Genomic DNA, 40998 nt, shown 5'->3' with positions numbered 1-40998 from the left:
TCTATTTTCGGTGATTTCTATCAGTACTTGCTCATCCTGAAATATATACTATGAGTCAATTTATCTGTTTCTCTGTAAGTCCTATTAACCTTGCTCATCCTGGTATAGCTGTTGCTACTACCCGTGCAGGTGGTATTGGTATTCTAGATAGAGAATTTTGTCATGACCCAAAACAAGCAAGTAATAATTTAGATAAATTATTGGCTTTAACTAATCCTGGTCAATCTGTAGGAATACGTTTATCAGCTACTCAAGTTGCTTCTAGTCATGCACTTTTAAAACGTCTGAGTCATCAACCTCATTGGCTAATCCTGTGTGGGTGGAATGCCAAGACACTAGTAGAAACTGTAGCATCACTGCCAACGGGGCGATCGCGTAAACTCCTACTAGAAATTACAGACATCGAACAAGCTCAAGCTCTAGACAATCAAATACAGAATATTAATATAGATGGCTTAATTGCTCGTGGACATGAAAGCGGAGGCTGGGTAGGTGAAGACTCCGCCTTTATTTTATTACAGAAACTCTTGAGCGTTCAGTCGCGCCCAGTCTATGTCCAAGGGGGAATTGGCATTCACACAGCAGCAGCTTGCCGCGCGGCGGGAGCTGCTGGTGTTGTATTAGATGACCAATTATGGCTCATGCCAGAATCACCCCTGCCACAGGAATGGCAACGCCATCTGAGTAACCTCAACGGACAAGAAGCAATGGTATTGGGTGAAAGACTCAATGCTGGTTGTCGTGTCCTGTCCCGTCCGGGATTTCAAGCAATTACTAACTTGCAACAACTTGCCGACCAAATAGAAGTTGAAAACGACGGTTCAGCAGATGGTGTGCAAAATTGGCAACAACAAGCGCAACCATTAATAGGTTGGGGTGAACCAGGAAAACTAGCTTGGCCAATGGGACAAGCTGTAGGATTAGCAGCAACATTTCGCGATCGCTACCCTACAATTGGCAAACTGATTCAAGCATTACTCAAACAAAGTCAAGAACAAATCAAAACAGCCCAACAACTACGTCCCTTAGATGCCAATGCACCTTTAGCAGTTTCCCACGGCACTCAATATCCGATTGTCCAAGGACCAATGACACGGGTGAGCGATACCGCAGAGTTTGCCAATGCAGTTTCCCAAGCCGGAGGACTGCCAATGTTAGCCTTGGCGCTGATGCGTGGTTCGCAAGTACGCAGCTTACTGCAAAAAACCCAGCAATTAATGGGCAATCGAGCTTGGGGTATCGGGATGCTGGGTTTTGTATCTCACGCATTGCGTGAAGAACAAATCCAAGCCGTAAAAGAATTCAAACCTCCCTTTGCCTTAATTGCAGGTGGACGTCCCGACCAAGCAGCTCAGTTTGAAGCCGAAGGAATCGCCACCTACATCCATGTTCCAGCCCCACGCCTACTAAAAATGTTTCTAGAACAAGGGGCAAGACGGTTTGTATTTGAAGGTCGCGAGTGTGGTGGTCATGTTGGTCCGTTGAGTAGTTTTGTTCTCTGGGAAAGCATGATTGCCACCCTACTAGCAGATGTACCACCGGGTAAAGAATCAGAGATACATGTGCTATTTGCCGGTGGGATTCACGATGCCCTTTCCGCAGCCATGATTGCTGCAATGGCTGCACCTTTAGTAGAACGAGGGATGCGGATAGGCGTCCTTATGGGTACAGCATATTTATTTACCCAAGAAGCTGTTGCTTGTGGCGCGATCGTCCAGAAATTTCAAGAACAAGCCTTGGCATGTAGCCGCACCATTAACTTAGAAACCGGGCCGGGACATGCTAGTCGTTGTGTCTTCACTCCCTTTGCCCAAGAATTTTATGCTACACGACGACAAATGATGGCAGCAGGCAGTCCTCCAGAGGAAATCAAAGACACTTTAGAGGATTTGACTTTAGGACGCTTGCGAATCGCTTCCAAAGGATTGCAACGTACACCAGATGGTCAGGTGCAAACAGTAGACGAAGCACAACAACTGACGAATGGCATGTATATGATCGGGCAAGTCGCCACTCTCCGCGATCAAGTTTGTACTGTGCGAGAATTACACCAAAATGTATCGGAAATTGGTACTAAGCTGTTAATATCTGCGTTCGTTGAACAAGATGGAGAACAAAAAGTCACAACCCGCCCCTCAGATATCGCCATTATTGGTATAGGGACATTATTACCCCAAGCTCAGTATCCCGAAACCTTCTGGAACAACATTCTCCGCAAAGTCGATGCAATTACAGAAATTCCTGCCCAGCGTTGGGACTGGCGGCTCTACTACAATCCTGACCGTAACGCCAGAGATAAAGTTTATTCTAAGTGGGGTGGATTTTTAGAAGATGTACCCTTTGATCCGCTGCGTTTTGGTATTCCACCCAAATCTTTAAAATCCATTGAACCCGTACAACTGCTGGCACTAGAGACAGTGCGGCGAGCCTTAGAAGATGCTGGCTATGGGTCGGGTAACTTTGATCGCGAACATACCTCCGTAATTTTGGGGGCAGGTGGCGGCATTGCAGATTTGGGTCAGCAATATGCTACTCGTTGTGAAATACCCCGGATGGTTGGTAAAACTACACCAGAGGTTTGGGATCGTTTACCAGAATGGACAGAAGAATCATTCCCTGGTTTGTTGTTGAACGTGATTGCAGGTCGAGTTGCCAATCGTTTTGACTTCGGTGGTCACAACTTCACAGTCGATGCTGCTTGTGCTTCTTCCTTAGCAGCCTTGGATTTAGCAGTTAAAGAACTCGAAAGTGGACGTAGTAATGTAGCGATCGCTGGTGGAGTTGACACCGTTCAGAGTCCCTTTGCCTATTTCTGCTTTAGTAAAACCCAGGCTCTTTCACCACGCGGTAGATCGCGCACCTTCGACAAAACAGCAGATGGCATTGCCATTAGCGAAGGTATTGCCGTCGTTGTACTCAAACGCCTAGCTGATGCCGAACGAGATGGCGATCGCATTTATGGAGTCATCAAAGCCGTCGCCAGTTCCAGTGATGGTAAAGCTTTGGGGATGACAGCTCCCTTACCTGCTGGGCAAATGCGGGCTTTGAGACGTGCCTACAAAAAAGCTGGCTTTTCACCCAATACCTTAGGGCTATATGAAGCTCACGGTACAGGCACACCAGCAGGTGATAAAGCAGAGTTAGAAACAGTGATCAGTGTCCTGAAAGAATATCAAGCTCATCCCAAATGCTGTGCGATCGGCTCAGTGAAAACCTCCATCGGTCATACCAAGAGTACAGCGGGGATTGCGGGTGTGATTAAAGCCGTCTTGGCACTGCACCACAAAGTCAAACCTCCCCACATGAACGTTGATACACCCCTCGACCCAATCATAGATCATGAAAGCCCGGTGTATCTACCTAAAGAAGCCCAACCCTGGTTAGCTCATCCCGATCACCCCCGTCGCGCTGGTGTCAGTGCCTTTGGGTTTGGCGGCACAAATTTCCACGCTGTTCTAGAAGAATATCGGGGTAACTGGCAAGCTACTGCCCCAGGTGCTGATGCTTGGCCGTACGAGTTATTTGTATTCCGTGCTGAAAACCGTGCCGCTTTAGCTCAAGAAGCCAAATCATTGCTGAGGGACCTCAGTAATGGTGCAGAGCCACGTTTGCAGGATCTGGCCCACAGTTTTGCTCAACGCGCCCAAACCCGGCAGAATCAGAGCGCTTGCTTGGCGATTGTGGCTGAGAGTTTGTCACAGTTACGAGTAGATCTGGAAATCGCGATCGCCCAGCTAGAAGGTCGTCAATCCCAAACCTTACCACCTCATATTCAGTTTGGGATGGCAGATCCTCAAGCCAATCAACAGGTCGCCTTTTTGTTCCCAGGACAAGGGTCGCAATATTCCGGCATGGCTCGGGAAACGGGGCTATATTTTAACGAAATACGTGGTACTTTCGAGTTTGCAGATCGTCAGCTACGCCAGTGTTTTCCCAAGTTGCTTAGCCAATATGTTTATCCACCCAGCCCTTACAGCGAAGAGGAAGAAAAGCAAAACTACAAACAGCTGATGGATACCCGGATTGCCCAGCCAGCAATTGGGGCAGTGGAAACAGGTTTGATGGATTTGGCAGCCAGGCTAGAACTGAAGCCTGTCATGGTTGGTGGACACAGCTTTGGCGAGTACGCAGCCCTGCACGCAGCGGGAGTTTTATCCAGAGAAGACTTTTTTAACTTGGCTGCAACCAGAGGACGGGTGATGGCAGAAGCCTGTGCGACTTCCGTAGGAGCCATGGCCGCAGTCCAGACTACCCGCGAAGATTTACTCTTACGCCTCCAGAATTTTGAAGGAGTAGTGATTGCCAACCAAAATGCTCCCCGTCAGTCGGTGATTTCTGGAGATAAACAGGTTGTGCAACAGGTGGTAGATAGTTTAAACGCTGCTGGAATTACAGCTCGGATGTTGCCAGTTTCTGGTGCTTTTCACTCCGCTTTGGTGGCATCCGCCCAAGCCGCTCTCGCAGCGCCTATTTCCACCGTCACCATGCACTCTCCCCGCATCCCTGTTTATGCTAACTCCACAGGTCGCCCCTACGGCTCGAATATTAATGACATCCGTAGCCAGTTATCCAAGCAATTACTCAACCCAGTAGAGTTTTTGGGGCAAATTAATGCGATGTATGCCGATGGAGCGCGGATTTTCGTAGAACTCGGGCCAAAGCATGTCCTAACTAATCTAGTCGGTCAAATCCTCGCCCAAAAAGAACACACTGCTGTTTCTTTAGATGGGCAAGGTGGGGGATTGCGTGGTTTATTAATGGCTTTGGGTACATTGTTCGTTCGTGGTGTTCACATCAAGTTAACAGCTTTATTTGATGGTCGTGATGTCCAAAACCTCAACCTAGCTAAATTGGTCGAGTTAACACGCAAACCTGCTTTACCTCCAACAACTTGGTTAATTAACGGCGGTAGTGCCAGACCACAAAACCAACCAGTTGGTTACACAGGTAAACTACCACCCTTAAATCAAGAAACTGCTGCTCTGATCGCACCATTACCTGAATTAAGCCTGGGGCTTAAGCCCCAGGCTACCCCAACCCAGCCAGTACCTATACAAGAACAACCAACACCAAAACCACAGCCTCACACTCACCTTGTATCAAAAAAGCCAGAAATCCCCATGAATCAACCAGCTACATCATCCACCCCAGCTAACGGCAAGAGCTTAAATGGCAATTCCTCGCCTCTCCCTGTACCTGCGAACCCACCTCAGCAAGCAATGGGAGCAGGTATTTTGCAAGCCTATCAGGCTTACCAAGAGACTATGCGTAAATTCTTGGCAGTCCAAGAACAGGTGATGAGCCAGTTACTAGCTACAACAAACTCTGTGCCTACACTTACACCTGCTACCACTCCCTTACCACCGCGCAGACAACCAGAAAATCATCTGCCACCTGCTCCGCAACCTGTAGTTGTTCAGCCAAAAAATGGTTCTGCCCCAACCCTAACACCCAACAACAAACAAGAGCAGATACCAGTTGCACCCCAACCCCTGATTCCTCAACCAGTGTCCGCGCCACCTGTACAGGAGATGGTTGTTAAACAAGTACCAGCACCTCCAGCTACTACCCAGTTCTTACCAGATCGTGCTAGTTTAACTCAGACTTTATTAGGACTGGTCAGTGAACGTACAGGTTATCCCGCAGATATGTTGGGACTTGACCAAGATATGGAAGCAGAACTAGGTATTGACTCGATCAAGCGAGTCGAAATTTTGGGAGCGTTCAACCAAGCTTTACCAGCCAGCCTTGCAGATAGTGTCCGTCAGCAAATGGAGCAGTTGACCAGGGTAAAATCTCTCAATGGCATTGTAGATAAAATCTTAGAAAATCTCCAACCTACGGCTGCGGCTACCGTTACCAACACAGTCACAGCTGCAAATATCTCGTCTGCATCGGTCGGTGAATCCCTAAATCAAACCGAACTAACTCAGACTCTGTTGCAACTAGTGAGCGATCGCACCGGTTATCCCACAGATATGTTGGGATTAGACCAAGATTTAGAAGCAGAACTGGGTATTGATTCGATTAAGCGAGTTGAAATTTTGGGCGCGCTGCAAAAAAGTTTGCCTCAGTCCCTAGCAACTAGTGTGCAAGCACGCATGGAAAGTTTGACCCGTGTGAAATCTCTCAATAGTATTGTTGAGCAAGTTCTGGCAATCTCAGCACAGGAGAATGGCCTGGGAAAGTCTCCAGCCCAGTTGCAAGTATCCCACGCTACGTAATGCAAGCACAGGTAGAAGCTTTGCCCTCACAGCAGCTTGTTTCGCTGACAGGTTTGTTCTTGATTACAGAAGATGGGCTATCTGTAGCTTCCCATGTTGCCGCGGCATTGCAACAAAAAGGAGCTACTACAGCTATCCTCAACAGTTCTACCTTAGCCGAACCAGAAAAATTAGAGCAGGCGATCGCTCAACTACGACAACTTCACGGTTCTGTCACCGGAATTATACATCTGGCTCCCTTAGCTGCCCTTGAACTACCGGAAACTCTGGCTGGGTGGCGGCAAATCACCCAGATTCACTGCAAGAGTCTATTTCAATTACTGCATCTGTGTGCCGCTGATTTGCAACAAGCAGGGCAACAACAAATGGGTTGTGTAGTGGCGGCTTCTTTACTGGGAGGATATTTCGGTCGCCAGGGTCAAGGCGGTTCTGGCTTACCCACTGGTGGTAGTAACACTGGTTTTCTCAAAACCCTGGTAACAGAGTGGCCTGGTGTTCGAGCCAAAGCCATTGACTTTGACAACAGTCTATCTCCTGTTAGCATCGCTGAACAGATTGTCAAAGAGTTACTCAGTAGTGGCCGTTTAGAAGTCGGCTATCCCCAGGGTCAACGGACGATTTTCCAAACAGTTACAGCAAAATTGGCGAGGGAAAATCAACCTGCACCATTAACACCAACCAGAGATTGGGTAGTATTAGTGACAGGTGGAGCTAGGGGAATTACTGCTGAAATTGTGAATGATTTGGCACAATCCGGCTTAAAGCTGGTGATTACAGGACGAGCCGCAGAGCCAGTAGCAGAAACAACTGATACAGCAGGTATTGAAGATATCACTGTACTGCGAAGAGTCTTACTGCAAAGAGCGCGGACACAAGGCTTGACCCCCACCCCAATGCAGATAGAGCGGCAACTGCAAGACTTGTTACGCGATCGCGCCATTGCTAACAATCTCCAACAATTTCGCCAAGCTGGCGCTCAGGTAGAGTATATAGCAGTGGATGTGAGAAATGGGGAAGAGTTTGGTCCTGCGATTAACAGTATTTATACTCGTTACGGTCGCTTAGATGCGGTTATTCATGGTGCTGGTATCATCGAAGACAAGCTCATTGCTGACAAAAACTTTGCATCTTTGGAACGCGTTTTTGACACCAAAGCAGATAGCACCTTTTTGTTGTGCCGTTATCTTAAACCAGAATCCCTGAAACTGCTTGTCTTGTTTAGCTCTGTTGCCGGACGCTATGGTAATCGCGGTCAATCTGATTATGCTGCTGCCAATGAAGTGATGAATCGTTTTGCTTGGCATATGGCTCGCTCTTGGTCAAATACACGGGTCGTAGCCATCAACTGGGGTCCTTGGGATACCACTGGTATGGCTTCAGAAGAAGTCAAACGTCAATTCCGAGAACGTGGTATAGTTCCTATCCCATTATCAGCAGGTCGTCATTTTTTTCTTGAGGAATTGCATTACGGACGCAAGGGTGAAACTGAGATAGTTGCAGGGGAGGGTCCTTGGGAAGCCTACGAAGCTAATTTGAATTCATTAAAAGGGATCGGCGAGCAAGGAGCAGAGAGCAAGAAACAGATAAGGGCAAATGCGCCGTACCTTTTATTACCTTCAGCCCCGCAACTACAACCCAACGGCACTGTTACCCTAGAACACACCTTTTCCCTAGCCACTGACCCTTATCTACAAGATCATCGCTTAGATGGTAAACCTGTTCTCCCTGCTGCTGGTGCCTTAGAGTGGTTCGGTGAATTTGTCCAGTCAGCTTGGCCAGAATGGCAGGTGAGCGAAGTTTGCCAACTCAGAGTTTTACGGGGTTTAGTACTAGATACAGAGGTTGGTAAAAAAGTTTTATTTAAGGCTCGTGCTTCTAGCCATGCTGACTCTGAATCCTTACAGGTAGCAGCAGAAATCGTTGACCCAGAGCGCAATATTCCCTTTTATCGAGCTTCTGTGATTCTTCGTCCCCAATGGTCAGAACCACCAGCAAGCGAAATTTTACCGCTATTTTCCGGAGAGAAGTTACAACCTGCTGTAGCTTATGATACGTACCTGTTTCATGGTCAACGTTTCCAATTAATTACAGCCATTGATCGATTAAATGATGGGGGTATTGACGCCCAAGTCATGCCTAGCCGACCGACGGCGTGGTTGAACAGTCAACCAATGGCTAATTGGTTATTTGACCCCGGCTTGATTGATGTAGCTCCTCAGTTAGCGATCATCTGGGCGCGAGTACAACGAGGAACTACAGCTTTACCTGCTCGATTTGGCAGCGTCAAGCGTTATGGGCAATCGATGCCTAACGGTCAGTTACGAATTGCCTTCCGAGTTAATCGCTTTGATGACCACAGCCTAAATTACGATGCTGTTTTTATTGATGAAAACGGCTATGTACGCTTCCATCTCAAGGATATTGAGAGTACTTGCAACACTGCTCTAAATCGTTTAGCCAGCCACCTATGATTGTGCCAAATTCATCTCACGACATTGCCATTGTTGGTATGTCTGCCTTATTTCCTGGAGCTAAGGATCTGCGTACATACTGGCAAAACATTTTAAATCAGGTTAACGCTGTTGGGGATGCACCCGATAAATGGGCAAAGCCTTATTTTGACCCTGATTCCACAGCAAATGACCGCATCTACACCCGTAAAGGTGGTTTTTTAGGAGACTTGGCTGAATTCAATCCCCTGGAATTTGGGATCATGCCCAGTTCGGTGGATGGTGGTGAACCTGATCACTTTCTTGCTCTCAAACTTGCTTGGGAAGCGCTGCAAGATGCAGGCTACATTGATCGCCCCTTCAACCGAGAAAAAACAGGTATTATTCTGGGTCGTGGTACTTACATCAACCGGGGCTACAACACACTATTGCAACATGGTCAGATTGTAGACCAGACCTTGGATTTGCTGAGGCAATTGCATCCAGACCTAGATGAAAATACGTTAAATGAAATTCGCAAACAGCTAAAAGCCAGCTTGCCACCTTTCACAGCTGAGATGGCGCCAGGACTAGTGCCGAATGTGATTACAGGCCGCATTGCGAATCGCCTCAACTTGATGGGGCCTAATTACATTATTGATGCAGCTTGTGCTTCTTCCTTAATTGCTGTGGAACTGGCGATGAAAGAGCTATTAAGCGATCGCTGCGACATGGTGTTAGCGGGGGGTGTTCATGCTTCCACCCCACCGCAAATTAACATGATTTTCTGTCAGTTGGGTGCTTTGTCTCGCAGTGATATTAAACCTTTTGACAGCAAAGCCAGTGGTACTCTACTGGGGGAAGGTCTGGGAATTGTAGTTTTGAAACGGTTACGCGACGCTGAAAAAGATGGCGATCGCATCTATGCTGTTCTCAAAGGTGTTGGTAGTTCTAGTGATGGCAAAGCCTTGGGACTTTTAGCACCACGTCTGGAAGGGGAAGTGCTGGCACTACAACGTGCCTACCAAGAAAGTGGTATAGATCCTACTACAGTGGGCATGATTGAAGCCCATGGTACAGGCATCGCCTTGGGAGATCAAACAGAGGTACGCTCCTTAACACAAATTTTTGGTCAGCGTCAGGAGCAACTACCTAAGTGTGCTTTGGGTTCTGTGAAATCAATGATTGGTCACTGTATTCCCGCCGCCGGTGCAGCAGGACTAATCAAAACAGCACTGGCACTATACCACAAAATCTTGCCACCAACGCTGTGTGATGAGGTGAATCCTGGGCTAGAAATCGAAAAGACTCCCTTTTATATCAATACACAAGCACGACCCTGGATTCATGGCGATCGCTCCACACCGAGACGGGCAGGTGTCAACTCTTTTGGCTTTGGTGGTATTAATGCTCATGCTGTCTTAGAAGAGTACCCAACCCAACCTTTACAATCTTCAGCCTGGGGCTTAAGCCCCAGGCTACTACACCAGCAATGGCCTACAGAACTGCTGTTGTTCTCAGGTGATAGTCGTTCAGTACTAATTGAACGCATTCATCAAGTCCAACAAGTACTGCAAAATCATCCCCAAGCCTGGGGCTTAAGCCCCAGGCTACTGGCTGAAATTGCCTACACCCTATCAACTCACTCAGTTGGTTCCCATCGTCTGGCTGTAGTCGCCAAGGATATCTCAGAATTACAGAAAAAACTCAGCCAGGCAGTTGAGAAATTACACAATTCTCCCAAAAGCCGATTGCAAACTCGTAACGGCATTTATTATGCAGAAGTTGATACCAATGTCAATCCTGGCAAGACAGCCTTTATATTTCCTGGTGAAGGGTCACAATATCCCCAGATGTTGGCTGATTTGTGCCTTTATTTTCCGCAAGTACGCGAGTGGTTTGACTTTTTAGACGCTACTTTTAGTGAGAGACGTGCTTATTTACCCAGTCAACTGATTTTTCCACCACCGACTAGTTTAACAGAAACAGAACGTCACCATGCTCAGCGACGACTATTTGATATGGATGTCGCTTCCGAGACTGTGTTTACTGCCAGCATGGCATTGTACGAATTGCTGTGTAACTTAGGTGTTAAGTGCGATGTCATGGTGGGACACAGCACAGGCGAGAATGCAGCGCTGATTGCTTCTGGTACTGTCCGCTTGTCTGACCGGATGGAATTGATGTCCAAAATGCGCCTCCTCAATCAGATTTACCTGGATTTAGAGGTGGCAAAAAATATTCCCAAGGGCGCACTGTTAACAGTTGGGGCGATCGCACCTGAAGTTTTGCAACAAGTCTTGGATGAGTTTGATGGACGCTTACATGTGGCAATGGATAATTGCCCAAATCAAGTAGTTCTGTTTGGCAGTGTCAATGATATCGATGCAGCCACCGGTAAGTTGCAGGCAGTAGGTGGTATTTGTACCCGTCTGCCTTTTGATCGTGCCTATCACACATCTTTGTTTGCACCCGTGGGAAATGCTTTCCTGGCATTCTACAATGATTTAGATGTAGGTTCTGGTCACACACCTCTTTATAGTTGTGCTACTGCGGCGCCATTTCCCCAGGAACCACAAGCGATTCGGGCGTTAGCAGCGCAACAGTGGTCGAGTCGAGTACGTTTCCGGGAAACAGTTCTACAGCTGTATCAGAGTGGAGTTAAAAATTTTATTGAGGTTGGGCCTAGCAGTAATCTTACTGCCTTTGTCAGTGATATTCTTTACGGTCGAGAACACCAAGCTATAGCCAGCAACAGCCAACGGCAATCTGGCTTAGAACAGATTCAGCATTTGCTAGCACGGCTGTTTGTCAACGGTAATCCTGTGGATACAAGTGCATTGTATTTGCATCGACAAATTACCCCTGTCAGCCTAGATACAACAACGCAGGTTGGCGAAATTCAAAAGTCCAGTCCTGTGTTAGAACTGACCATGCCAGTTCTGCGCTTGCAACCAGACTTTGTCAACACTGTCCGGGGAAAATTACAAGCAAGCAAAGATGTTTCTGTTTCTCATGCGACTGCGATCGCATCAACGTCACCCAACCCACCTGTGGTGAAACGACCAGAACCAGTAGCAAAGGACTCATCCAGCACGATTCCGGTTGTGGCAACCGTAGTATCAACAAATGTGAATGACACAGTTGCTATTACCACACCTGTGAGAAATAGTGTAGTAAAAGACAGTATTAGTGATGAAAATATAGTCACTTTTAGCACATCAAAAACTTATGCAAATGCAGGGGAAGACCAATCTTATACCGATGAAGAGCAACGCTTGTCAATTATCTTTGACCACTTTGACTTAATGCAAGAATTCCTTGATAGTCAAGCACGGGTGATGACAGCGCTACACTCTCACCTAGCTAGTGTAGACACTGGGGTGATTGCTCCTTTTGTCAATATGTCTTTAGCACTGCCAGAAGCCAACGATTGGCAACCATCCACCTTTGATGAAACTTTCCCGCTGTTAGGTGAGATCCTGGAACACGATGCCCAGCATCTTTACTGCCAACGTCGTTTTGACATGCAGCGAGATATTTTTCTCTACGACCACACTATTGGCGGCCAAGTATCTCAAAGGCATTTAGACTTGTTTCCCCTGCCTGTGATTCCATTCACTGTTAGTATGGAAACCCTTGCGGAAGCAGCAGTTTATCTGGTGGGTCAAGATAAGCTAGTAGTGGGACTTTACGATCTGCGTGGTTATCGTTGGTTGGCTCTGGATCGTGGCGAACTCACTCTCAAGATCAAAGCACGGTTGCAATCCCAACCAGATGCCCAAACTTGGGAAGTAAAGGTACAACTGTTCCAAGTAGGGCAAGGTAGCACTATCGATCACTTGGTGTTTGAGGGTAATGTACGTCTGGCAAAGCAATTTCCAGTATCGCCATTACCACTGCCTTTTCACCTCGAGACACCTGCGCCTTCCCGTTGGTCTGATGCCGATTTATACCGTACCGGGATGTTCCATGGTCCACGTTTCCAAGGCGTGAGGCACATTCGCCAATGGGGTTTACAGGGAATTGAAGCTGATTTGGAAGCGATCGCCATTGAAGATTTCTTTAGTAATACCCAACAGCCAATCTTTCAAATAGATGCAGGTTTGCTTGATGCTGCTGGACAATTAGTCGGGTACTGGGTTTCGGAACAGTTTGGCACAGATTTTAATGTTTTCCCCTTCCAAGTACGGGCATTTCATCAGTACATATCACCTCTACCACCCAACAGTGCAGTATTATGCCGTGGCTTAATGCGTTTTACTAGTGAGTGGCAAACTGAGGCTAGCTTTGATTTTCTGGATGCCACAGGTCGGGTAATCGCTCGTTTAGAAGGATGGCAAGACCGTTACTTCAGCGTGCCACACAGATATTATCAATGTCGCTTGCATCCCCAAACTGCTTATTTATCAGATGCTTGGCTGCAAGCATCCTGGGACTTAAGCCCCAGGCTACAAATGGTGGTGCGACGCATTGAACCCTTCCCAGAACATTTCCTGGATGATTCTTGGAGTATTTGGAAACGTGTTCTAGCACATCTGATGCTCAATGAATCAGAACGCCTTTTCTGGTACAATCTACCAGAAAAAGGAACAGAACGCACGGATTGGTTGATTGGTTGCATTGCTGCTAAAGATGCCGTCCGTCAGTGGGCAAAGCAAAATTTTAATTTGGAACTTGCCCCTATTGATATTGAAGTTATCAGCACTACCACAGGTAAACCTGTTGTCCGTTGTCCAGAGTTGGAGGCGATGGCGGGAGTTTTACCAGAGATTGCCATTAGTCACAGTCAAGGTTTTGTCGTCGCAGCGATGGCACACCCAGGAAAGTCCATCGGCATCGATCTCGAGCATTTTGACTCTGTGTGTGTTGAAGGCTTAGTAGCTACTGCCTTCAGTGAATCCGAACTGCAACAAATGCCACAACGACACCAGAGTAGCATCACCGGGCTGTGGTCTGCGAAGAAAGCTGTTGCTCAAGCACTAGGTACAGGACTGCAAGGCAATCTGACACAGTTGTTAATTACCCATGTTTCCAGTGATGGACAGTGGGTCACTATTAACTACGGTAATGAATCATTTGTCGTCCAACTTTGTTACAGCGATCGCGAAGTATTAGCTATTTGTCAGCACTCCTGATTGTTGCCAAATTCTCAAATTAATCAGAAGTTTCTTTTACAGCAACCTTTATGCAAGCCATAGACTCTCCAATTCAATCGACAATTATTGAGATCCTCAAAGATATTATCCAAGACTGGGATTTGGAATCTGATGAGATCAGTCTCGAGACCCAGTTAGTAGCAGACCTTAGCTTTGCCTCTATCGATATCATCCATTTTGTTGTTGCCATAGAAGACCATTTCAAGCAGAAATTCGGGTTCGCTCAATTATTGATGCAGGATGGTCGTTATGTTGACGACCTGAACTTAGGTCAACTTGTGAATTTTGTTTCTAGTCAATTAAACGGAGGGGTGTGATGACAAAAACATTATTTATTGGATTAGATGGTGCAACTTTTACCGTTATCAATGAAATGATCCGCGACCTACCTGATGTAGGTGTGACGATGCCTTTTTTGAAACAGTTTATTGAAAACGGCGCAAGGGCAAAATTACTTTCCACTCCCAATCCTCTCACTCCTCCGGCTTGGGTTTCGATCATGACTGGTCGCACTCCTGGAAATCACGGCGTTTATGACTTCATTCGCGCTGAAGAAAAAGCAGGGGACGTTTATTTTACCCTGTATGATGCTAGAGACATTCGTACAGAAACTATTTGGTCGATCGCCAGTCGCCAAAATTGTACAGTTGTAGCTTTAAACTTTCCTTTCACTGCCCCACCCCTACCTATTAATGGAGCTTTAATACCAGGTTTTGTTCCCTGGAAACACCTGCGTCGCAACACAACTCCAGGTAATTTATATGATCGCCTCAAGGAAATCCCAGATTTTGATCCCAAGGAATTAGCTTGGGACTTTGACCGCGAAAAACAAACCTTGGAGGTGATGACCGATGAGGATTTAGAAAACTGGGTACGCTATCATATCCCCCGCGATGAACAATGGTTCCGCATTGCCGAAAAGCTTCTCAAAGAAGATAATCCCGACTTAATGGCAGTGTTGTTTGATGGCGTAGACAAACTCCAGCACCAAATCTGGATGTTTCTCGACCCGGCTTTGATACCTGCTAATCCTTCTCCTTGGCAAAAACGCATGCGGGAATTGTGTCTAGAGTATTTCCGCAAGTTAGATACCTATATTCAGCGCCTAGTGGAACTTGCTGGTTCTGAAGCTCAGGTATTTATGGCCTCAGATCACGGCTTCACAGCCACCACAGAAGTAGTTCGCATCAATACCTTTTTGCATGAAAAAGGTTATTTAGTATGGAAAGAAACAGATGGTTCTGAAGCCAGTAATAGACGTGAATCTAGTTGGTTTGCCAATCTAGATTGGGATAAAACTTTAGCTTACTGCCGTACTCCCTCCAGTAATGGCATTACAATTCGTGTGGCTGAAAAACCAGGAGATCCAGGTGTTCAGCCTTCAGAATACGAAGCCTTCCGCGAAAAACTAATTTGTGATTTGGAGAATTTCCGAGATCCAAATACAGGCGAAAGGATTATCCAAGCAATTCATAAACGGGAAGATGTTTATTCTGGAGCGGCTATGCATGAAGCTCCTGACTTAACTCTAGTGCTGCGCGACTATGGTTTTGTCTCAATCAAAAATTACGAACCTGCCGTTGAACCGCGTGAAACACCAGGAGGAACTCATCATCCTGACGGTATTTTCCTAGCAGGAGGATACGGAATTAAATCCAACTATGAAGGGAAACGCCAAAATGTTGTAGATGTTCCAGCCGCTCTGCTGTATAGTCTTGGCCTTTCTGTACCCGCAGATTTTGAAGGTTATGTACCTGAAGAGTTCTTCACTGAAACTCATTTAGATTTAAAACCAATCAAAATTGGTGCTTCTACTGTTACTGGCGAAGAAACAAATACAGGAACTGGCGATATTAGTGAGGACGAAAAACAACAAATCATTGCTCAGCTACAAATGCTTGGCTACATGGAGTAACAAGAATTTTAAGTTAACGTGCTAAGGAGTATAACAAATACCCCAATCCTGTTAAACACCGGGATGAGCAAGAAAATAGAGGGGAGAAATTTATTAGTTTCTCTCCCTTATCTGATCCAGACAAATCTCATAAACTAAAAAACTTCTGCTTTGAGTAACAATATCTAAAATAAACTTTTATCACACAAATAAGTAAAATTTTGAGCCAAAAATTTCTGTTTATTTCTCATGTATAAACCATTAGAAAACCGCTGGCGTAGAGATTTAGAAATTAAAAGAATTCCACAAGTAGGGCAAAAGCCTGAATGTTACCAAGTTAAAATCCCCAACTCTGAGCAAATATTTGAATTCGGATTGGAAGAATATTTCCTTTGCCAATCGATGAATGGAGTAGCTACTCCATCCGTAATCATTGATAAATTTATATCTCGTTTTAATACTCTACTAGCCGAAGAAGATTTTGATCAGTTTTCTCGTCAAATTGCAGAGTGTAATCTTCTCGAGCCATTTCTATCTGAATCAGATATAGAAAATGCAACACAGGAACCATTATTAGAAATTAAACAAAATGAATATACCAGAATATCTTCTGGCATGAATTTTTCTAGAAAAGAAAAACATAAATCTCAAGTCTATATATGGTCTGCTGTCAATCCTGGTAAAAAATTTGTTGTTCTCAAAAATATTTTTGCACCATTTAGTCTGTTATTTCAAGTATCAGTTTGGGGATTGATACCTGGCATACCCATAGCTTTTTTAACTTTATTTAATAACCAATTTCTCTTGTGGTCTGATTATCTTTCTGGAATTAAGTCTTTACCTTATTTACAAATTTATATATTTAATCTTATTTTTGCCTCTCTGACAGCTAAGATAGCTCAGGGTGTAGTGCTTACTTATTATGGTGGTACAGTTACGAAATTTGGCTTGGTTCTGGCTGCTGGATTTTTACCCCGCTTTTATATTGATAGAGAGCCTATGTGGCAACTTCGACGTCACAAACAATTGTGGACTCTAGCAACTCCAGTAATAACCAGACCAATTTTATTTGTTTTGAGTGTTTTAGTTTGGTATTTGCACCGTGAAACAGGAACACAATTGAGCAATTACGCTCTTTTACTTGCTCATGCCAGTTTTATAGATTTTTTACTAGATGCAAGTCCTCTATGGCCTTCTGACGGCTATGTATGGACAACAGCTTATTTTCGTCTACCACCTAACTTGTTTCAAAGATCTTTTTTGGTTTGGGATATGTTACTTAATCGCCGTCCCCTACCAAAATCATTACCTGCAAAACAAAAATTAGGATTGCAACTGTTTTTGCTGGGTGCAGGAATTTTTTCAATCTCAGTGATTTTGACAATCATTTATTTTGCTGCTGGGGGTTTAGCAGAAAATTTGCCCGGAATTTTAGGTAATGGTACTACCTATATATTTTTATTTGTACTATTAGCACTTGTTTTACGCCAGCCAATATCTAAATGGTTGAACTCTCAGAAACTGAATAATTTAGTGACAAGAGATATGATTACATCAGCAAAAGAATCAGAATACGCAAATCAGAAAGTCAATAAATCTTGGCTGGGTACATTTTTAAAAGCATGTACAATGCTTGGAGGCTTGGCGCTTTTTTTGCCATATCCATATCGTTCTGGTGGTCAAATTAAATTAATAACTTCTAAGCAGCAGCAAATACAAGCTGAAGTTGATGGAAAAATTACCCGAGTTTTACTCAAAGGTGGTGATGGTACTTGGGTAAAAGCCGGAACTGTAGTAGCAACTATGGAAGCTCCGGAAATTAGCAATGAGTTTTCTAAAACCGAGGAGCAAATAAACAGTAAGCAAGCTGATATGAGAAAGCAGGAAGCTGAACTAGCTAAGCTACTAGCTACTCCTAAGAAAGAAGATGTAGAAGTTGCTAAACAACAAGTAGGAGTTGCACAACAGCAAGTAGCAGTTGCTAAGCAAAAAGTAAAAGTTGCTCAACAAGAAGTGGAAGTAGCCAAAGGAGCACTTCAGACTGCTATTAGTAGAGCTGAATTTAGTCTTCGTGAAGCTGAGAGATTTAAATATTTGTCAGAACAAGGTGCTTATTCTCGCCAACAGTATGAAGATGCTGAGAAGCGTGCTACAACAGATCGCAATACTGTTGAGGAAATGAAGCAAAATGTTGAAAAAGCTCAACAAAGTCTACAGGAAGCAAAAGAAGATGTTGCAGTTAAATATCAAAAAGTAGAAGAAGCAAAAGCTAATCTCAGTTTAGTCAAGAGTGGGCCTTATCCAGAAGAACTAGATGCCGTGCGTCAAGAAATAGCAGCTACGAGAGCAGAAATCCAGCGTCTGAGGCAACAATTGACATATCTTAATAGTCAGCTGAAACGTACTAAGTTAGTGATGCCATTTGATGGATACATAGTCACTTCTGAATTACAACAAAAAGTAGGTACTTATCTAGATAAGGGTGATACCTTTGCTACTGTAGAAAACTCTCGCAATATTTATGGAGAAATCCAAATTCCCGAATATGAAGTAGGTGAAATTATTGCTGGAGGAAAGGCTGAAGTTAAGCTGACCGCATATCCCAATGATCCTTTGATGGGACGTGTAATTTCAATTGAACCTGTTACCAGCAATGATAATTCATCAAGTAAGATTTCTGTTAATCAAACTTCCGGTACAACCTTAGAATCTACAAATGCAACATCCGGTCGAGTGGTTAAGGTAGTAGTAGAGTTTCCCAGAACTAGCAAAGTTTTAAAATCTGGTATGTCTGGTTATGCAAAAATCGAAGGTAAAAGTATGCCTGTAATCATAGCGTTTACCCGTCCTATTGTTCGATTTATTCAAATTGAATTGTGGTCTTGGATTCCTTAAACTTTTATTAATTGGCAAACTTTTCTATGAATTAAAACAGCAAAAAATTGGAAGACAGATTATGGATATAGAACGAGTTTATGGGTCTAGTAGTATAGAAGAAATGAAACAGCGCCAAGCCCAGATGGAATATCGCAAGCTCTGGTTAAAAGCACTACATGATGAAAATCAGCTAGAACTTGAGTCGCTTTTGCAAATCAAAGAAGATGCAGTTACAGAAATACAACAAGCTAATTCTCTGACTAAGCTTATAGGATTTTTTAAGGGGAATAAATCTCAAAATAAAATAGAAGAAATCCCGGAGGAAAATCACAAAAAGCCTAAGTTGACTCAAGGAAGTATGCTGGAATTTATTGATGACATGTCTCGCTTTGCTTTGGAACTGAATCTTAGTTTCACAACACCAGATGAGATCAAACAACGTCAAGAAACACTAAACAACCGTCAAGCTTGGCTGCAAAAATTGTTAAAGACTACAGAAAAAGAACTGAATTTAATTTCTACGGCAGAGGAACAAAAAGCGAATGAGGATGTCAAAGAAATCAGTGAAACCTCAGACACTGTTTTGAAAATGATCGATTCTAAATTTTGAGTACAAAAAAAGAGATTTTCACCATAAGAAAATTTTGAACTCTGTTCACGTATATATAGAATATTGGCAAGCAATTATTTTGTCTAGAGTTAACAACAGATTCTTTAGACTAATAAACTGACTTTCTAAGTAGTTTCTCTGTTGTATCGAGGAAGTTAGTGTGAAAAATAAACATTTTCTCAAGGTACGAATAGCTAGATGTTTTGCCTTACTTATGCAAATAACTTTATTGATATCTCCTACTATGACAGCTTGCTCTTCTAAGTGGAATGATAATCATGTGTTTGCTCAGTCTTCACCAACCTCAGTAAGCGATCGCTCATTAGTTGCATCTACGCACAAATCTCATCAACAGGTCTACAATGTCGGTATTGTCGACAACCTAATACTCAAGGATGCCCAACGCAACCGTCAGATACCAATTAAAGTTTCTTACCCGGAAGGACAACAAGGGTCGTTTCCTGTCATAGTCTTTTCTCATGGGGCTGGCGCTTCCAAGGATGATTACGCTCCTCTGACTCGCTTCTGGGCTAGTCAAGGATATATCTGCATCCAGCCTACCCATGCAGATTCAATAGCTTTAAACAGGCAACAAGGCAACTCCGAGAACTTACGTGAAAGCGTCCGACAAATGCTGGGCGATGCCAAAGGTTGGAAAGACCGTGCAACCGATATATCTTTTATCATTAGTTCTTTGAGTGAACTAGAGCGCCAAGCACCCCAGTTGAAAGGCAAAATGAATACTCAGCGTATTGGTGTTGGTGGTCATTCTTACGGTGCTTACACTGCTCAGTTGGTTGGCGGAGCAACCATTGATATACCAGGAGGAGCTAAAGCACAAAGTTTTGCAGACCGTCGTGTGAGTGCAGTCTTGTTATTGTCTCCTCAGGGAACTGGTCAGCAAGGACTGACTCGTAACTCTTGGGCAAAAATAAATCTGCCGATGATGACGATGACTGGTTCCAAAGATAGAGGCGCTCAAGGACAAGGGCCAGATTGGAAAGAGGAGCCTTTTAAGTATTCTCCTGCGGGCGACAAGTATCTTGTTTTTATAGAGGGAGCCTCCCACTTTTCATTCAGTGGTAGATTTGCTGACCGTGGACAAGCTAGGGGTGAAACTTTAGGACGACAACGTGGTTGGAGGTTACGAGAACGCTTTGGGGGTGGCGATCGCAGATTTTTTGGCGGTGGTCAACAGCAAGAAGGAACCATCTTTAGTTATATCAAAACTGCCAGTCTCTCTTTTTGGGATGCTTATTTGAAAAAGGATAGCAAAGCTAAGGAATTCCTCAAGTCTGATGCACTCAATTCTGAAAGCAATGGAGATGTGTCAATTTCTTTCAAATAAAATCATATTCTGGTAAATTGCTTGTAAGAATATTTTTTTGAGCAAATACTGTGTAGTCCTTATTTTTTCATCTATCATGGCAACACAGTTCAGTAATGATTAATTTGCCTTGGTGTCTTGGTGTCTTGGTGGTGAAAAAGATAATATTTAACCACTAAGACACTAAGACACAAAGAATAATAATTGAACCGTATGTATCTATATGGGATTTACTCATACCCAAATTCTCTAGCCATCTTGATCACTTCGGGCATAAAACCTTTGTTGTCCGGACGCCAAGGTAACGGCCCCTCTAGATGGCTAGGTTTAATGGTTGAGGCGCGATAACCAGGTGATTTGAGAAAATTGGGGTCATTACCTAATTGAGCGCCATATGGTCCTAAACAAGCATAGGGAGAGTTTTCAGGATGCAACATGATTTCATAGATTGAATCATCCCAAGAAAGATTCAACCAGTTACATATTTTTTCAAAATATAGACGAGGATTACTTAACATCTCTTCGCCACGTAAGCACATTTGTCGCTGAGGAGGAATAGTACTTAAGAAATCCAAAATATTGCATTGCATTTTATACCACGAAATCTGAGGGTCAACTGTAGGTGGATCTGTTGAATAATCAATAGAGTTGGCGAGTATAGCCATTAAACCATCAGCAATATTCATGATGGATTTTCCTTGGGTTCTGGGATGGCGAATAAGATGCAGATAATAAGCATTGGGAAAATTTTCGCGCATCCGGTTAAGAATTTCGAGTTTAGTTGAGTAGGCAGGACTTTTGTCTACAATGCGTAGTGGTGCTACTTTACGGCACAGTTCGACATATACTTCACCAGTAGTCTTATTCATCCGGGTTAGAATCCAACGACGTGCCATTTCTACTGATGCAATTGTTTGTTCACCTGCATAGAGTTGCGCAACTGTACGCAACAAACCATGCATTTGAAACTGACGCATTCCTTTCATGCGTTCTGATAGTTGTTCCAAAGTGTCAGTGATGAACAAATTTAGTTCTGGCATCCCGTAAGCTTCAGGATGCTGACCTAGCATGGCGCAAATTAAGGATGTAAAAGAACGCGGAGAACCCAGGATAAAAAGAGGTGGAGGAACTGACATATGCGACTTTGGAAAGCTGTTGGCTTATCTGCTCTCAAGGATTTATGAAAAACTTTGTGGAGTAAAAAATAAAAAGCAAAGGGTAGTTTTATGTTTCCCCTTTACTCTTTTCTCACTTCACTAATTCTCTTCCGGCAAATTTGGTGTGGCGTACTAATATTATTCTGTGTTGTCGTTTGTTAAATTATCTTCCAAACGCTTGAGATTAGCATCCGTGACATCAACAGTAGTATTAGAACAGCAGGAATTCACCAAAGTTTGTGTGGCATACTACTGATTGCTTTTAGTAAACCAAAGCAAACGAGCAGGAATCAAATTGGCAGGATTAGAACTAGTTGCAGTCACTTTATCTAGATAAATCCGACCGAGTGTGTAAAACCCAGTGTCTTCAGGTGTCCCTCCTTGGTAAGGTACGGTCACACAGAATGGGTCACTGCCACAAGTACGGGTGATTTTAACAGCGTAGAGATTCCTAGCATTAGTAGATGATACGTACTGTGCCGCGGAACCTTGAGTGTAGAGACCAACAAAAGAAAATGTGCCGTCTTGACTTCCTATAGATGTTTTTGATTCAAAAGAAAGATAAGCAGCCAGAGACTTATCATCTATTAGGCTATGGTCTACCCCAACCAACATGAGAACATCGTCGCTATCTTTCGGGATTTGAATATCACAACCCAGAGTATCTAATGGTCCTGGAGCAAAGTCACAAGGAAAACTCGTGTAAAGAGCATCTGGGGAATCGTAGGCACAATATGAAGGAGTCGTTCTACATTCTTGTGGGTCAACATGAGTCATACTCTGGGTCAGGCTTGCTTTGAGCGTGTATCCTTTTTGAGCATAGGAATTGATCACAGCCTGTTCTAGGGCATTCAGCTTTTGGTCAAACTTTTTGTCGTACTCAACAGTAGTAGATCTCAGCTGATTGTTCCACTTGGGAATATCATCCCACGTGATGTTTCCAGTGATGCCTGGTCCCTTAATAAAAGCCACTTTTGTCTCTGGTGCAGTTTGTTGGACAAAAGTCTCTGCTTGCTGTCTTTCAGTCTGGCTTTGAGTTGTAATCCGAAGTAGCAATGAGAGTTGGTCAGGATAACTTGAGCTTCCGACGTTAGTGATACTTGCAGGTAGCAGATAAGTGTTGATAATTGAATTAGGCACACCCGATGCTTTTAAAGCATTTTTAACTGTATCTAAGGTCTGGGTGTTTGCTGTCACAATCAAAATGTATTTACCATTAGTACCTTTTTTGATATTGGCATTGTTAATGCTAAGTCCAACACTGCTTCCTAAGGCAGCATAGTTACTTGAAAAGTCGCTGTTGTAAGTAAAACTTTGATAAGCAGTGAAGCTATAAAATGGAACGTCTTTGATGGTAGACACAGTGCCAGAAATGACTATTGCATCATCTCCATCTAGCTGAAAACAGGGAGGTACACCACTGCTAGTCTCCATCATCTGGTCGCAGAAACTAGAGTTTATGCCTTCTACATTGGTATACACCCAGCCATAACGAGTATGAGAACTGCCATAACAAGGGTTTGTGTTACATGGAGGTGGTCCCGGAGGCGCTCCAGAGATGCTACTAGATGAACAACTACACGATTTTCCCATTACTAACTTGCCAGCATAGCTGGTATAGTTAGGCGGTAAATTTTCTACAAATGAACCTGAATTAGCTGTAGCTGCTTGGCTAGAGAGAGCTAGTGGTACACTTATCATTCCAGCTAGGAATGATAAAATTTTCATTGAACTTATACCCATATATCCTTAAGTGTTACGTGAAATCTTGCATCTATCTATACCCTGCTTATATTGATAGATTGGAATTTTGGTAGATATTTCTACTAGTTGAAATTACTTACTTATAATTGCAGGAAAACTATACAAGTTTGATAAATCTTTGATTAAAAGCTGATAAATATATCTAGAAAAGCAAATTAGAAAATATACACAAAATTTACATATTAAAAATCTGAGCTAATCAAATTAGCTCAGATGTTCAAGCAAAGATATGCTGTTTAGGTAAAATTCACAAATTTTCCTGAGGGAGATTTACAGGTAAATTTTTTACTCTTGTCAGATATTGCCTAAAAATGACAATTAACCATGCGATCGCCAGATTATCTTTAAATTTCTTAGTAATTGTGTAATCTATGTCTAAGTAAAGCTGCTCTTGCTCTAACCCTACTACTTAAGTAATAATGCAACAGTGGAGCTATTTTTTACATATCCGCAAGTTGATGACCAGCACTTGCAGTTAGCTATGCTACTACCACGTCATGGGTTTGAGTGTCTAACTACCACAATATTTCCAAGGCTGAAAATTTAGGATGCAAGCTAAATAATGCCAATTTGCAAGAGACAAATTGCAGGATACTCCATGAATTAGAGTAACAATACCTTACATTCCAGACAAAAATTATGCCATCTATAAATATGCAAATAACACCCATTACTGAACAATTTGGTATTATCATTCAGGGAATAGGCGATGAAAATATTCTGAATCTAGATATAGATGAGGTTATTAAATTATTTAAATCTTCTAGCCTAATACTTTTTAGGGGATTTGAGACTGACGTAGATAAATTTAAAAAATTTACAGAATTATATAGCACTAGCTTTATGACTTATGTCGGCGGTGCTTATAGTAGAGATTCTATCAATGGAGATAACACAGTCTTATCTGTAACTGGTCACAAAATTGCTTGTGCTGTTCCTTTTCATGGAGAAATGTACTACACGAAAACACAGCCAAAGATGATGTGGTTTTACTGTGCTACTCCGGCATTAAGTGATGGCGAGACGACAATTTGTGACGGCATTCAAGTTTATAATGAGTTAAGCCAAACTACTAAGGAATTATTCCATTCCAAGCGTTTAAAATATATTCGCACCTATCCTCAGGAAATTTGGCCAAAAATCTATCAAACTAACGATTTAGCAGTGGTAGAGAAAGTATGCAATGATAATGATATGCTTCTGAAGGTAAATGAAGCGGAAAAATCTATTACTACTGAGTATATAACATCTGCAATTGTTCTCAGTAGATGTGGTCATTACAAGGTATTTCTTAACAACATTTTACCTGTCATAGAACAAGAAGCACAGGGTCGAAATAATAGTCTTGTCAGGTTTGAGGATGATTCTCCAATTCCTGAGAATGTAATTGATGAGCTCAAAGAAATTACTGGTAGATTAACCCAATTAGTTGCATGGCAAAAAGGAGATATTCTCATGGTTGATAATACCAGATTGCTTCATGGTAGAAGAACTTTTTCTGATAATCAAAGAGACATTTATGTGAGGCTGTGTAATCCAGCTTTTCCATTTTAAAATCTGGTGATTATTGACAATATAATACAAAGATATAATTTTGTCATTATGAACGCAATGGGGTGAAGTTAATAGTCTCTATATATTAGATATTTTGTAGAGATTTTAACTACCTAGTTCAGAATGACATTTTTTATTTTATTTTTACTTCTATCTAAGCAATACCAAATAATTTATTGAAATTAAACAAAGTTTATATTAACTATCTAATCAGGTATAACACGAAAACTTTTACTGATTTTTAACAGTTAGTTTAAAGACTATTAACAAGGATATAAACATTTCTAATTCAGACTTCAGTTTTTAGTTGGCTATCCCAATCTAAAGTTCCTTGCAAAATTTCCAAGCCACCATTGGGATTGTCTACATATGTCCACTTTCCTTCTTGACGAACTGCTACACGTGGACCAAAAGGATTGGCTGTACCGATAAACAGACCGTAAGAAGTGGAAATAAAGTTACGAACTCCATAGTTATAGACGTTACCAAATCCTTGTCGAGTTACTGGTAGCCAATTTTCGCCATCAAAGGTACGCCATACTTCAAAGCCACCTTGATATTTAACTATCTCTTCCAATCCTACTTGCTGGAGCATCCGAACTGTTTTGTCTGGTCTCCCTTCTAAGGAGATGTAGCACATGATGTCGCTCCATTCCATAGTTCCTGCATACAGCCAACCATCATGTACTCCCATCCTCCAGACATAACCATTGCATAGATTATTGAACCCAGCTGATAATCCACTCAAGGGATATCTACCATCGCGGATATCTCCCATAAGTAAATCCCAAGAACCGTCATGGTGAATCCTGATGATTTCCGCTCCAGCAGGGCCAATTTTATTGAGGTGATCGTAACCACCATTTTGGATACCAGTGCCGACATACAGAGCGTCCTTGAAAACCATCATACTGGCAGCGATTTGATTAAGACTACCACGACCTGCACCGTTAGTAATGACATTAGTCCAATGATAAGGAGGTTCTCCTTCTGCTTTAGTACGCCAGATTTGAAAACCATTATTATTGACGGTTCCGGCATAAAGATAGTCTCCAAATCCTCTTAACTCGAAGATTGTGCGATTTTCTGGATCACCAAATCCGCGATCGCTCGCAGCACGCCACTCTCCTTTAGCAGGATCACTACTTTCATATACCTGAGCGACTCCAGAAGTATTTGCATTACCTCCAGTTGCACTGGTTGGTGCAGTAAACAAGCGTCCTTTGAAAGGAATCAGTAAGCGCAAACTGGTAACAGGTAAACCTACTAATCCAGGTTTAGAGACAACCTCAAAGTTTTTGCCATCTTCTGTACGCATGATGAGTGGGCCATTAGCCCGCGACCTTGACCAAGTGCTGACATACAACGCTGGTTCTGGGTCTGATTTCCCTTGAAATACTGCCATCCCTCGATAGCCAAGGTCACGGCTGAATTCATCTCCTTCCTTGGCCAAGGTCATGGGAGCCTGAAAAACTCGTTCCCAATGTTTGATAACTGGATTGTAGCGCCAGATTTCTGCCCGGGCCCAATTCCTTTCAAACTCTGGGGTATAGACTTTATGAGGACACTCAACAGGCCACATATCAATCTTGACATGGGGCATACTACTACGGATAAGACAGAGGTTGGCGCGGGTTGTTCCAACATATAAGTGTCCATTGAACCAAGCCATGGAATGGGCATAAGCATTATTACCATCGCCAAAACCGTTTTTGCAAATTTTACGGAAATTAGCCTCACTCAATCCTCGGTTTGGTTCTGGATTAAAAATTCGCACCTGAGTCATTTTTTACATTCATAATTACGGGCGTATTCCCTCTAAAAATGGAACTTCAAAACACTTAGAATGCATAATTGGCCCATGTCCAAAATAACCATCTTCTCCAAATAATTCCCCATGATCTGCTGTAATGATGATGTGAGTATTATCAGGACATTTATTAAATAATTCACCGATAAATTTATCTACATACTCTACACAACTAATTTGTTGCTGATGTAAGCGAGTCATTTCTTCTGGTTCAAAAAAGCTTTTCTCTTCTGGTTTTTCGCCAACTAGTAAAAATTCATCAATATTTTTAAAGACTCCATGTACACCTGAGATCCGAGGCATATCATCTCCCTTCAGCATGTAGGGATAATGAGTTTCGCCTAAATTGAAAAAGTAAAAACGAGGTTGATCATCAGGAAATTCCATGTCATTAATCATGGATGGAAAATCATTATGATTTGGCATTAATTTATAATCATCAAAATGCTTATTAATGTTAGTAAATTGATTGAGAACAGGCATAGAAACTCTGGCGATCGCCTTATAGCCATTGTCTTGTAAAACTTTTGGTAAAGATAAGTAAGGCACAAAAGTTTTAAAAGACAGGTTTGGGATATTCAAACGATCCACCCATTTGACAAACTCCTGCTTGTACACTTCTGAAGCGAATACACCGCGTGGGCTTTGATGTGGAATCATACCCATCAGCATAGTGTAGTGAGAGGGGGAAGTCCAAGATGCATAGCTGTAACGACACTCTGCTTTTCCGAGTAGATCAATATTGGGTGTTGCAGCAGCTGCATAGCTGTCATAGCGACAGCTATCCATGATGATGTATACAAGATTGTTGGGCATGGGTATAAAGATTGACTTTAAGAAAATTATACTTCTTCACTAGGTTAGTGTAAATTTTAACTTTCTGACTAGATTTAGCGAAATTTTGATGAAGTATATAAGTTTAGCTTGATAACTTTGGACAGCATACAATCAAAATCTCAAGAAGTTTTTAGAGAAGCTATTGAATGCTATTGATAGCGTTTTAATACTCCATAAACTTGACGTAATAAATCAAGATTAATTTTTGCCCAGTATCTGCGATCGCTTCCCTCACACTTTTACGACAACAAGTCATACATTAAAAATTTGTAAAGAATTGTCACACTCACAGGTATTTACTGCTTATGTAGTGGGTGACAATCCTGACACATAGTTGTTCAACCAGTGAAGGGAAGAACTTATGGAATTTTTGTCTAACACTGTAGCGCTGTCGCGGATGCAGTTTGCACTGACAGCCATATTTCATATGCTGTGGCCTGTACTGACTACAGGCATGGCAATTTATCTAGCGATTGTAGAGGGAATATGGTTGAAGACCCGTAACCCAGATTACTACTACCATGCCCGCTTTTGGTCAAAACTCTACATTTTAAACTTTGGTATCGGTGTCGCTACTGGTATTCCGATGGAGTTTCAGTTTGGCACAAACTGGGCCCCTCTATCGGAAGCAATTGGTAATTTTTTTGGTAGCATCATCGGCTTTGAAGCTTCCTGGGCATTTATGCTGGAAGCGGCTTTTTTAGGAATTATGGTATTTGGCTGGGAACGTGTCCACCCAATCATTCACTTTATTTCTACGATCCTGGTTGCTGTTGGTGCTAACTTATCAACCTTCTGGATTTTGGCAGCTAATTCCTGGTTGCAAACTCCCGCGGGTGGAGAAATGGTCAACGGTAAGTTTATCGTCCACGATTACTTTCAGGGTATTTTCAATCCATTTATGGCGGTGAGTGTGTCGCATATGTTTTTAGGCACACTGGAAACTTCACTGTTTGTAATTGGTGGAATTAGTGCCTGGTATATTTACAACAATCGTCATAGCGCCTTCTTTGCCAAAGCTTTTAAGATAGCTTTAGCAGCTGCGATCGCTATTGCACCATTGCAGATATACGTAGGACACTTGAGTGGGGAACAAGTGTATCACTACCAACCCTCCAAACTAGCAGCAATGGAGGCACAATGGCATACAACCCCAGCGGGACAGCCAGCAGATTGGAGTCTAATAGCTTTACCCAATGAACAAGCAGAACAAAACGATTGGGAAATCACTATCCCCAATGCCCTTAGCTACATTCTGGAATTCAAACCAAAACTTTCCGAACCTGTACTCGGTTTAAAAGAATGGCAACCAGCCGATAGACCACACCTAGTAGCATTGATCTACTACTCCTTCCGGATCATGATTGCCATTGGCTTCTTCCTAGCAGGATTGATGCTAGTCAGTACTATTCAATGGCTACGCGGTAAACTCTCCCCAGAGAACATTTCCCAGCAACGCTTGTTAATGCTGGGCTGGATTTTTGCTGCTCCTTTAGGATACATTGCAGTGGAGTCAGGCTGGATAGTTCGTTGTGTAGGCAGACAACCGTGGACTGTGTACGGACTGATTCGCACGGCTGATGCTGCCTCAAATCTCCCTGCTAGTAATGTCCTAGCAACTTTAACAGGCTTCGCCACAGTTTACAGCCTGTTGTTTGTTGCAGTTTTATATTTTGGTAGTAGGATTATCCGTAGAGGTCCCAGACTAGATTTACCAATACCAGGCTTAAAAGACCAACCCGCAGTAGAAACTACTCCTGGAGAATTTATCCCTGATGAACGTCCGGTGGAAGCACAGCAATAGGAGGTTTGATGGAGACGCTAAGTTATTTTTTACCACAAGTATGGTTTGGTATTTTAGCTCTTTTCCTCTTCCTCTATGTCATGCTCGATGGGTTTGACTTGGGGGTAGGAATTTTATCTCTAACTGCTTCTACAGAAGAACGTCGTGGCATCCTAATGACTAGCTTGAGTAATATTTGGGATGCTAACGAAACTTGGTTAGTTCTCATGGGTGGTGGTTTGTTTGGGGCGTTTCCCCTTGCTTACGGCACGATTTTAAATGCCCTTTACATTCCCATTTTGTTGATGGTATTTGGATTGATTTTTCGCGCTGTCGCATTTGAATTTCGTGAGCAAGCTAAGCGCAAACTATTGTGGAACTTTGCCTTTGGTGCTGGTAGTTTTCTTGCAGCCTTAGGTCAAGGATTCGCCCTTGGTGGCGTACTCAAAGGAATTCAGGTAGATCAAACAGGTCACTTTATCGGTACGACTTGGGATTGGTTGAGTTGGCAGACTGTTCTGGTAGCTTTGACTCTCATCCAAGGTTATGTCCTGATTGGTTCCACCTATTTAATTTGGAAAACCACAGGCGAAATACAAGATACCCACTATAAAACAGCCAAAATTGCGGCTGTGACAACTTTGATTGGAGCCATTTTGATTACAATTGGTACTCCAATATTTTACGAATACGCTAGAGAACGTTTGTTTCATCGCCCGCTGGTTTACCTATTTGCCGTGATTCCCTTGTTGGGAGTTTTGTTGATTTCGCTATTGATTAGAAGCTTGTTTCGTAAAGAAGAAAAAGTGCCTTTTATCTGGACAATTCTGCTTTTCTTGCTGACATTTGTGGGCTTGGCAATGGTTGTCTTTCCCTACATTATCCCCACTCAAATCACTATTTATGAAGCTGCTGCTGATCCGAGTGCGCTGGTTTTTATGATTATTTTCATTGGTGCGCTGATCCCCGTAATGTTGTTCTACAACATTTATCAATATATTGTGTTCCGGGGTAAGGTCACTGGCGGTCACTACGGAGAGTAAGTAAGTTGGTGTCTTTGTGTCTTTGTGGTGGATAGAATGAATATTAACCACTAAGGCACAAAGGCACAAAGATTTTGATTTTTAGAGAGATGCTTGCAGCAATATCTGGCAGATGCGATCGCAAACAAGCCAACACCATTGTATGCATTGCTTCATAACCAGGCAGTGCCATACGTGCCATGTTGTCATATTAGCTCACAGCAACTGTTGGGTTAGTATCAAAATCTATAGTCTGATTCATTGCTAGTCGCAGTAAAGTTCAGATAAATTCTGATTTGGCTTGGTGTCTTTGTGTCTTGGTGGTTAATTTACACCACTAAGACACTAAGACACTAAGTCTTGATTTATACATTCGCCAATGTTACCTCACGCACCTTTGCTATCAGGTTACTGAGGTTATCTGTGTTGAGGCGATAACTTAAAGGATGAGCAATCAACCGTGCTGTACTTTCATAGAGTACTGCAATTTCCATCAAACCATTTTCGCGTAATGTCCTGCCTGTGGAGACTATATCCACGATCGCTTCCGACATGCCTGTGATTGGCCCTAGTTCCACAGAACCATACAACGGCACAATTTCTACTGGTAAATCCAAGCTATGAAAATATTCCCGCGCGCAGTTGACATATTTGGATGCAACTCTGCCATGAGCTGGTAAATCCAGAGGCGATCGGTAAGGGCTGGATTGTTTGACTGCTACGGACATCCGGCAATACCCAAACCGCAAATCAACTAGCTGTGCTACTTGCGGCTTTTTCTCACGCAGTACATCATAACCAACTATACCCAGTTGTGCCTGACCATATTCTACGTAAACTGGCACATCTTGCCCTCTGACTAGTAGTCCTTTTGCTTTGCCATTAGTATCAGTAATTTGTAATTGTCGGTTACTAGAGTCTAAAAACGCACTAAAGTCCAACCCTACAGTTTGTAGCAGTTGGATGCTATGTTTGAGAAGTTCCCCTTTAGGCAGTGCAACAGTAAGCATAAATAGCGTTAGCGGTCAGCATGATAATAATACAGGAAAGCTGATTCCTAAATATTGATGGCTGGTCATGCGAATTTTAGTAGTTGATGACGAAATTGAATTGACTGACCCTTTGAGTCGGATTTTAAGTCGTGAAGGATACAGTGTCGATGCTGCTTATGATGGTACAAGTGGCGGTCAACTGGCACAAACTAGCAATTACGACTTGCTGATTTTAGATTGGATGCTACCTGGAAAAACGGGATTGGAGATATGTCAAGAATTACGCAGGCGAGGAATTACTACTCCTGTGTTATTTCTGACTGCGAAAGATACTCTTGATGACCGAGTTGAAGGTTTAGATGCTGGTGCAGATGACTATTTAGTCAAGCCTTTTGAACTGCGAGAGTTACTAGCAAGAGTCCGTGCTTTGTTACGACGATCTGTTTCTCAGATACCGGGTACACTTACAGTTCGCTTGACAGTAGCTGATCTGGAACTTGACCCAGAAAATCAAGTCGCCTATCGTCAAGGACGGGTAATAGAATTATCACAAAAAGAAAGTCAGTTGCTACAGTATTTTATGGAAAATACTGGCAAGCTCCTGACCCATACCCAAATTATGCAATACTTGTGGCAAGATAACGAGCAACCGAGTAGCAATGTTATTGCTGCGCTAGTACGTCTGTTAAGACGCAAGATTGAGTTAACTGGTGAAACTCAATTAATTCATAGTGTTTATGGTAAAGGATATCGCTTTGGAATATCTAATGAATAGTGAACAGTTATCAGTTATCAGTTATCAAGACTCTATTATTTTTGAAATGTGAAAAAATTCCCGAATGCGCCAATTGTTTTAAAGTTATATCCAGGTACTTTGGTAGTGTAGATACTAAAAGCTACAAAGTTCTGACGCTCGGTTGATGTGGCAATAAAATCTTTAATATTGTTACTTTGAAAAGTAATCCCCGTTGCTAATCCCGATTTACAGGTATTGGCTGTAAGTTTGCTTATATCCTCCCACAACTGTCCTTGTGGTAACTGTGGTCCTTGGCAAATCGCGTTTTGTATTTCGCTGGTGAGTCGTTCTGCGGCATAATTAACATAAGTATTATTATCAGGATTAGTAAAAGACATTACACCTACAACACTGGCAATAGCTATCAGTGTGAATGTACTTTTTCTTATACCTAAATGATTGTGCAATGATGCCTTCATAAGTTTTTCATCAAACAATGCAATTGACTGCTTGATGGTATATACAGTAGCAAAGACACGGATTTCCGAAACCTCAGGTAAAAAGCTGCTACAAGTCAACAGCGTACCGTGTTATGCAATAAGTTCAGTGTTTTGGTTGTGAATCGCTTGATTAGATTTTTGCTGAAAAATATGAAATTGCATACTCAGCATACAGTAAACACTAGACACAATTTCCCACCAACGTTCTATTTGCTCATAATTAGTGATACGAAAATCTGACCAACCTATGTAGTTTTTACTGTGTTTACAGCCATACTCCAACCAAGTTATTAACCCATAGGGGTTATCAACTGCTGAATTAATAAACTTTGGTAAATTACTCATTAAAAACATAGTGAAATTCTCAGCAGATTGTTCTCTATTGTTTGTAATCTGCCAATACCTTAGTTCTCGACGGCTACCAAAGATAATTTCACGAATATAGCTTTGTTCTGTTTTGCCGTTACTGAAAATTCGATGAAATTTTTTCCAACTGGTGTACCTTATCTTCTGGCTAGGGGCTAACCAAAAACCAACATTACTTCTAATTGCAACAATGAAATTAAGTTGAGATTGATTTAAAATATTAATTAGGGTATCACACTCTCCATAGACAGTATCTGCTAATACCAAGTCAAATGTGAACCCTCCTGCTTGTAATTCTTCAATTATCTCAGCAATTAATTGGGGCTTAGTTTTAAAAGTATCTCCCGGTTTTAATCTTTTTAGCGGTCTGAAAACTTTAAATGTAAGAGGAAAAATTAAACCATCTAGGAAAGCATAGGCATTGACTGAAACAATTCCATTTTCAAATTTGCCTAAGTTCCCAATATACTGTTTGTCTACATAATCTGTAGTTTTACCTTTTTTTTTATCTCCAGTATCATCAATAATTAAGGTAAAGCTCCTTCTTTGCAAAACCTGACGAATAATAGATAATCTTTGATTTCTGAGTTCGTTGATTTGCCAGGGTGATTCGGTAACAAAATGGAGTAAAGCTTGATTATTTAATCCTAAATATTTAGCGATCGCAGGTAAACTTTTGCGATCAATATCAGAAACTAAACCTACATGCAACCACTTGAAAAATTCAAAACTTCTCACCTCTGGAAAAAGATGTTTGTAGTTTGCACAATAGTTATCCACAAAAGTACGGGTAGTAGTTGCTTCCCTGGGTTGCGCCATATTTTGACTCCGGAAAAAAATATGGATGCTTATAAATGAGATATTTTTTAGTGGCGTCACATAATATAACTCAAAGTTTACTTACAGTTTTATGAAGCTTTATTGAAGTAATTTTTTTTGCTTGTTCTATCTTTCACAGATTTTTATATAAATTTATTGCCAAAGGAGAATATTTTATTGTATGGCAAAAAACATAGATAATTAGTATACATAATTTTTTGTCAGTAATTATACTAATTATATTTTTGTCTGAATTTCGACATAATGAATAAAAATCTACTAGTTAAGAATGGATCTACAAAACAAACATCCGTCTACTCTTAAGGATAATTATGTGTTTGTCATACAAAAATCAATCTATTAACATTTAAATAGCAAGTTACATAAGAATAATTTTCTAGTTCACTAGAGATAAAAATTAATTTTTATTAATTAAGTAATCATGGTCAATAATGACACCATATATGCTAAGCGTTATTTTTACTACATTTATTTTTCTTGTATCTTGATTAGTTGAGTATTTAATGGGTAATTTAATTGACATACAGGTAAAGACTGTTAAAAGCGATCGCTCCTATACATTCTGCAAATAAGCAGCTATTAAGAGACTACATTTCTCATCATTCTGATCACCCTGATCACCGAAAGCGCTAGAGTGAGGTTAAGAGTACTGAAAACCTTAGCCATAAACATGGAAACAAAACAACTAGGTAACACAGGTGTTTATGTGAGTACCATTGGTTTAGGGGCGATGCCGATGTCGTTAAGCAACCGTCCCCCAGAGTCGCAGTCAATCAATGTTATTCAGCGTGCTTTGGAGTTGGGAGTCACTTTCATTGATACTGCTGATTCTTACTGTCGAGATGAAACAGACAAGCACCACAATGAGCGACTGATTCACAAAGCTTTGCAAAGTTACAATGGGGATACCAGTAATGTGATGGTGGCAACCAAGGGTGGCTTAATGCGTCCCAATGGTAGTTGGACACGTAATGGCAACCCTAATCATTTGCGAGAAACTATTCGGATTAGCTTTGAGGCTTTAGGTGGTAATAAACCCATTGATCTATGGCAATACCACGCACCTGATCCCGACTACACTATTGAAGAATCCCTCACACCAGCTAAAGAAGCAGTCAGAGCTGGAATAATTAGATTTGTGGGAGTTTCTAACTTTTCTGTAGAACAAATCAAAAGGGCGCGGGATGTAGTTGATATTGTCTCGGTGCAGAATCAATACAATCCTTGGCAGCGTCAACCAGAATTTGATGGGGTACTAGAGTATTGTGAGACTGAAGGTTTAACTTTTTTACCTTGGAGTCCTTTCGGTGGTAGTCGTCGTCACGAAAATTTACAAGATATCCCAGCGATCGCTCAATTAGCCAAAACAAAAGGCGTATCAGTGTACTCTATTGTATTAGCATGGTTACTGGCAAAATCGCCCTGTATCTTGCCCATCCCGGGTGCGAGTAAAATTTCTAGCATTGAAGATAGCGTACGTGCTGTGGATCTGCAATTATCTGAGCAAGAAGTACAAATAATAGATCGAGAAACAGCGTCATAATCAGGTAAAATAACAAGTCTGCAATCAAACAAGATGCTTGCTGACTGGAGACGCGCTTATGGCTCGGATGTATTACGACGCAGATGCAAATTTAGACCTTTTAGCTGGAAAAACCATTGCGATTATCGGTTATGGTTCCCAAGGTCATGCTCACGCCCTTAACCTCAAGGATAGTGGCATGAACGTGATTGTCGGATTATATCCGGGTAGCAAGTCAGCCGCAAAAGCCGAAGCAGCTGGGTTAACTGTCAAAAGTGTGGCAGATGCAGCCAAAACTGCTGACTTGTTGATGATTTTATTACCTGATGAAGTACAAAGAACTGTTTACAAAAACGAAATTGAACCAAATTTAGAACCAGGTAACATCTTAGCTTTTGCCCACGGGTTCAACATTCACTTTGGTCAAATTGTCCCACCTGCTGAGGTAGACGTGATCATGGTAGCACCCAAAGGGCCAGGACATTTGGTCAGACGGACTTACGAACAAGGACAAGGAGTACCTTGTCTGTTTGCTGTCTATCAAAATGCTTCTGGACAAGCACGCGATCGCGCCATGGCATATGCTAAGGGTATCGGTGGTACACGCGCTGGGATTCTGGAAACCACCTTCCGCGAAGAAACTGAAACAGATTTGTTCGGTGAACAAGCAGTATTGTGTGGTGGCTTGAGTGCCTTAATTAAAGCCGGATTTGAAACTTTGGTAGAAGCTGGATACCAACCGGAACTAGCTTATTTTGAATGTCTCCATGAAGTCAAATTGATTGTTGACTTGATTGTGGAAGGCGGGCTAGCAAAAATGCGTGATAGTATTTCCAATACCGCAGAATATGGGGATTACACCCGTGGACCTCGGATTGTCAATGAACAAACCAAGGCAGAAATGCAAAAAATTCTGCAAGAAATTCAAACTGGTCAGTTTGCACGGGAATTTGTTTTGGAAAATCAAGCAGGTAAACCTGGGTTTACTGCAATGCGTCGTAAAGAAGCCGAACATCCAGTGGAGGAAATTGGTAAAGATTTACGTGCGATGTTTAGTTGGCTGAAGAAAGATTAATTATAGAAGAAGGTAGAGGGCACAAAGAAGGTAATCCGTTAACCTAAGCATGAGAGTCACCCCTCATGCTCGGCTTCAAAACCGTGGTTGATGTAGGGTGGGTAGCCAGCGAGTTACCATTATTGGCACTTTTCCAACCACCCCCCTCCAAACTACGCATGACCGTTTCCGTATCACGTAGCTTTCCAGTAATCTTTACGTTTGAGAGCTTCACCATCGTAGCGTCCGTATTGGATTTTCTCATGGCATTGACGGCAAACCACGAGGGTTTTACGTTTACGTGCCGACATTTTGAGCATCCATTCGGGGCGTTCCTGACAACCATGAGGCTTAATATCTGCTAATTTGCGGATATGGTGGACTTCAATTTGGAGTCAGTTGCCCTGAACTCCAGCCAACTGTGTTGGCAATTCAATCAGTGCGTACCACGGCGCACGCTTTCACATCACACGGCTCCTCTCCAAGTTAACCATTGTCATTGTACGTTCGTTGAGTTGAAAGGTTGCCTTTGCTACCATGTATCTGGTCGTGACAATATAGGACTAATTTGTCATTGCCAAAAGTCCAATTTTTATGTTTTAGGATGTGCCAGTATTTTCTGGCTATCCATTTACTCGATTTCTTGGGATGTCTGAACTTCGCCCAGCCTCGGAATAATTTCCAAAATACCTTACGGTCTAATTCTGAAAATGTGACAGATTAATGTGACTTTGCTTGCGCTAACCGTGACCAACTGTGTTAGATGGGGTTCTGGGTGAGACTTCCAGTTACCACCGTTTATCCCCGCTTTACCCGTTTGATAATCAGTCGCCCAGGTAGAGGAGGATACACTGTCATCCTGTCACCACAGGAGGTAGGAATTTCACCTACACGAACAACAAGTTGTCAAGGTACAGGTTGGAATGTTTATATTCCTTGTTCTACTCATTTCTGGCGAACGGATCGCACCCCTAAATAAATTTGGGGGATTTAGCAAGGACACAGCATTTCTCGCGCATACTCGAGAAATACATACTTTCAAGCTACCATTCCAAACCAGCAGAAAGCTTACTGTATAAGCTTCTTACTTTCATACTTTATACTTTAGCCTTTAGGTACTAGCCTTTGTTTCACTTCTTCTGCCAAATTAGCCAATGCTACTTCTACTTGTTCACCTGTTTTTAAATCCTTCAGAGAAGATTTTTGCGCTGCTGCTTCATCAGCACCAATAATCACGCAAAATTGTATCCCCTGTTTATCAGCTAGTTGGAATTGTTTACCTAATCCCCGCTTATCGAAGCTGGTGATCACATTAATTCCTGCCTTCCGTAAATCTTGAGATACTTTTAAATAAAGTGGCATTAGTTCTGTTTGCAAATTAACAACCATTACCTGTGCTGGAGTCGGAGCTAAAGTATTTAAAATCCCAGCTTTGATTAAGCGACTCATTAAGCGGGTTAAGCCAATAGAAATACCTACGCCAGGCATTTTTTCGCCTAAAAATACTCCCACTAGTTCTTCATATCTACCACCAGAACAAATACTTCCTAAAGCTTCATGTCCTAGCAGAGTTGTTTCGTAGACTGTTCCGGTGTAGTAATCCAAACCACGAGCTATTGATAAATCAATACAGAAACGATTTTCAGGAACTCCTAAGTTACGCACCCCTGTAATTACTGTTTCTAGTTCGGTAACCCCCAGATTAAATTGTTCGGCTTCTGGCATGATTTGAGCTAGATGCTTGAGTTTATCTAGCATATCGTCCACTGTGCCTTTAATATTAACGAATTCAATAATTTTCTGGGTTTGTTCTGGTGAAATTCCTTCTTTTTCTAACTCCTGTTTAACTTTAGCTTCACCAATTTTTTCTAAGTTATCAATGATACCAATACAGGATTTAATTTTGCTTTCTTCAATTCCTACAGATTGAAAGAAACCTGTGAGAATTTTACGATTGTTGATGCGAATTAAAAAATCACCGATGTTGATGGCTGTAAATATTTCAGTAATTATAGCAGGCATTTGAGCATCATAAAGTAAGCTCAATTCCCGACGACCGACAACATCAATATCACACTGACGAAATTGACGGAAGCGTCCATCTTTTGCCCGTTCGCCACGAAACACTACATCCATTTGGTAACGTGCAAAAGGAAAATTTAAATCATTGAGGTGACGAGCAATATAGGCTGCTAAGGGAACTGTTTGATCAAATTTTAATGCCCGTGCTTCTGAACCACTTTCCCCTGCTTTCTCTTTTTCTGCTTGGCGATTGGGTGGCAATATTGGATTAATACCATAAATAATATTGTCGCCTTGATTACCTTTAGCTTGCAGAACTTCTAACCTTTCGACTGCGGGAGTTTCAATAGGAGTAAATCCGTAACTTTCAAAAACTCTACGGATAGTATCAAGTAAATATACTTCTAGGCGCTTTTCGCCGGGAAGAAATTCTGGAAAACCACTAGGAGTAGAAAAGTTTATTTTTTCGCTTTTTGCCATAGATTCAATTTTGTTAGTGGTTGATGATTATAGAGACGTACCATGGCACATCTCCACATTAGTTGAAATCAGTTACCTGTTTAATTTGATAACTGATAACTAATAACTGATAACTGATTGTTAACGCATCCGTTCCTCTTGAATCAGGGTGCGTTGAAATATTCGATTATCTTTAAACCATTGCCAAGTCCGGGCGCGGTAGTTATTGCAAGGACTAATTTGAATCATTTCATATAAGTATGTTCCTGGCATTCCCTTATATGAAAACCACAAAATAATTGTATGATCATCTACTTCCCAAGCTTTCCCTGCAATGCGTTCTGTATCAAACCAAATTGCTTTATCCCGGTAAGTTGCAGGAAATTTATGTTCTTCTTTTCGACCATCAACCCAGTTATAGCGATTAGTTTGGTAGTAGGAATAACGGCTATCTACTGGAAATTCGCAGGTTAAGTGAGATTGATGCTGATCAAGAATTTTTCCTTGTGTATCAACCAGTATATACGTACCTTTCCAATCTCCTTCATGACGGGCCAAAACGGGCATTTCTTCTCGGATGGAAGACACGATCACCCTCCTTTTACTTTTAGCGATTTGGTAATAACCATACAAGCATGATACCTGTGACTAAACCACTTCCAGTCCAACCACTACCATAGGCGATCGCACCTGCCATTTGTGCATTGACTTTCATTGCTATAGTTTGACATGCGGCAGCACACACAGCTGCACTCACAGCCCCATTCACAAATCCTCCGACACTGCTAGCCAGAATCCACCACCATGCTTGTTGCAAATGCTGACGCAAAACCAACCACTGGGCTACTCCCAATACAGTGAAAGTGACTAACTGATTTACAGCATTTAACCAGAATACTTCCCAAAGTTTGCTGACTGCCAACAACATCTCTAGAAGGATGGGATTGAGAATTTCTCTTGTCACAAGTGTTACTGGAAAACCCAAGTACCAACCTAAAATACTGGCTATGACCCACCAGTTTGTGTGTCTGATGTAACGTCTTAACACTAACCATTGGGCAACTCCGAGAATCGGGCCAGTTAAAACTAATGTTGCGAAAAACTGGAATCCACCCTCCTCTAAAGCGCCAACAATAGCGCCACCCACTGCATTAGCCAGTACCCACCACAACAATAGTTTTCTCTTGTTAACCATCAAACCACCAAGGATCAGGAGCGGAATTTGTTTTAACTAAGAAGGCTTTTTTCCGCACGAATCGCATCAATGCAGCAGCCCCCATGCGCGAACCACCTAAACCGGAGTATTTGAAAGAATTTTTTTCTCCCTCATATATGAGTGCAGTCAGACCTGCATCATTAATACAAATAGCACCTGCATCTATATATTGGGCAACTGCTAATGCTTCTGCTTCCTCTGCTGCAAAGACTGCTGCACTCAGCCCATAAATCGTATCGTTTGCCAAGTTAATTGCTTCTGCTGGTGTCGAAAAAGCCATAATTGGCATGATTGGACCAAATGTCTCCTCTGTCATTACTTTCATTGTGTGATTAACTTGGGTGAGAACTGTCGGACGACACCACCATCCTCCCCCACTATCTTCTACTTTACCCCCGCAGTGTACAACTGCTCCTTTTTCTATAGCGTCTAGCAAATGCTCACTAATAATTGCGGCTTGTCTTTCGGCAATGATCGGACCAATTTCACCACTTTCTAATTTGGGGTAGGCTAATTCCAAACCTTGGGCTTTAGTGACGAGTCGTTCAACAAAAGGTTTAAAGATAGATTCTGCAACATAGATGCGTTCAATGGAAAGACATGACTGACCGCTATTGACAACCGAACTCCACAAAACCGCTGAGGTAGCTAATTCTAAATCAGCCGATTCCAAAACGATCGCTGCATCTTTACCTCCTAATTCTAAAAAAGCTGGAATGAAGCGTTTTGCAGCAGCTTCTGCAACTTTTCGTCCTGTGGCTACACTGCCTGTAAAGCAAACTAAGTCTACATTTTCAATCAAATTAGCACCTGTTTGACCTGCTCCTTCTACAAAAGTAAATAT

Annotated in this window: 27 protein-coding genes and 2 pseudogenes (1 of these 29 running past the window's edge); 16 read left to right on the top strand and 13 right to left on the bottom strand. The window is 42.2% G+C overall.

The features are described from left to right. Positions 1-50: 50 nt before the first annotated feature. The 9 genes and pseudogenes from UYK_RS0121230 to UYK_RS0121195 form a co-directional block, all read left to right on the top strand. Positions 51-4649: pseudogene (locus tag UYK_RS0121230) on the top strand (beta-ketoacyl synthase N-terminal-like domain-containing protein); the annotation flags it as partial. A 969-nt stretch (positions 4650-5618) separates the two neighbouring features. Then, positions 5619-6057, top strand: a pseudogene (locus tag UYK_RS27870) (phosphopantetheine-binding protein); the annotation flags it as partial. 166 nt (positions 6058-6223) lie between these two features. Further along, positions 6224-8695, top strand: a complete 2472-nt coding sequence (locus tag UYK_RS0121225) for an SDR family NAD(P)-dependent oxidoreductase (RefSeq protein WP_026086544.1) — start codon at positions 6224-6226, stop codon at positions 8693-8695. Continuing rightward, entirely contained in the window at positions 8692-13791 is a 5100-nt protein-coding gene (locus tag UYK_RS0121220) for a type I polyketide synthase (protein WP_016872125.1), read from the top strand. The genes UYK_RS0121225 and UYK_RS0121220 overlap by 4 nt, the downstream gene beginning before the upstream one ends. A gap of 50 nt (positions 13792-13841) precedes the next feature. Beyond that, complete coding sequence (locus UYK_RS0121215; RefSeq protein ID WP_009756770.1) at positions 13842-14129, top strand: acyl carrier protein; 288 nt, start codon at positions 13842-13844, stop codon at positions 14127-14129. Further along, complete coding sequence (locus tag UYK_RS0121210) at positions 14129-15727, top strand: alkaline phosphatase family protein (protein WP_009756769.1); 1599 nt, start codon at positions 14129-14131, stop codon at positions 15725-15727. Before UYK_RS0121215 ends, UYK_RS0121210 begins: the two co-directional genes overlap by 1 nt. 228 nt (positions 15728-15955) lie before the next feature. Further along, positions 15956-18601 (top strand): efflux RND transporter periplasmic adaptor subunit, encoded by a 2646-nt coding sequence (locus tag UYK_RS0121205; protein WP_016872124.1) that lies wholly within the window; start codon positions 15956-15958, stop codon positions 18599-18601. A gap of 61 nt (positions 18602-18662) precedes the next feature. After that, entirely contained in the window at positions 18663-19193 is a 531-nt protein-coding gene (locus UYK_RS0121200) for a hypothetical protein (RefSeq protein WP_016872123.1), read from the top strand. Positions 19194-19437: 244 nt separating this feature from the next. Then, on the top strand, positions 19438-20541 hold the full coding sequence (locus UYK_RS0121195; protein ID WP_016872122.1) for an alpha/beta hydrolase family protein: 1104 nt from the start codon (positions 19438-19440) through the stop codon (positions 20539-20541). A 209-nt stretch (positions 20542-20750) separates the two neighbouring features. Here the strand turns inward: UYK_RS0121195 and UYK_RS0121190 are convergent, their stop codons facing one another. Both UYK_RS0121190 and UYK_RS0121185 read right to left on the bottom strand, forming a co-directional pair. Then, complete coding sequence (locus tag UYK_RS0121190; RefSeq protein WP_026086542.1) at positions 20751-21656, bottom strand: sulfotransferase family protein; 906 nt, start codon at positions 21654-21656, stop codon at positions 20751-20753. A 270-nt stretch (positions 21657-21926) separates the two neighbouring features. Continuing rightward, positions 21927-23405, bottom strand: a complete 1479-nt coding sequence (locus tag UYK_RS0121185) for a hypothetical protein (protein ID WP_016872119.1) — start codon at positions 23403-23405, stop codon at positions 21927-21929. A gap of 675 nt (positions 23406-24080) precedes the next feature. Here UYK_RS0121185 and UYK_RS0121180 point away from each other — a divergent pair. Continuing rightward, the gene (locus UYK_RS0121180) at positions 24081-24995 is read left to right on the top strand and encodes a TauD/TfdA family dioxygenase (protein ID WP_016872118.1); all 915 of its coding nucleotides are present in this window, start codon (positions 24081-24083) and stop codon (positions 24993-24995) included. A 289-nt stretch (positions 24996-25284) separates the two neighbouring features. Here the strand turns inward: UYK_RS0121180 and UYK_RS0121175 are convergent, their stop codons facing one another. Continuing rightward, positions 25285-26781: a hypothetical protein gene (locus tag UYK_RS0121175; protein ID WP_009756768.1), complete on the bottom strand. Its 1497-nt coding sequence runs from the start codon at positions 26779-26781 to the stop codon at positions 25285-25287. A 15-nt stretch (positions 26782-26796) separates the two neighbouring features. Then, positions 26797-27621: a sulfatase-like hydrolase/transferase gene (locus UYK_RS0121170; RefSeq protein ID WP_009756767.1), complete on the bottom strand. Its 825-nt coding sequence runs from the start codon at positions 27619-27621 to the stop codon at positions 26797-26799. A 382-nt stretch (positions 27622-28003) separates the two neighbouring features. Here UYK_RS0121170 and UYK_RS0121165 point away from each other — a divergent pair, with 382 nt between their 5' ends. Next, positions 28004-29446, top strand: a complete 1443-nt coding sequence (locus UYK_RS0121165) for a cytochrome ubiquinol oxidase subunit I (RefSeq protein WP_009756766.1) — start codon at positions 28004-28006, stop codon at positions 29444-29446. An 8-nt stretch (positions 29447-29454) separates the two neighbouring features. Beyond that, the gene (cydB, locus tag UYK_RS0121160; RefSeq protein ID WP_009756765.1) at positions 29455-30468 is read left to right on the top strand and encodes a cytochrome d ubiquinol oxidase subunit II; all 1014 of its coding nucleotides are present in this window, start codon (positions 29455-29457) and stop codon (positions 30466-30468) included. A gap of 43 nt (positions 30469-30511) precedes the next feature. Here cydB and UYK_RS26905 read toward each other — a convergent pair whose 3' ends face one another. Continuing rightward, the gene (locus UYK_RS26905) at positions 30512-30649 is read right to left on the bottom strand and encodes a hypothetical protein (protein ID WP_009756764.1); all 138 of its coding nucleotides are present in this window, start codon (positions 30647-30649) and stop codon (positions 30512-30514) included. Between the two features lie 163 nt (positions 30650-30812). Further along, entirely contained in the window at positions 30813-31457 is a 645-nt protein-coding gene (gene hisG, locus UYK_RS0121150) for an ATP phosphoribosyltransferase (protein ID WP_009756763.1), read from the bottom strand. A gap of 67 nt (positions 31458-31524) precedes the next feature. Here hisG and rppA point away from each other — a divergent pair, with 67 nt between their 5' ends. Next, entirely contained in the window at positions 31525-32214 is a 690-nt protein-coding gene (gene rppA, locus UYK_RS0121145) for a two-component system response regulator RppA (RefSeq protein ID WP_009756762.1), read from the top strand. Positions 32215-32249: 35 nt separating this feature from the next. Here the strand turns inward: rppA and UYK_RS0121140 are convergent, their stop codons facing one another. After that, a complete protein-coding gene (locus UYK_RS0121140) occupies positions 32250-32654 on the bottom strand; it encodes a DUF4359 domain-containing protein (RefSeq protein WP_009756761.1) in 405 nt (134 codons plus the stop codon). Positions 32655-32765: 111 nt separating this feature from the next. Beyond that, entirely contained in the window at positions 32766-33860 is a 1095-nt protein-coding gene (locus UYK_RS0121135) for an IS701 family transposase (protein ID WP_009756760.1), read from the bottom strand. Between the two features lie 691 nt (positions 33861-34551). Here UYK_RS0121135 and UYK_RS0121130 point away from each other — a divergent pair. Together UYK_RS0121130 and ilvC are read left to right on the top strand one after the other, a co-directional pair. After that, a complete protein-coding gene (locus UYK_RS0121130) occupies positions 34552-35424 on the top strand; it encodes an aldo/keto reductase (protein WP_009756759.1) in 873 nt (290 codons plus the stop codon). A 58-nt stretch (positions 35425-35482) separates the two neighbouring features. Then, positions 35483-36478, top strand: a complete 996-nt coding sequence (gene ilvC, locus UYK_RS0121125) for a ketol-acid reductoisomerase (RefSeq protein WP_009756758.1) — start codon at positions 35483-35485, stop codon at positions 36476-36478. Between the two features lie 173 nt (positions 36479-36651). Here the strand turns inward: ilvC and UYK_RS27705 are convergent, their stop codons facing one another. Beyond that, a complete protein-coding gene (locus tag UYK_RS27705) occupies positions 36652-36846 on the bottom strand; it encodes an HNH endonuclease (protein WP_328587782.1) in 195 nt (64 codons plus the stop codon). Between the two features lie 386 nt (positions 36847-37232). Between UYK_RS27705 and UYK_RS26380 the strand changes: the two genes are divergently transcribed. After that, positions 37233-37436: a hypothetical protein gene (locus UYK_RS26380; protein WP_131474239.1), complete on the top strand. Its 204-nt coding sequence runs from the start codon at positions 37233-37235 to the stop codon at positions 37434-37436. 125 nt (positions 37437-37561) lie between these two features. On the opposite strand, the gene hisS is transcribed toward UYK_RS26380, so the two are convergent. The 4 genes from hisS to UYK_RS0121100 all read right to left on the bottom strand — a co-directional run. Beyond that, positions 37562-38959, bottom strand: a complete 1398-nt coding sequence (gene hisS / locus UYK_RS0121115; RefSeq protein ID WP_009756757.1) for a histidine--tRNA ligase — start codon at positions 38957-38959, stop codon at positions 37562-37564. 120 nt (positions 38960-39079) lie between these two features. Further along, positions 39080-39526 (bottom strand): DUF3598 family protein, encoded by a 447-nt coding sequence (locus tag UYK_RS0121110; RefSeq protein ID WP_009756756.1) that lies wholly within the window; start codon positions 39524-39526, stop codon positions 39080-39082. Between the two features lie 19 nt (positions 39527-39545). Continuing rightward, positions 39546-40133: a hypothetical protein gene (locus UYK_RS0121105; protein WP_009756755.1), complete on the bottom strand. Its 588-nt coding sequence runs from the start codon at positions 40131-40133 to the stop codon at positions 39546-39548. Next, on the bottom strand, positions 40126-40998 hold the 3' portion of the coding sequence (locus UYK_RS0121100; RefSeq protein WP_009756754.1) for an aldehyde dehydrogenase family protein. 543 nt of this gene lie beyond the right edge of the window; 873 of the gene's 1416 nt are visible here — the last part of the coding sequence; its start codon lies off the right edge, out of view; its stop codon occupies positions 40126-40128. The genes UYK_RS0121105 and UYK_RS0121100 overlap by 8 nt, the downstream gene beginning before the upstream one ends.

It is taken from the genome of Fischerella thermalis PCC 7521 (assembly GCF_000317225.1).
Lineage (GTDB): Bacteria > Cyanobacteriota > Cyanobacteriia > Cyanobacteriales > Nostocaceae > Fischerella > Fischerella thermalis.
Note: the sequence above shows the minus strand (reverse complement) of the source record. Positions and strands in the feature narration are given on the sequence as shown.

Bases quoted from the DNA above. Each gene is read 5' to 3' on its own strand.
- UYK_RS0121225 (WP_026086544.1), top strand. From the start codon at position 6,224: ATGCAAGCACAGGTAGAAGCTTTGCCCTCACAGCAGCTTGTTTCGCTG.
- UYK_RS0121220 (WP_016872125.1), top strand. From the start codon at position 8,692: ATGATTGTGCCAAATTCATCTCACGACATTGCCATTGTTGGTATGTCT.
- UYK_RS0121215 (WP_009756770.1), top strand. From the start codon at position 13,842: ATGCAAGCCATAGACTCTCCAATTCAATCGACAATTATTGAGATCCTC.
- UYK_RS0121210 (WP_009756769.1), top strand. From the start codon at position 14,129: ATGACAAAAACATTATTTATTGGATTAGATGGTGCAACTTTTACCGTT.
- UYK_RS0121205 (WP_016872124.1), top strand. From the start codon at position 15,956: ATGTATAAACCATTAGAAAACCGCTGGCGTAGAGATTTAGAAATTAAA.
- UYK_RS0121200 (WP_016872123.1), top strand. From the start codon at position 18,663: ATGGATATAGAACGAGTTTATGGGTCTAGTAGTATAGAAGAAATGAAA.
- UYK_RS0121195 (WP_016872122.1), top strand. From the start codon at position 19,438: ATGACAGCTTGCTCTTCTAAGTGGAATGATAATCATGTGTTTGCTCAG.
- UYK_RS0121190 (WP_026086542.1), bottom strand. From the start codon at position 21,656: ATGTCAGTTCCTCCACCTCTTTTTATCCTGGGTTCTCCGCGTTCTTTT.
- UYK_RS0121185 (WP_016872119.1), bottom strand. From the start codon at position 23,405: ATGAAAATTTTATCATTCCTAGCTGGAATGATAAGTGTACCACTAGCT.
- UYK_RS0121180 (WP_016872118.1), top strand. From the start codon at position 24,081: ATGCCATCTATAAATATGCAAATAACACCCATTACTGAACAATTTGGT.
- UYK_RS0121175 (WP_009756768.1), bottom strand. From the start codon at position 26,781: ATGACTCAGGTGCGAATTTTTAATCCAGAACCAAACCGAGGATTGAGT.
- UYK_RS0121170 (WP_009756767.1), bottom strand. From the start codon at position 27,621: ATGCCCAACAATCTTGTATACATCATCATGGATAGCTGTCGCTATGAC.
- UYK_RS0121165 (WP_009756766.1), top strand. From the start codon at position 28,004: ATGGAATTTTTGTCTAACACTGTAGCGCTGTCGCGGATGCAGTTTGCA.
- cydB (WP_009756765.1), top strand. From the start codon at position 29,455: ATGGAGACGCTAAGTTATTTTTTACCACAAGTATGGTTTGGTATTTTA.
- UYK_RS26905 (WP_009756764.1), bottom strand. From the start codon at position 30,649: ATGGCACGTATGGCACTGCCTGGTTATGAAGCAATGCATACAATGGTG.
- hisG (WP_009756763.1), bottom strand. From the start codon at position 31,457: ATGCTTACTGTTGCACTGCCTAAAGGGGAACTTCTCAAACATAGCATC.
- rppA (WP_009756762.1), top strand. From the start codon at position 31,525: ATGCGAATTTTAGTAGTTGATGACGAAATTGAATTGACTGACCCTTTG.
- UYK_RS0121140 (WP_009756761.1), bottom strand. From the start codon at position 32,654: ATGAAGGCATCATTGCACAATCATTTAGGTATAAGAAAAAGTACATTC.
- UYK_RS0121135 (WP_009756760.1), bottom strand. From the start codon at position 33,860: ATGGCGCAACCCAGGGAAGCAACTACTACCCGTACTTTTGTGGATAAC.
- UYK_RS0121130 (WP_009756759.1), top strand. From the start codon at position 34,552: ATGGAAACAAAACAACTAGGTAACACAGGTGTTTATGTGAGTACCATT.
- ilvC (WP_009756758.1), top strand. From the start codon at position 35,483: ATGGCTCGGATGTATTACGACGCAGATGCAAATTTAGACCTTTTAGCT.
- hisS (WP_009756757.1), bottom strand. From the start codon at position 38,959: ATGGCAAAAAGCGAAAAAATAAACTTTTCTACTCCTAGTGGTTTTCCA.
- UYK_RS0121105 (WP_009756755.1), bottom strand. From the start codon at position 40,133: ATGGTTAACAAGAGAAAACTATTGTTGTGGTGGGTACTGGCTAATGCA.